Origin of the sequence: Streptomyces sp. NPDC051173 (assembly GCF_040689515.1) — a bacterium.
Classification (GTDB): Bacteria; Actinomycetota; Actinomycetes; order Streptomycetales; family Streptomycetaceae; genus Streptomyces.
Genome location: NZ_JBFBBD010000007.1, coordinates 114031 through 169851 on the forward strand (window position 1 = coordinate 114031; position 55821 = coordinate 169851).

Annotated in this window: 54 protein-coding genes, 1 tRNA gene and 3 pseudogenes (2 of these 58 cut by a window edge); 27 read left to right on the forward strand and 31 right to left on the reverse strand. The window is 72.1% G+C overall.

Annotated features, from left to right (window positions below):
• The 3 genes from AB0435_RS07095 to AB0435_RS07105 form a co-directional block, all read left to right on the forward strand.
• Nucleotides 1–2021, forward strand: partial view of an FtsX-like permease family protein gene (locus AB0435_RS07095; RefSeq protein ID WP_366426397.1) — the 3' portion only. 538 nt of this gene lie to the left of the window's left edge; only the last 2021 of its 2559 coding nucleotides appear in the window; its start codon lies beyond the left edge, outside the window; it ends in the stop codon at nucleotides 2019–2021.
• Between the two features lie 422 nt (nucleotides 2022–2443).
• On the forward strand, nucleotides 2444–4096 hold the full coding sequence (locus AB0435_RS07100) for an ABC-F family ATP-binding cassette domain-containing protein (RefSeq protein WP_366426398.1): 1653 nt from the start codon (nucleotides 2444–2446) through the stop codon (nucleotides 4094–4096).
• Between the two features lie 66 nt (nucleotides 4097–4162).
• Complete coding sequence (locus AB0435_RS07105; RefSeq protein ID WP_366007660.1) at nucleotides 4163–4759, forward strand: 2'-5' RNA ligase family protein; 597 nt, start codon at nucleotides 4163–4165, stop codon at nucleotides 4757–4759.
• 130 nt (nucleotides 4760–4889) lie between these two features.
• Here AB0435_RS07105 and AB0435_RS07110 read toward each other — a convergent pair whose 3' ends face one another.
• A complete protein-coding gene (locus AB0435_RS07110; RefSeq protein WP_366426399.1) occupies nucleotides 4890–5252 on the reverse strand; it encodes a DUF488 family protein in 363 nt (120 codons plus the stop codon).
• A gap of 72 nt (nucleotides 5253–5324) precedes the next feature.
• Between AB0435_RS07110 and AB0435_RS07115 the strand changes: the two genes are divergently transcribed.
• Nucleotides 5325–6077, forward strand: coding sequence for a uracil-DNA glycosylase (locus AB0435_RS07115; protein WP_366007668.1), 753 nt, complete (start codon nucleotides 5325–5327; stop codon nucleotides 6075–6077).
• A 54-nt stretch (nucleotides 6078–6131) separates the two neighbouring features.
• Complete coding sequence (locus AB0435_RS07120) at nucleotides 6132–6668, forward strand: MarR family transcriptional regulator (RefSeq protein WP_366007662.1); 537 nt, start codon at nucleotides 6132–6134, stop codon at nucleotides 6666–6668.
• Here the strand turns inward: AB0435_RS07120 and narI are convergent.
• The 8 genes and pseudogenes from narI to AB0435_RS07160 all read right to left on the reverse strand — a co-directional run bounded on the left by narI (nucleotide 6610) and on the right by AB0435_RS07160 (nucleotide 13925).
• Nucleotides 6610–7377: a respiratory nitrate reductase subunit gamma gene (gene narI / locus AB0435_RS07125; RefSeq protein ID WP_366007663.1), complete on the reverse strand. Its 768-nt coding sequence runs from the start codon at nucleotides 7375–7377 to the stop codon at nucleotides 6610–6612. The two genes, AB0435_RS07120 and narI, sit on opposite strands and share 59 nt — an antisense overlap.
• Nucleotides 7374–7994 (reverse strand): nitrate reductase molybdenum cofactor assembly chaperone, encoded by a 621-nt coding sequence (gene narJ, locus AB0435_RS07130; RefSeq protein WP_366426400.1) that lies wholly within the window; start codon nucleotides 7992–7994, stop codon nucleotides 7374–7376. Before narJ ends, narI begins: the two co-directional genes overlap by 4 nt.
• A complete protein-coding gene (narH, locus tag AB0435_RS07135; protein WP_366007669.1) occupies nucleotides 7991–9598 on the reverse strand; it encodes a nitrate reductase subunit beta in 1608 nt (535 codons plus the stop codon). The genes narJ and narH overlap by 4 nt, the downstream gene beginning before the upstream one ends.
• 34 nt (nucleotides 9599–9632) lie before the next feature.
• A pseudogene (locus AB0435_RS07140) lies at nucleotides 9633–10949 on the reverse strand (molybdopterin dinucleotide binding domain-containing protein); the annotation flags it as partial.
• A 382-nt stretch (nucleotides 10950–11331) separates the two neighbouring features.
• Nucleotides 11332–12054 (reverse strand): annotated as a pseudogene (locus AB0435_RS07145) (serine/threonine-protein kinase); the annotation flags it as partial.
• Between the two features lie 37 nt (nucleotides 12055–12091).
• Nucleotides 12092–13216, reverse strand: coding sequence for a PP2C family protein-serine/threonine phosphatase (locus AB0435_RS07150; RefSeq protein WP_366426401.1), 1125 nt, complete (start codon nucleotides 13214–13216; stop codon nucleotides 12092–12094).
• A gap of 85 nt (nucleotides 13217–13301) precedes the next feature.
• Nucleotides 13302–13679, reverse strand: coding sequence for a hypothetical protein (locus AB0435_RS07155; protein ID WP_366426402.1), 378 nt, complete (start codon nucleotides 13677–13679; stop codon nucleotides 13302–13304).
• Between the two features lie 39 nt (nucleotides 13680–13718).
• Nucleotides 13719–13925, reverse strand: a complete 207-nt coding sequence (locus AB0435_RS07160) for an Arc family DNA-binding protein (RefSeq protein ID WP_366007666.1) — start codon at nucleotides 13923–13925, stop codon at nucleotides 13719–13721.
• Between the two features lie 17 nt (nucleotides 13926–13942).
• Here AB0435_RS07160 and AB0435_RS07165 point away from each other — a divergent pair, with 17 nt between their 5' ends.
• From AB0435_RS07165 to AB0435_RS07175, 3 genes are all read left to right on the forward strand, one after another.
• A complete protein-coding gene (locus tag AB0435_RS07165; protein ID WP_366426403.1) occupies nucleotides 13943–15166 on the forward strand; it encodes a transposase in 1224 nt (407 codons plus the stop codon).
• A gap of 373 nt (nucleotides 15167–15539) precedes the next feature.
• Entirely contained in the window at nucleotides 15540–15737 is a 198-nt protein-coding gene (locus AB0435_RS07170; RefSeq protein ID WP_366006752.1) for a hypothetical protein, read from the forward strand.
• A 146-nt stretch (nucleotides 15738–15883) separates the two neighbouring features.
• A complete protein-coding gene (locus tag AB0435_RS07175; protein ID WP_366426404.1) occupies nucleotides 15884–16831 on the forward strand; it encodes a hypothetical protein in 948 nt (315 codons plus the stop codon).
• 37 nt (nucleotides 16832–16868) lie between these two features.
• Here AB0435_RS07175 and AB0435_RS07180 read toward each other — a convergent pair whose 3' ends face one another.
• Together AB0435_RS07180 and AB0435_RS07185 are read right to left on the reverse strand one after the other, a co-directional pair.
• Entirely contained in the window at nucleotides 16869–17756 is an 888-nt protein-coding gene (locus tag AB0435_RS07180; RefSeq protein WP_366426405.1) for an MBL fold metallo-hydrolase, read from the reverse strand.
• A gap of 224 nt (nucleotides 17757–17980) precedes the next feature.
• On the reverse strand, nucleotides 17981–18427 hold the full coding sequence (locus AB0435_RS07185; protein WP_366006749.1) for a nitroreductase family deazaflavin-dependent oxidoreductase: 447 nt from the start codon (nucleotides 18425–18427) through the stop codon (nucleotides 17981–17983).
• Between the two features lie 214 nt (nucleotides 18428–18641).
• On the opposite strand from AB0435_RS07185, the gene AB0435_RS07190 reads away from it, so the two are divergent.
• A complete protein-coding gene (locus AB0435_RS07190; RefSeq protein WP_366426406.1) occupies nucleotides 18642–19499 on the forward strand; it encodes a maleylpyruvate isomerase N-terminal domain-containing protein in 858 nt (285 codons plus the stop codon).
• Nucleotides 19500–19521: 22 nt separating this feature from the next.
• Here the strand turns inward: AB0435_RS07190 and AB0435_RS07195 are convergent, their stop codons facing one another.
• The 4 genes from AB0435_RS07195 to AB0435_RS07210 form a co-directional block, all read right to left on the reverse strand.
• Nucleotides 19522–20301 (reverse strand): YoaK family protein, encoded by a 780-nt coding sequence (locus tag AB0435_RS07195; RefSeq protein ID WP_366006747.1) that lies wholly within the window; start codon nucleotides 20299–20301, stop codon nucleotides 19522–19524.
• 9 nt (nucleotides 20302–20310) lie between these two features.
• A complete protein-coding gene (locus AB0435_RS07200) occupies nucleotides 20311–21246 on the reverse strand; it encodes a DUF5996 family protein (protein ID WP_366426407.1) in 936 nt (311 codons plus the stop codon).
• A gap of 93 nt (nucleotides 21247–21339) precedes the next feature.
• Nucleotides 21340–22509 carry an anhydro-N-acetylmuramic acid kinase gene (locus AB0435_RS07205; protein ID WP_366006745.1) on the reverse strand — a complete coding sequence of 390 codons (1170 nt, stop codon included), beginning with the start codon at nucleotides 22507–22509 and terminating at the stop codon, nucleotides 21340–21342.
• Nucleotides 22510–22545: 36 nt separating this feature from the next.
• Nucleotides 22546–23859 (reverse strand): MFS transporter, encoded by a 1314-nt coding sequence (locus AB0435_RS07210; RefSeq protein WP_366006744.1) that lies wholly within the window; start codon nucleotides 23857–23859, stop codon nucleotides 22546–22548.
• 141 nt (nucleotides 23860–24000) lie between these two features.
• Here AB0435_RS07210 and AB0435_RS07215 point away from each other — a divergent pair, with 141 nt between their 5' ends.
• The gene (locus AB0435_RS07215) at nucleotides 24001–24174 is read left to right on the forward strand and encodes a CsbD family protein (protein WP_366006743.1); all 174 of its coding nucleotides are present in this window, start codon (nucleotides 24001–24003) and stop codon (nucleotides 24172–24174) included.
• Between the two features lie 30 nt (nucleotides 24175–24204).
• On the opposite strand, the gene AB0435_RS07220 is transcribed toward AB0435_RS07215, so the two are convergent.
• The 4 genes and pseudogenes from AB0435_RS07220 to AB0435_RS07235 all read right to left on the reverse strand — a co-directional run.
• Nucleotides 24205–26223: an APC family permease gene (locus AB0435_RS07220; RefSeq protein ID WP_366006742.1), complete on the reverse strand. Its 2019-nt coding sequence runs from the start codon at nucleotides 26221–26223 to the stop codon at nucleotides 24205–24207.
• Between the two features lie 63 nt (nucleotides 26224–26286).
• Entirely contained in the window at nucleotides 26287–27276 is a 990-nt protein-coding gene (locus tag AB0435_RS07225; RefSeq protein WP_366006741.1) for an SMP-30/gluconolactonase/LRE family protein, read from the reverse strand.
• Nucleotides 27277–27328: 52 nt separating this feature from the next.
• A complete protein-coding gene (locus AB0435_RS07230) occupies nucleotides 27329–27853 on the reverse strand; it encodes a diguanylate cyclase (RefSeq protein ID WP_366426422.1) in 525 nt (174 codons plus the stop codon).
• A 143-nt stretch (nucleotides 27854–27996) separates the two neighbouring features.
• Nucleotides 27997–28086 (reverse strand): annotated as a pseudogene (locus AB0435_RS07235) (protease); the annotation flags it as partial.
• A 197-nt stretch (nucleotides 28087–28283) separates the two neighbouring features.
• On the opposite strand from AB0435_RS07235, the gene AB0435_RS07240 reads away from it, so the two are divergent.
• Complete coding sequence (locus tag AB0435_RS07240) at nucleotides 28284–28448, forward strand: CsbD family protein (protein WP_366006740.1); 165 nt, start codon at nucleotides 28284–28286, stop codon at nucleotides 28446–28448.
• Here the strand turns inward: AB0435_RS07240 and AB0435_RS07245 are convergent.
• Complete coding sequence (locus AB0435_RS07245) at nucleotides 28445–28753, reverse strand: WhiB family transcriptional regulator (protein ID WP_366006739.1); 309 nt, start codon at nucleotides 28751–28753, stop codon at nucleotides 28445–28447. The genes AB0435_RS07240 and AB0435_RS07245 overlap by 4 nt on opposite strands.
• A 112-nt stretch (nucleotides 28754–28865) precedes the next feature.
• Entirely contained in the window at nucleotides 28866–29618 is a 753-nt protein-coding gene (locus tag AB0435_RS07250; RefSeq protein WP_366006738.1) for a lysophospholipid acyltransferase family protein, read from the reverse strand.
• A gap of 306 nt (nucleotides 29619–29924) precedes the next feature.
• Here AB0435_RS07250 and AB0435_RS07255 point away from each other — a divergent pair, with 306 nt between their 5' ends.
• The 4 genes from AB0435_RS07255 (at nucleotide 29925) to AB0435_RS07270 (ending at nucleotide 35371) form a co-directional block, all read left to right on the forward strand.
• A complete protein-coding gene (locus AB0435_RS07255; RefSeq protein ID WP_366006737.1) occupies nucleotides 29925–31946 on the forward strand; it encodes an NADPH-dependent 2,4-dienoyl-CoA reductase in 2022 nt (673 codons plus the stop codon).
• A 22-nt stretch (nucleotides 31947–31968) separates the two neighbouring features.
• Complete coding sequence (locus AB0435_RS07260) at nucleotides 31969–32493, forward strand: PadR family transcriptional regulator (protein ID WP_366006736.1); 525 nt, start codon at nucleotides 31969–31971, stop codon at nucleotides 32491–32493.
• A gap of 128 nt (nucleotides 32494–32621) precedes the next feature.
• Nucleotides 32622–33281 (forward strand): class I SAM-dependent methyltransferase, encoded by a 660-nt coding sequence (locus tag AB0435_RS07265; RefSeq protein WP_366006735.1) that lies wholly within the window; start codon nucleotides 32622–32624, stop codon nucleotides 33279–33281.
• Nucleotides 33282–33658: 377 nt separating this feature from the next.
• The gene (locus AB0435_RS07270; protein WP_366006734.1) at nucleotides 33659–35371 is read left to right on the forward strand and encodes a cholesterol oxidase substrate-binding domain-containing protein; all 1713 of its coding nucleotides are present in this window, start codon (nucleotides 33659–33661) and stop codon (nucleotides 35369–35371) included.
• A 48-nt stretch (nucleotides 35372–35419) separates the two neighbouring features.
• Here the strand turns inward: AB0435_RS07270 and AB0435_RS07275 are convergent.
• The 3 genes from AB0435_RS07275 to AB0435_RS07285 all read right to left on the reverse strand — a co-directional run bounded on the left by AB0435_RS07275 (nucleotide 35420) and on the right by AB0435_RS07285 (nucleotide 38023).
• Nucleotides 35420–35496, reverse strand: a tRNA-Lys gene (locus AB0435_RS07275).
• An 84-nt stretch (nucleotides 35497–35580) separates the two neighbouring features.
• Nucleotides 35581–37329, reverse strand: a complete 1749-nt coding sequence (locus AB0435_RS07280) for a TIGR03767 family metallophosphoesterase (RefSeq protein WP_366006733.1) — start codon at nucleotides 37327–37329, stop codon at nucleotides 35581–35583.
• Between the two features lie 220 nt (nucleotides 37330–37549).
• On the reverse strand, nucleotides 37550–38023 hold the full coding sequence (locus AB0435_RS07285) for a MarR family transcriptional regulator (protein WP_366006732.1): 474 nt from the start codon (nucleotides 38021–38023) through the stop codon (nucleotides 37550–37552).
• Nucleotides 38024–38116: 93 nt separating this feature from the next.
• On the opposite strand from AB0435_RS07285, the gene AB0435_RS07290 reads away from it, so the two are divergent.
• From AB0435_RS07290 to AB0435_RS07335, 10 genes are all read left to right on the forward strand, one after another.
• Nucleotides 38117–38452: a rhodanese-like domain-containing protein gene (locus tag AB0435_RS07290; protein WP_366006730.1), complete on the forward strand. Its 336-nt coding sequence runs from the start codon at nucleotides 38117–38119 to the stop codon at nucleotides 38450–38452.
• A 27-nt stretch (nucleotides 38453–38479) separates the two neighbouring features.
• Complete coding sequence (locus AB0435_RS07295) at nucleotides 38480–39055, forward strand: YceI family protein (RefSeq protein ID WP_366426408.1); 576 nt, start codon at nucleotides 38480–38482, stop codon at nucleotides 39053–39055.
• 786 nt (nucleotides 39056–39841) lie between these two features.
• Nucleotides 39842–41041 (forward strand): pyridoxal phosphate-dependent aminotransferase, encoded by a 1200-nt coding sequence (locus AB0435_RS07300; RefSeq protein WP_366426409.1) that lies wholly within the window; start codon nucleotides 39842–39844, stop codon nucleotides 41039–41041.
• On the forward strand, nucleotides 41031–41615 hold the full coding sequence (locus AB0435_RS07305) for a DUF6190 family protein (RefSeq protein WP_366006727.1): 585 nt from the start codon (nucleotides 41031–41033) through the stop codon (nucleotides 41613–41615). Before AB0435_RS07300 ends, AB0435_RS07305 begins: the two co-directional genes overlap by 11 nt.
• On the forward strand, nucleotides 41600–42391 hold the full coding sequence (locus AB0435_RS07310) for a dihydrodipicolinate synthase family protein (RefSeq protein ID WP_366006726.1): 792 nt from the start codon (nucleotides 41600–41602) through the stop codon (nucleotides 42389–42391). Before AB0435_RS07305 ends, AB0435_RS07310 begins: the two co-directional genes overlap by 16 nt.
• Nucleotides 42388–43218 (forward strand): iron-containing redox enzyme family protein, encoded by an 831-nt coding sequence (locus AB0435_RS07315; RefSeq protein WP_366426410.1) that lies wholly within the window; start codon nucleotides 42388–42390, stop codon nucleotides 43216–43218. Before AB0435_RS07310 ends, AB0435_RS07315 begins: the two co-directional genes overlap by 4 nt.
• A complete protein-coding gene (locus AB0435_RS07320; RefSeq protein ID WP_366006724.1) occupies nucleotides 43215–43544 on the forward strand; it encodes a Rieske 2Fe-2S domain-containing protein in 330 nt (109 codons plus the stop codon). Before AB0435_RS07315 ends, AB0435_RS07320 begins: the two co-directional genes overlap by 4 nt.
• A complete protein-coding gene (locus AB0435_RS07325; RefSeq protein WP_366006723.1) occupies nucleotides 43541–44587 on the forward strand; it encodes a methyltransferase domain-containing protein in 1047 nt (348 codons plus the stop codon). Before AB0435_RS07320 ends, AB0435_RS07325 begins: the two co-directional genes overlap by 4 nt.
• Nucleotides 44588–44680: 93 nt before the next feature.
• The gene (locus AB0435_RS07330; RefSeq protein WP_366426411.1) at nucleotides 44681–48460 is read left to right on the forward strand and encodes a multicopper oxidase domain-containing protein; all 3780 of its coding nucleotides are present in this window, start codon (nucleotides 44681–44683) and stop codon (nucleotides 48458–48460) included.
• Nucleotides 48461–48546: 86 nt separating this feature from the next.
• Nucleotides 48547–49278: a DsbA family protein gene (locus tag AB0435_RS07335; protein WP_366426412.1), complete on the forward strand. Its 732-nt coding sequence runs from the start codon at nucleotides 48547–48549 to the stop codon at nucleotides 49276–49278.
• Between the two features lie 43 nt (nucleotides 49279–49321).
• On the opposite strand, the gene AB0435_RS07340 is transcribed toward AB0435_RS07335, so the two are convergent.
• The 7 genes from AB0435_RS07340 to AB0435_RS07370 all read right to left on the reverse strand — a co-directional run bounded on the left by AB0435_RS07340 (nucleotide 49322) and on the right by AB0435_RS07370 (nucleotide 54303).
• The gene (locus tag AB0435_RS07340; protein ID WP_366426413.1) at nucleotides 49322–50110 is read right to left on the reverse strand and encodes an ABC transporter permease; all 789 of its coding nucleotides are present in this window, start codon (nucleotides 50108–50110) and stop codon (nucleotides 49322–49324) included.
• Nucleotides 50107–50760, reverse strand: a complete 654-nt coding sequence (locus AB0435_RS07345) for an ABC transporter ATP-binding protein (protein WP_366008517.1) — start codon at nucleotides 50758–50760, stop codon at nucleotides 50107–50109. The genes AB0435_RS07340 and AB0435_RS07345 overlap by 4 nt, the downstream gene beginning before the upstream one ends.
• A 91-nt stretch (nucleotides 50761–50851) precedes the next feature.
• A complete protein-coding gene (locus AB0435_RS07350) occupies nucleotides 50852–52231 on the reverse strand; it encodes a serine hydrolase domain-containing protein (protein ID WP_366426414.1) in 1380 nt (459 codons plus the stop codon).
• Between the two features lie 205 nt (nucleotides 52232–52436).
• Nucleotides 52437–53549 (reverse strand): methyltransferase domain-containing protein, encoded by a 1113-nt coding sequence (locus AB0435_RS07355; RefSeq protein WP_366426423.1) that lies wholly within the window; start codon nucleotides 53547–53549, stop codon nucleotides 52437–52439.
• Between the two features lie 74 nt (nucleotides 53550–53623).
• Nucleotides 53624–53773: a hypothetical protein gene (locus tag AB0435_RS07360; protein ID WP_366426415.1), complete on the reverse strand. Its 150-nt coding sequence runs from the start codon at nucleotides 53771–53773 to the stop codon at nucleotides 53624–53626.
• An 84-nt stretch (nucleotides 53774–53857) separates the two neighbouring features.
• Nucleotides 53858–54094, reverse strand: a complete 237-nt coding sequence (locus tag AB0435_RS07365; RefSeq protein WP_366426416.1) for a hypothetical protein — start codon at nucleotides 54092–54094, stop codon at nucleotides 53858–53860.
• Nucleotides 54091–54303 carry a hypothetical protein gene (locus AB0435_RS07370; protein ID WP_366426417.1) on the reverse strand — a complete coding sequence of 71 codons (213 nt, stop codon included), beginning with the start codon at nucleotides 54301–54303 and terminating at the stop codon, nucleotides 54091–54093. Before AB0435_RS07370 ends, AB0435_RS07365 begins: the two co-directional genes overlap by 4 nt.
• 543 nt (nucleotides 54304–54846) lie before the next feature.
• Here AB0435_RS07370 and AB0435_RS07375 point away from each other — a divergent pair.
• Complete coding sequence (locus tag AB0435_RS07375) at nucleotides 54847–55707, forward strand: helix-turn-helix transcriptional regulator (protein ID WP_366426418.1); 861 nt, start codon at nucleotides 54847–54849, stop codon at nucleotides 55705–55707.
• A 17-nt stretch (nucleotides 55708–55724) separates the two neighbouring features.
• Nucleotides 55725–55821: the 5' end (the start) of a DUF397 domain-containing protein gene (locus tag AB0435_RS07380; protein WP_366426419.1), read on the forward strand. Its footprint extends 137 nt past the window's final position; only the first 97 of its 234 coding nucleotides appear in the window; it begins with the start codon at nucleotides 55725–55727; its stop codon lies off the right edge, out of view.

A 55821-nucleotide genomic window follows, 5' to 3' on the forward strand; every position in this document is an offset into this window, starting at 1 on the left:
GACTCGTCGGCATCGTCACCACCAAGGACACCCGGGTGACCGCCGGCGGCACCCTCGCCCTGTTCGACAAGGCGACCGCCCAGCGCCTGTTCTCGACACCGGGCCACTACACCGGGATCGACCTGTCCGCCGCGCCCGGCACCCCCCAGGCCGAGCTCACCGACCGGGTCACCGCCGTGCTCCCGGCCGACCGGGCCGAGGCCACCAGCGGCAGCGCGCAGGCCACCCAGCAGGCCACCAACATCGACATGCGGACCCGGGGCTACAAGAAGCTGCCGATGATCTTCGCCGGGGTCTCGCTGTTCATCGGCTCGTTCCTCATCGTCAACACCTTCACCATGCTCGTCACCCAGCGCGCCCGTGAGATCGCGCTGCTGCGGGCGATCGGCGCCACCCGCCGCCAGGTCGTCCGCTCCGTCCTCTGGGAGGCCCTCCTGGTCGGCCTCGCCGCCTCGGCGGCCGGGTTCGTCCTCGGTCTGGGCGTCGCCTCGGTGCTGCCCGACCTCCTGGGCACCGGCGCGGACCCGCTGCCCCGCGGCCCCCTGGTGATCGGCCCGCGCTCGGTCATGGCGGCGCTCGGCGTGGGCGTGGGCGTCACCGTGCTCGCCGCGTGGCTGCCCTCCCGCAAGGCGGCGAAGGTCGCGCCCGTCGAGGCGCTGCGCTCGGCCGGACAGCCGCCCACCGCGACGCAGTCCCGGGTCCGCGCCGTGACGGGGCTCGCCCTCCTCGTCCTCGGCGCCGGCCGGCTGATCTCCCTCACGGGGGCGAAGGACGCCTCGGAGGAGAACCTGCGGAACGCGATGCTCAGCTGCGCCGTCCTCGTCGTCGCCATGATCGTGCTGTCGCCGCTGCTCGCCGCCCCCGTCATCAGACTGACCGGACGGCTGACCCGCCGCTTCGGGGTCGTCGGCCACCTCGCGCGGGAGAACGCGCTGCGCGACCCGCGGCGCACCGCGGCCACCGCCTCCGCCCTGATGATCAGCACGGCACTGGTCGCCGGGCTCGCCGTCATCGGCAACTCCACCTCCCAGGCCCTCGACCGCCAGGCCGCGGCCGGCCTCGGCGCCGACTACGTCATCAGCACCCGCGGCAACATGGACGGCATCGACCCGGCCGCCGTACAGCGCGTGGCCGGCACGCCCGGGGTACGGACCGCGACCGCCGTCGCCGACTCCACCGTCTTCATCGGCGGCAACGCCAGGGGCATCGCCGGCGTCGACCCCGCCACCGTGAAGGACGTGATGAAGCTCGACCTCACCAGCGGCACCCTCGCCGACCTCGGACCGGGCCGGATCGCCCTCTCCGCCGCCGTCGCCCGGGAACACGGCGTGCGCGCGGGCGGCGAGGTCAACGCCCGCATCGGCCGGGACCAGGAGTTCAGGAAGTACACCGTCGCGGCCGTCTACAAGGACAACCCCATCGCCGACGCCGCACTCGGCGCCCGCACCGAGGTGGCGCGGAACAGCTACGTCCCCGACTCCGTCCAGCGGATCCTCGTCCGCACCGACGCGGTCGCCAAGAACACCGAGGACCGGCTGCGCACCGCCGTGGGCAACAACCCGCTGCTGAAGGTGCAGGACCGGGAGCAGATCGTCCGCGAGGCCGCGGGCAGCATGGGCGACCTGCTGACCCTGATGTACGGGCTGCTGGCCATCGGCGTCGTGATCGCCTCGCTCGGCATCGTCAACACCCTGGCCATGTCGGTCACCGAACGCACCCGCGAGATCGGCGCACTGCGCGCCATCGGCATGGACCGTGCCGGAATCCGCCGGATGATCCGCCTGGAATCGGTGACCGTAGCCGCCTTCGGCACCCTACTCGGCCTGGCGGGCGGGCTGTTCAGCGCCTGGGCGGTCGGCTCCCTGGCCGACGGGGCGATGGAGCACTACGCCCTGGCCATGCCCTGGGGCACGCTCCTCCTCATCTGCGCGGTGTCCCTCGCGATCGGCGCGGTCGCCGCCGCCGTCCCGGCCCGCCGGGCGGCCGCCCTGAGCCCGCTGGAGGCCGTCGCGGAGGCGTGAGGACGGCCTCCGGGCCGTACGTCACCCAGCACCCCCTTCGTCGGCTCGCGGCCGTGGTCCACCGCGAGCCGGCGAAGGCATGGGCGCCTGCCAGAAGGCCGAGCAGGATCGGGCCTGCGGCCGCGCCCGGCACCGCGAACAAATACGTTGACGCACCACCCGCACCCCCCATACGTTTGCCGAGCCCCTGTTGCCGTCGATCGGAGAAGGACGTTGCTCGTCTGAGGTCTTGAGACACCGCGCCGCGCAGCCACGCCGTCATCGCGTCCGCTGCCCGCGTTCCGTGTGCGACCTCGACGCATCAGCCGTCCTCCCGTCGGTGCGGGGATCCTTCTACGTATCCCTCGCCCCTCGCGGTCGCCCCGCGGTGTCCCCGTGCGCTTCCTGGCCACCTCCCACCTCAAGCGACCCGCGAGGCCCGTATGTCCATGCCACCCACCTCTTCCCCCGCCTTCCTCACCTGCACGTCCCTCTCCTACGCCTGGCCGGACGGGACCACCGTCTTCGACGGCTTCCAGGCCGCCTTCGGACCCGGCAGGTCCGGGCTCATCGGCGTCAACGGATCAGGGAAATCAACCCTGTTGAAGCTGCTCGCCGGGGAACTCCGGCCGGCCGAGGGCACCGTACGCGTGGCCGGCGAGATCGGATACCTGCCGCAGAACGTCACGCTGGACACCGCGCTCCGCGTCGACGACGTCCTCGGCATCGCCGGCACACGCGCCGCGCTGCACGCCATCGAAGCGGGTGACGCGCGCGAGGAGCACTTCGCCGCGGTCGGCGACGACTGGGACGTCGAGGAACGCGCCACCGCGACGCTCGCCGGGCTGGGCCTGGGACACATCGGCCTGGACCGCACCACCGGCGAGCTGTCCGGCGGCGAGTCGGTCCTGCTGCGCCTGGCCGCACTCCTCCTGCGCCGGCCCGGCATCCTCCTCCTCGACGAACCCACCAACAACCTCGACCTGTACGCGCGCCGCAGGCTCCACGCGGCCGTCGAGGCGTGGCCGGGCGTCATGGTCGTGGTCAGCCACGACCGTGAACTGCTCGAACGCGTCGACCAGATCGCCGATCTGCGCGCGGGCGGGATCGCATGGTACGGCGGCAACCTCTCCGCGTACGAGGAGGCCCTCGCCACCGAGCAGGAGGCCGCCGAACGCATGGTCCGGGCGGCCGGGGCCGGCCTGCGCAAGCAGCAGCGCGAACTGGCCGACGCCCAGGTCAAATTGGCCCGCCGCAAGCGGTACGGCCAGAAGATGTGGGACAGCAAGCGCGAGCCGAAGATCGTCATGGGCGGGCGCAAGCGCCAGGCCCAGGTCTCCGCGGGGAAGCACCGCATCATGCACGAGGAGAGGCTCGCCGAGGCGCGGGAGCGGCTCGGCAAGGCGGTGGAGGCCGTGCGCGACGACGACGAGATCCGCGTCGACCTTCCGCACACGGCCGTGCCGCCGGGCCGCTCGGTGCTGACGCTGAGCGAGCTGCGGCTGCGTCACGGGGCCCGCGTGGACGGCGAGTTCGAGCTGCGCGGCCCCGAGCGGATCGCGCTCGTCGGCCGCAACGGCGCGGGCAAGACGACGCTCCTGCGCACGGTCGCCGGCGAGCTCGACGCGCTCTCCGGGGAGGCGACGGCCCATGTGCCGCTGCGGTTCCTGCCCCAGCGGCTCGACGTCCTCGACGACGGGCTGACCGTCGCCGAGAACGTCGCCCGGTTCGCCCCCGAGGCGACCGGCAACGAGATCAGGGCCCGGCTGGCCCGCTTCCTCTTCAAGGGTGCCCGCGCGGACCAGCGGGCCGCGACCCTCTCGGGTGGCGAGCGCTTCCGGGCCACCCTGGCGGCACTGATGCTCGCGCAGCCCGCCCCGCAGTTGCTGATGCTCGACGAGCCGACGAACAACCTGGACATGGCGAGCGTCAGGCAGCTGACGACCGCCCTGGAGTCCTACGAGGGAGCACTCGTCGTGGCCAGCCACGACCTCCGCTTCCTGGCGTCCATCGGCGCGACGCGCTGGCTCCGCCTGGACGGCGGACTGCGGGACACGACGGAGGAGGAGGTGCGCGCCGAGATGGCCACGGACTGAGCGAGCAGGCCCTGGCGGACGCCGCGCCGACTCGTGCGACGCGGGTGCGGCCGGGACGATGGAGGCGTGGACGGGAATCCGGCTACCGGCGGGGCCGAGCCGCCGGCCGCGCTCGACGTGGCGCCGACGGCCCGTACGGCCGTGGCGTGGCTGCCGCCGCGGCAGCTCTGGCCCGCGATCCAGGACATCCGCTGGGAGCACGATCCGCAGGTCCGCCGCTGGCCACCGCATGTGAACCTGCTCTTCGGCTTCGTGCCGGAGGAGGACTTCGTACGGGCTCTGCCGCTGCTCGCCGCCGGGGCGGCGGAGAGCGCGCCGTTCACGGCGCGGCTGGCCGGCGTGCGGTACTTCACGCACCGGCGTGACGCGACGGTGTGGCTCGACCCGGCCGCGGCCGACCTCGGGCCGTGGACCCGTCTCCACCGGGCGCTGGGGCCGCGCTTCCCGCTCTGCGGAGGCCGCTTCACCCCGCACCTGTCCCTCGGCCGCACCCGGGACCCGCGGCACCTGGCCGCCGAGTGCGCGGTCCGGCTCGGCACGCTCACGGCCGAGGTCGAGGAGGTCACCCTGCTCTCCCGCCGCGACGACGGCCCGATGCGTCCCCGGGCCCGGATCGCACTGGGGGCGGGGGAGGTCCACTGGCTGGAGGCGTGCGAGGGGTAGGGCACGGCCCGCAGGCGCCGTGACACCGTGCGCTGTCCGTCGAGGTACGCGTGCCTGAAGTCGCCCGGCGGCATGCTGGGCCGGCCCCGGCGGCGGGTGGGCCTGCGCGCCTGCTTCGCTCCGGCCCCCGTCAGCCCTTCCCGCTGAGCCACTCCGCCAGGACCGCCGCCTGGCTGTGGTCGACATCCTTCGTCGCCGTCAGCAGCGTGAGTCCGTCGTGCGCGGCCAGGTCGCGCAGGTGCTCCGCGGCCTGCCGGTGTCCGGCGTCGCGCAGTTCCGCGCGGTAGCGGCGGCGGAACTCGGGGAAGCGGTCGGGGTCGTGGGCGTACCAGCGGCGCAGCTCCGTGGAGGGGGCCACGTCGCGCAGCCACTCGTCCAGGTGCGCGTCCTCCTTGCGTATGCCGCGTGGCCAGACGCGGTCGACGAGCACGCGCTGCCCCTCCTTGGGCGAGGTCTCTTCGTAGACTCGCCGGTAAGTGATCTGTGTGGCCATGACGGCACCCTCCGGACCGCGTGGTGGGCAAGCAACTTCCGGTTCATCCATTTTAGGAAGAGGCGTGTGAGCATGCACGACTTCCCCGCGCTGACCGCTCCCCGGATGACCACGGTCCGGGACCTGGACGCGGCGGTGGTCACGTGCCGGGCCTGCCCGCGGCTGGTGGCCTGGCGGGAGGAGGTGGCACGCGTGAAGCGCAGGGCCTTCCAGGACTGGGACCACTGGGCCAGGCCCGTGCCCGGCTTCGGGCCGCCGGACGCCCCGCTGGCGATCGTCGGGCCGGCCCCGGCCGCGCACGGCGGCAACCGCACCGGGCGCGTCTTCACCGGGGACCCGGCCGGTGATGCGCTGTTCGCCGCGCTGTACGAGCTCGGCCTGGCCTCCCGGTCGACGGCCACCCACCGCGGCGACGGGATGGAGCTGTCCGGGGTACGGATGACCATGCCGGTGCACTGCGCGCCGCCGGACAACCGGCCCACCACCGCCGAGCGGGACACCTGCCGCCCCTGGCTCGCCCGCGAACTCGAACTGCTGCGGCCGGCACTGCGGGCGGTCGTGGTGCTCGGCGCCTTCGCCTGGCAGGCGCTGCCGCCCGTACTGGCGAGCGCGGGCTGGCGGCCGCCCCGCCCCCGCCCGGCTTTCGGGCACGGCGCCGAGTCACAGGTCGACGACCCCGGCGGTGGGCAGCGCCTGTGCCTGGTCGGCAGCTATCATCCCAGCCAACGCAACCTGTTCACAGGGACGTTGACCCCCGCCATGCTTCGCGACGTGCTGCGCCGTGGAGCCGGTATCGCCGGGCTGCCGATCGGGCCCGTGCGCTGAGCATCCTGCTCCAGGCATCGGCGTGCGGCCTCCGACCGCGTATAACAAGTGACCATGGCACATGACGAATTGCGGGTGGACGACGGTGACCCGGCCGCGGAGGCCGAGGAGATCACTCTGGTGATCATGGCGATCTCACGGCTCCTGGTGGGCATGTCCGCGCGGACGCTGGCGGGGATGGACGAGAGCCTGACGCTCCCACAGCTGCGCACGCTGGTCGTGCTGGAGGACAGCGGCCCGCTCAAGCTGGTCGCCCTGGCGGGGATGCTGGACGTCAATCCGTCCACGGCGATGCGGATGGTGGAGCGGCTGGAGGCCGCCGGGCTGGCCGGGCGCAAGGCCAACCCGGCGAACCGGCGCGAGGTGACCGTGCGGCTCACGGAGCGGGGATCGTCCCTGGTGGGTGCGGTGATGACGCGGCGGCGGGGCGAGGTGGCGGCGCTCGTGTCGCGGCTGACCCCGCGCGAGCGCGCGGGGCTGCTGCCCGGCCTGCGGGCCCTGGCCACCGCCGCCGACGATCTGGGGCTGACCGTCAAGGGCGCGCGGTGGCCCGCGACCGGTGAGGCCGGTGACCGGCTTCCTTTCGGGTGATCAGGGGAGCGTCACGGACCGGGGATCCGGGGCGGGACCGGGACCGGTAGACCACGTAGGGCCGCAGCAGATAGCCGAGCGGTGCCGTGAGCGCGTGGACGAGGCGGCTGAAGGGCCAGAGGGCGAACAGGGCCATGGCGAGCAGGGCGTGCACCCGGTACACGAGCGGCGCGTGCGCCATGGCGCCGACGTCGGGGTCGAGGGTGAAGAGACTGCGGAACCACAGGGACACCCCCCGCCGGTAGTCGTACGGATGGGCCGCGACGCCACTGGCCGTGGCGGTCAGCCCGGCGAGGATCACCGTGGCGAGCAGGGGGTGGACGAGGAGGTCGCTGCGGCTGGTGGTCCGCCGCACGGCGGGCGTCCGCACCCGCCGCCAGATCAGCAGGCCGAACCCGGCCGCCGTGGCGAGCCCGGCGGGGCCGCCGACGAGCAGGGCGTTGAGGTGGTAGAACCGCTCGGTGACGTGCAGCTTCTCGGTCCAGGACTCCGGAACGAGCAACCCTGCGACGTGCCCGCCGATGACGAGGAACAGCCCGTAGTGGAAGAGGGGGCCCGCCACGGACAGCAGCCGGGCCTCGTGGAGCTGGGTGGAGCGCGTGGTGAAGCCGAACCGGTCGTAGCGGTAGCGCCAGAGGGAACCGGCGATGCAGACGCTCAGGACCAGATAGGGGAGTACGCCCCACAGGGCGATGTCCGCGTACGTCATCGGCGGCCGCCCTCAGGAGTGGAGGGTCCCGGAGCGGTGAAGGGGGCCAGCCCGACGGTCTCGACGGGCGGCCCGTCCTGGGCCAGCCGCCGGGCCTGGCGCCGGTCGGACGGCGAAAGGGCGGGCAGGGTCAGGCGCACCGCCCGTACGACACCCGCGTACGGGCTGCCGTGCTTCTCCAGCGCGCCGTGCAGCAGGTCCAGCCCGGGCCGGTGCTCGACGAGCAGCGGGCCGCCCTCCCGGGGGCAGCGGGCCGCGAACTCCAGCAGGCTCGGCAGGAAGTCCGGCAGCTCCCCGTCGGGCGGCTGCCAGCCCCGCGCGCGCATCGCCCCCTTGATGCGCACGAGTGAGGCGCCGCGGCGCCGGGTGTCGCCGTCGGCGTAGTACGTCATGTGCAGGGTGCGCCGGCGGCTGCGGTCGAAGGTGGTGACGTAGCGCGCCGCCAGTTCGAGGGTGGGCACGCCGGCCACGCTCCGGCAGAACGCGGCGAGCAGGGCGCCGCTCTCCCCGGGCACGGTGGCCAGGGCCTCCTGGACGAGCCGGAGGCGGCGCGGCCAGTCGGTGTCCGGATAGGCCAGCAGCAGGGACGCGCCCTGGCGGACTGCGGTCGCGGTCACCGCTCCCCCTTCCCGGGCCGGGGGAACAGGCCCGACGGGGTGCCGCGGCCGTTCCAGTTGAGGAGGTTCAGGCGCCCCGCGGGCACGGAGCCCGCGGCCGCCGGGGCCGGTACGGCGGGCGGGGCGTGGAAGGCGTCCGGGTCGAAGCCGCCGCCGAGCATCCCGGGGCCGCCGGCCGTGTCCAGGCTGCACCCCGGCATGTCCTGCGGGACGGGTGTGCCGCTGGTGTACGTGGTGGGGATGACGTAGCGCTCGTCGTATTTGGCCAGGGCCAGCAGCCGGTACATCTCCGCCATGCCGTGCTCGTCCAGCCCGACGCTCGCCGCGATCGCGGGGTCCTGGGGTTCGCCGAGGTTTACGCGCCGCAGGTGGGCGCGCATCGCCGCCAGGCGGCACAGCGCGGCCTCGACCGGGCCCGGGTCGCCCGCCGTGAACAGCTCGGCGAGGTAGCCCAGGGGGATGCGGAGCGCGTCGACGGCGGCGAAGAGGTTGGCCGGGTCCTCGCCGTCGTGCCCGCTGCCGCTCAGGGCGTCGACGACGGGGGAGAGCGGGGGCACGTACCAGACCATGGGCATCGTGCGATACTCCGGGTGCAGCGGGAGCGCCAGCCGGTAGGTGGAGATCAGCGCGTGGACGGGGGAGCGGCGCGCGGCCGTGATCCAGTCGTGCGGGATGCCGGACTCCTCGGCGGCGCGGGCGACTTCGGGGTCGTTCGGGTCGAGGAAGCAGTCGAGCTGGGCGCGGTAGAGATCCCGTTCGTCCTCCACCGCGGCGGCCGCGCCCACCCGGTCGGGGTCGTAGAGCATGACGCCGAGGTAGCGCAGCCGGCCCACGCACGTCTCCGAGCACACCGTGGGCTCCCCGGCCTCGATGCGCGGGTAGCAGAAGGTGCACTTCTCGGCCTTGCCGGTGTGGTGGTTGAAGTACACCTTCTTGTACGGGCAGCCCGACACGCACATCCGCCAGCCGCGGCAGCGGTCCTGGTCGACCAGGACGATGCCGTCCTCGACGCGCTTGTACAGCGCGCCGGACGGGCACACGGCGACGCACGACGGGTTGAGGCAGTGCTCGCAGATGCGCGGCAGGTAGAACATGAACGCCTGCTCGTAGGCGAGGCGCACCTCCTCGTTCATCTTCCGCAGCAGGGGGTCGCCGGCGAGGTGCTCGGGGCCGCCGCCGAGGTCGTCGTCCCAGTTGGGGCCCCAGGTGACGGCCGTGGGGCGGCCGTCGGTCAGGGAGCGGGGACGGGCGGTGGGCACGTCGTCGCCGAGCGGTGCGTTCACGAGGGTGTCGTAGTCGTAGGTCCAGGGCTGGTAGTAGTCGTCCAGGGTGGGCAGTTCGGGGTTGGCGAAGAGCCGGGCCAGGCGGCGGGCGCGGCCGCCCGCGCGGGGCACGAGGCGGCCGCGCTTGAGCTGCCAGCCGCCCTTCCACCTGTCCTGGTCCTCGTGGCCGCGGGGGTAGCCCTGGCCGGGCCGGGTCTCGACGTTGTTGAACCACGCGTATTCGGTGCCCGCCCGGTTGGTCCAGGTCTGCTTGCACGTGACCGAGCAGGTGTGGCAGCCGATGCACTTGTCGAGGTTCATCACCATCGCCACTTGAGCCATCACGCGTCCGACGGGGGCTTCGGCACGGGGCACGTCAGTACTCCACGTTCTGCGAGCGCCGCCGGATGGTGGTGACGGCGTCCCGCTGGTTGCCGGTGGGTCCGTAGTAGTTGGGCGCGAACGCCAACTGCCCGTATCCGCCGATGAGATGGGTGGGTTTGATCAGCAGCTTGGTGAGGGCGTTGTGCACGCCGCCGCGGCGGCCGGTCGCCGTGGACCGGGGGACGTTCACCAGGCGTTCCTGGACGTGGTACATGAACACCGTGCCGGCCGGCATGCGGTGCGAGACCACCGCCCGCGCGACGACGACCCCGTTGGCGTTGACCGCCTCGATCCAGTCGTTGTCCGCCACCGAGATCGCCTCGGCGTCCTCGACGCTCATCCAGATGACGGGCCCGCCGCGGGCGAGGGTCTGCATCAGGAGGTTCTCCTGGTACTCGGAGTGGATCGACCACTTCGAGTGCGGGGTGACGTACCGCACGGTGACGGCCCGGCCGTCCCCGGAGCCCGGGCCGGGGCCGTGCTCGCCGAGCGCCGCCAGGTCCAACGGTGGCCGGTAGACGGGCAGTTGCTCGCCGAGCTCGGCCATCCAGTCGTGGTCGAGGTAGAAGTGCTGGCGGCCGGTGAGGGTGTGCCAGGGCTTGCGGTGCTCGGTGTTGACGGTGAAGGGCGAGTAGCGGCGGTCCGGCGCCTCCTTGCCGGACCACTCGAAGCTGGAGCCGACCTGCACGGGCCGGTCCTGGGTGTCGGAGAACACCACCCGCCGCTCGGCCACCGCCTCGCCCAGCTCCGCGAGCCCGCTCTCGGGGCCGCAGCGCCGGGCCAGCTCCCCGAAGCCCTCGGCGGCGATCCGGCCGTTGGTGGTGCCGGACAGCGCGAGGATCGCCTCGCAGAACTTCACGTCCGTGTCCAGCAGCGGACGGCCCGCCGCCGGGCCGCGGGCGGCCGTCCCGCAGCGGGCGGCGAGCCACCGGGCCTCCGGCACCGGGTGCACGGTGACCCCCTTGACGTGCATGCCGTCCTCTTCGCACCGCGGCCCGAAGGCGGCCAGCCTGTCCGCCACGGCGGTGTAGTCGCGCTCGACCAGGGTGAAGACGGGGAGGTTGCGGCCCGGTGCGGCCGGCACGCCGTCCTCGCGCCAGTCCGGCACGTGCCCGCCGGGCTGGGCGGTCTCGCCGGGTGTGTCGTGCTGGAGCGCCGTGGCCACCAGGTCGTGGACCGTGCCGAGCCGCCCCTCCGCCAGCTCGGCCACCTTCGCCGCGAGTCCGTGGAAGATCTCGAAGTCGGTACGGGCCTCCCAGGGCGGGTCGATGGCGGGGGAGAAGGCGTGCACGTAGGGGTGCATGTCCGTGCGGCACGGGCTCGGGGACGAACGTGTAATAGACGTCGGCCGGGCCGATCGCCAGGACCGCGACAGCCGCCGCCGCGAGCACCGTGCCCGCCGTGATCGCGGGGATCAGCCACCGGGGGCGGCGGCGCGGCGCGACCGCGGCGGGTGCAGTGGATGGAGTGGGTGTGGTGGGCGCGTTGGGCGGGAGCGGCGGGACGGGTGGTGGCGTCGTGGTGCCGGCCGTGGCCGCGAGCCGGGTCGCCCAGGTCCGGCGCTCCGCGATCCGCTCGTACACCGCTTCCGGCCAGGGGCGGGCGGAAGGGGAGAGCGGCCCGATCAGTCGGAGGAGCTGCCCCGGGGCCGGCCGGGCGGCCGGGTCGTTGGCCAGGCACGGCTCGACGATCCGGCGCAGCGGGGGCGGTACGGAGCCGAGGTCGGGGAGGTCGTGGGCGACGGCATGCATGAGCGCGAGCGGTGAGTCGCCCGCGAACGGGCTCCCGCCCGTGGCGGCCGTCACGAGCGTGACGCCGAGCGAGAACACGTCGCTCGCCGGCCCCGGCCGCTCACCCCGGACCTGCTCGGGCGACATGAACGCGGGCGAGCCGATCACCGCGCCCGTGTGCGTCAGCTTCGTCTCGTGGTCGGCCGCGCGGGCGATGCCGAAGTCGACGACCCGTACGCCGTCCTCCGTCAGGAGCACGTTCGACGGCTTCAGGTCCCGGTGCACGAGGCCGGCCCGGTGGATGTCGTCCAGGGCCTGGGCGAGCCCGGCGGCGAGCAGCCGCACGGCCTCCTCGGGCAGCGTGCCGCCCGCGTCCAGCGCCTCGCTCAGCGAGGGCCCGGGCAGGCAGAGGGAGGCGAGCCACGGCGTCGGCGCGTCCGGGTCGGCGTCGACGACCGGCGCGGTGTAGGCCCCGGACACCCGCCGCGAGGCGTCCACCTCCCGCCGGAACCGCGTACGGAACCCGGGGTCCTCCGCCAGATCGGCGTGCACCCGCTTGACGGCCACGAGCCGCCCGTCGGGCGCCACCCCGAGCAGCACCTGCCCCATGCCACCCTGCCCGAGCACCCCGACCGTCCGGAACGGCCCTATGTGCGCCGGGCTGTCCGCTGCCAGCATTCCCATGCCGAATCCGTCCTCCCCCTGGAACGGTGGGATCTTACTAAGGGTGTGACCTGTGGGGTGAGGGGGACGCCGGGGTTTCGCGGGAGCGTACGGCGAGGGCCGCGATGTCGTCGTCCAGGCCGCCGCTGCTGTAGAGGAGGAGATCGCGGTGGAGCCTGTCGAGCAGTTCGCGGGGGTGGGCCGGCTTCTGCCCGCGCATCCAGTCCGCCAGGGGGAAGAACTCGCCGGTGCGGTCGCGGGCCTCGGTGACGCCGTCGGTGTAGAGGAGCAGCTGGTCGTCGTGGGCGAAGTCGAACGTGTCGGTCTGGTAGTGATCGCCGATCAGGTCCGCGAGGTTGAGCAGGGGTGAGGGGGCGGTCGGGTCCAGGACGCGCACCCCGTCCCGGGTCAGGAGCAGCGGCGGGGGATGCCCGCAGTTGAGGATCCTGACGACGCCGCCCTCGTACGGGATCTCGACGAGGACGGCGGTGGTGAAGCGCTCCATCAGGTCGTCAGGGGGGAAGGCGGCGTTGTAGCGGGTGCTGCTGGCCTCCAGGCGGTGCGCGATGCCGCCCAGGTCGGGTTCGTCGTAGGCCGCCTCGCGGAAGGAGTTGACCACCGCCGCGGCCGCGCCCACCGCCGGCAGGCCCTTGCCCCGTACGTCCCCGATGAGCAGGCGGACCCCGAAGCCGGTGTCCGCCACCTCGTAGAAGTCGCCGCCGATGCGGGCCTCCGCGGCGGCCGCGAGATACAGCGACTCGACCTCGATGCCGCCGTAGCAGCGCGGCATCGGGCCCAGGACCACCTGCTGCGCGGCGTCGGCGACGAGCCGGACCTGGAAGAGGGACTGCTCCCGCTGGAGCCGGACGTGACTGCCGTACGCCGCCGCCACGGTGACCGCGACGATCCCCGCCGCCGTGTATCCCGTGCCCAGGTCGGGGAAGACGATGCCGAGGCCGATCATGAGCAGAAAGCAGACCGTCCCCAGCAGCACCGTGGGGAGCACGGGCCACATGGCGGCCGCGAGGGCGGGGGCCGCGGGCAGGATGCGGCTGAAGGCCATGCTCCTGGGCGTGGTGTACGCCAGGCTGGCGATGACCGCCGTCAGGAGCACCGGGGACAGCAGAACCGGGGACCACCGTCCGTGGGGACGATGGAGACGCTGCTGTCCAGGCTTGCCCATGATGTGCATCATATCCGTGCAATATGGATATATGGCTTCTTTTGGGCGCCCGCTGCCGGGCGGGGGTCTGCTGCCGCGCCTGCGGTCAGCCGCCGGACGTAACCCCTCCGATCCGCTGCCCCCAGCCGTTCTCCAGTAGGTCGAACACCTCGCGCAGGGCGTGCTGGGGATCGTCGTGGCCGCGGAATTGGCCGAGGCTCTCCAGGGCGAAGTGGGCCAGGGCGGTGGCGGTGATGTCGCCTTCCGGGGCGCCGGTCGCCTCGGCGATCGTGGCGGCCAGGGCGGTCTCGTGCCGCAGCCACATGCGGTGCCAGTACTCCCGCAGGGCGGGTGTCGACTGCACCAGCCGGTTGAAGGCGACGAACTGTGGGGCGGCGCGGCTCGGAGCATGGGCCGGCTGATCGCCTTCCGCGCCCTGCAGGGCTGGGGTGGGCGGGCTCGCGGTCGGCTCGTTCGCCCTCATGGGCAGCCTGGTCTCCCGCACGAACGCGGTCCCCGGCCTTCAGGCCGGGGCGGAATCCGGCTTCCCGTGCAGGGGGGCAGCAGTAGACGTATCGCTGCTGGATGATTCGTCGCCCGACATGGGGACGCTGAGGGCGACCTCAAGCAGGTGCAGGATCTCGGAGTTGATGGACCGCCGGTCCGCAGTTGCCTGCTTGGTCAGCCGGGCGTGGAGGTCTTCGGGGATACGCAGCGCGAATCGGATCACGATGCTAGTTTGACGTCATGGTGACATCAGTGGCAACCGAAGGGGCCGGGTACGCCCGGTACACCTATCGGTTGCGCGTGTCGTCCACCGCGCTCGCCGCGCTGATGGCCGAGTGGGACCGGTGCCGTTGGATCTGGAATGAATGCGTCGCCAAGTCCAAGGCCACCCACCTGCACAACAAGGCCAGTCCCGAGGACAAGGGGTCATGCGGTCCGGCACAGCTCGACAGGATGCTGACCGTGGCTCGTACTGCTACTGCTTGGCTGCGTGAGGGTTCGTCGGTTCCCCAGCAGCAGGTCATACGGGACTTCGGGAAGTCCCGAGCCAAGGCGCAGAAGGACATCAAGGACCGGCTTCCGATGCACCGCCGGGCCGGGATGCCCCGTTGGAAGAAGAAGGGCGAGGCCGACCCGAGTCTGAACTGCACCCGACGAGGTTTCCGGCTGAAAGACGGCCGTTTGCAACTCGCCGGTGGCATCAGCTTGACCGTGGTGTGGTCGCGGGACCTGCCTTCCGAACCCTCTTCGGTTCGCGTGTACCGGGACAGTCTCGGGCACTGGTACGCCGGCTTCGTCGTCGCTGCCCGGGCCGAGTCTCTGCCGGTGGCGGGCGCGGTGCTCGGTGTGGACTGGGGTGTGAAGGAGACCGCGACCACCACGTCCGGAGTCCATGACCTGCCGCATGCCCAGCACGGGAAGAAGGCCCAGGTGAAGCTGACCCGGTACGACCGGATGATGGCCCGCCGCAAACCGGCGAAGGGGCAGGCTGGCTCGAAGGGGTTCCGCGAAGCGAAGCGGCTGAGGGCCAAGCTGCACAGGAAGGTTGCCCGGCAGCGTGAGGACACCGGCCGCAAGTGGGCCAAGCGCGTCGTGCGCGACCACGACGCCATCGCGGTGGAGGACTTCCGCCCGAAGTTCCTCGCCAGGACGACCGTGGCGAGAAAGGCCGCTGACGCCGCCATCGGAGCGACGAAGCGGTCCCTGATCGAGATGGGCCGCAAGCACGGCAGAGCCGTGCACCTGGTCCACCCCGCGCACACCACGATGGACTGCGCGCACTGCGGAGCGAGAGCCAAGCACGCACTGCCGCTGGGGATGCGCACCTACACCTGCATCGCATGCGGAACGGTCTCCCCGAGAGACAAGAACTCCGCCCGCGTGATGCTTGTCAGGGCTGGTCTGTGCCCTGCTGGTGCTGAGGGCATAAGACCTCCCGGGCCGCTGGCCCGGAAGGCTGCCTGAGCCAGAAATCTCCGCTCAGCCCTGAGGGGAGTCCCTCCCTTCAGGAGAAGGGGAGCAGTCAATACCCTCACAGCATGCATGGGATGGGTGGGTGGGGCATGTGATGTGTGACCGTCACCGTTGGATGCTGTGAACCGCCCCCGGAGGGCCGGATAACTTGAGGCGCAGGCTCGGTGGGCAGCCTGCGCTGCGCGGCAGGGTCTGTGGATGGGCGGACGGGCCGCTGCCGGGGGCCATTGGGGCCGCCGGGGACGTCGTGCTGGAGAGGGGGGACCGCGGCGTTCGCTGGGGCCGTGGTCGTCTGGGTACGGACGCGCTGCGGTACGCAGATGAGGGTCAGCCGAGTGCCGTCGGGCCGGGCGAGGTGCTCGAAGTGAGCCCTGCTGGTGACCTCTTCATGACGGCCACAGGCGGGAGCTCTCTCAAAGCCTTCGGCAGCCGAGGTCTCGTGGTGAGCACCGACTTCGATCAACTGACCCGTACCCTGTGCTCGGTCCGCAGCGCACCGCTGTCGGAGAAGCAGTGGAAAGACCTACTGCCCGGCGTCGACCGCCGCACCGGCTGCGAGTGAGGCCGGACGGGCGGCGTTCGCCCGGGAAAGCCTTTTCTGGAACATTCCTCTGATCCCCTTCTATACTGCCGAGTAACTTGCGCTTCGTCGGCGCCGGTTGGCCACAGCCCACCCCAAGGGCATCGAACCGAAAGGACCGACCCGTCATGATGCGCTTACGCAGAGCGATATTCGCCGCGAGTCTGGTGTCCGCGCTGCTGGTCGGCGGCTCGCAACTGCCCGCGGCCGCGGCTCAGGCGTCCGGCGCCGAGGCCCTCGCGCCGTGCGCAGAGAAGGCACGCGCCGAGGTCTTCCACGAGGGCGGCGTACCGCTGCTCGACTGGCAGGAGAACCTGGAGTTCGACGGGCGCGGCACCCTCTGGGTCTCGCACCTCACCAAGAACCGGGTCGAGGGCTACGCCCCGGACGGCACGCTCAAGGTCAGCGTCCCCGTGAGCGGCCCCGGCGGGATCCGGCGCGGCCCCGACGGGATGATGTACGTCGACTACGGCGTGAATCCGCTGACGTCCTGGGCGACGGGCGGCGGCATCGTGCGGTTCGACCCGACCGCCGTCGCTCCGAAGGCGGAGAAGTTCGTGGACGGGCTGTCCGGCGTCAACGGCCTGGCCATCGACGCCGACGGCAATCTCTACGTCAGCCGCGAGCTGGCCACCGGCATCCTCAAGTTCCGGCCGGACGGCACGAAGGACGAGAAGTGGACGCGGGCGGCGGACGTCTTCGGCACCAACGGCCTGGAGATCGTGGGTGACCAGCTGTACGCGAGCGTCATCACCGACACCTCGTCCCCGGTCGTACGCGTCCCCCTGAACGACCCGGCGGCCCACACCACGGTCGTCGAACTCAGCCGGAATCCGCTGAAGACCAAGGTGCTCGACGACCTCACCTCGTTCGAGGGGAAGCTGGTGGTCGCGAGCTTCCGCGACGGCGAACTCATCCAGGTGGACCCGGTCACCGGCCGGTCCTGCGTCCTGGTGTCGGGGCTGCGCACGCCCACCAGCGTCCGCGTCCCCCGTGGCTTCGGTGACCACGACGGGCGGCGCGAGCTGTTCGTGTCCGAGGCGTCCGGCCGCGTCGTCAAGGTGACGGTCGGCTGACGGAGAATCCGCCGGCTCCGGCGGTCCGTGCGCGCCGTCACCAGCGCAGAGCGGTGAAGTCGACGGCGCGCGGCCGGAGTTCTCGCGTACGGTCCGTCAGCCGCCGCATGCGCGCGGCCATGTCGTCGGCGGGGAGGTGCCGCCGGTCGCCGTGGCCCGGCAGCAGCCATTCGAAGCGCAGCCCGGCGGCGGTCCGGGCCAGGGAGGCGGCGAGCGCCTCGATGGAGTACCACGTGACGCTCTCCGCCACTTCGATGTCCCCGGTCGTACGGGACCAGTAGAAGCTGTCGCCGCTGAAGCAGTACCGCTCGTCCGCGACGTAGACGACGCTCCCGCGCGTGTGCCCGGGAAGGGGATGGGCGACCACACCGTCGGCGATCCGGGCTGCCTCGGTGCCGCGGAGCACGTGGTCGGCGTCCGGGGCGGCGTCGAGGTCGCCCTCGTGGATCCACAGCCGGGCGCCGAAGCGGTCGGCGTAGCGGCGGCCGTGCGCGGCGTGGTCGCGGTGGGTGAGCAGGACGTCGGTGACGGGCCCCAGCGCCTCGTACCGCGCGGCGAGCGGGGCGCTCCAGCGCGGGGTGTCGATCATCATCGTGGTGCCGCCGGGGCGGCGCAGCAGATAGGAGTTGGCCCCCGCGGTGCGCGTGGAGTTGTGCCCGCACAGGTACACGCCGTCGTCCAGGGCCATCGGGAAGGGGTCGAGCGCCGCGTCGAGCCGCCCCTCCGGCGGGTGGATGGACCGGGTGTGGCAGGCGTACGCCGCGGCGTGGAGCTGCCGGACCTCGGCCCGGTCGCGCGGTGGGCGCAGGACGACCGACAGGCCGTCCGCCTCCCCGATCAGGCCGGGGGCCAGCTGCCGCGCGACGTCGCAGTTCGTGCACCGCTCGTCCACGTGCCAGCCGCCGTCGAACCGTTCCCCGCCCATGGCCCCACTCCTTCACGCGCTGCGCCCGCCGACCGGCCGCTCACCATCAGGGATATCCCGCGGCGCGGGGAAAGGGGAACGGGGCCCGGGCCTTGTACTTGCCGAACGGCGCTGCTCTTGGCGGCACTTGCGGTCACGCGTGGTGATCTTGATGTGCCGATCCGTATCCGGGAAGGGCCCGCTTCCGGTCGGCCGGGCGAGCCGGCCGACCGGACGTACGCGGGTCAGTGTCCGGAAGGCGTCGCCTCCAGGACGAAGACCGGGATCTCGCGCTCGGTCTTCCTCTGGTAGTCGGCGTAATCGGGGTAGGCCGCGACCGCGCGCTCCCACCAGCGGTCCTTCTCCTCGCCCGTCACCTCACGGGCCGTCATGTCCTGGCGTGTGGGCCCGTCCTGGAGCTCGACGCGGGGGTCGGCCACGATGTTGTGGTACCAGACGGGGTGCTTGGGCGCGCCGCCCAGGGAGGCGATCACGGCATAGCTGCCGCCGTGTTCCACCCGCATCAGCGGAGTCTTGCGGATCTTGCCGCTCTTCGCGCCCCGGGTCGTGAGGACGACGACGGGCATGCCCCGCATCGTCGTCCCCTGTGTGCCGCCCGAGCTCTCGTACAGCTCGACCTGTTCGCGGGCCCGCTGGTCCGGGCTGGCTTCGTACTCACCCTCAAGAGGCATGCTGCCGTCCTGTCTTCGGAGTCTCGTCTCGGAACGCGCGCAGCGGGCTGGTCGCCCACGTCGCTCTGTTCCTTCCTGGTTCCTTCCTTCAACCATCACATCCGCTGACATCATCCCCTGCGTGCACTTCCCGCGCACGAGGGCCGCACCGACACCTTCCACCGCCGGGCTACCGGCGGTAACCTGCGGTTTCGTTCGCTGTGAGGGGTGATCTGTGGGCGCGGCCACCGGCTTCGATCCCGTCGTCGAGCACGAGCGGACCCGCGCCGCGCTGCGCGCCGCGGTCCCGCGTCTGGCAGGGCTGCTCCGGGACGTGCCGGACGGTGGCGCGCCCTCGGGGCTCCGGGGGTGGGCGGTGCGCGACGTCGAGGCGCACCTGTGCGCCGTGTATCTGGCGTACTGCTCCGCGTTCACCGGGGAGTTCGACGGCTGGGACGACGTACTGCCGCCCGGTGACGGGCCGTTCGTCGAGCGGATCACGGCCGTCAACGCCAAGGCGGTCGGCATCTTCGCCGAGGAGGCGCGTGCCCGTCCTGGTGCCGCCGTCGCCGAGCGGGGCGAGGGGTTCCTCCGGATCACCGAGGGGCTCGCGCCCGACACACCGGTCCCGACGCCCTGGTACGGCGGGAGCGTCGTGCTCACCCTGGCGGCCGCGACCGGGCTGATGCTCAGCGAGACCCTCGTCCACGGCCTCGACGTCGCGCGCGGCGCGCGCCTGCCGTGGCGGATCGGGCCGGACGAGGCGCGCCTGGTCATAGGGCAGGCGTTCCCGACGATGATGCCGCTCGCCCTGGACGTGGAGAAGGCGCGCCGGGCCCGCGTCGCCTTCGACGTCGCCGTCAAGGGCGGCCCCCGGCTGGCGGTCGTCGTGGAGGACGGGGCCGCGACGGTGACCCGCGACGCCCCGCCGCGTGCCTACGACTGCCGGATCACGGCGGCGCCGACCGCGTTCCTGCTGATCGGCTTCCGGCGCGTCCCGCTCTGGAGGGCCGTCGCGCGCGGCGGGATCCGGGCCGGCGGCCGCAGGCCGTGGCTCGCCACCCGCCTCACGGACCTCATCGCCAGCCCCTGACTCCCGGGCTCCACAGGTCAGTTCACCCGGCGGGCGTCCGGGAGCGGGCCCCGGTCACCGTCACCACGACGAGCAGCACCACCGCCGCGGCCAGTGCGTGCGGCGCCCCCGCCCGCAGGAAGAGGGCGCCGCCGCACAGCGCCCCGACGAACATGGTGGCCAGGGAGACCAGGCGGCGTACGGTCGCGGGGCCGGGCTCGTCGGCGATGAGGCCGGTGACGGTGCGGGTCAGCACGGTCGTCGTCAGGTCGGGGACACCGAGCGCGCGGACGACCGCGTTCTGCATGCCCATCCCGCAGGCGAGCAGCGCGATGAGCGCGGCCTTCGCCGAGGGCGTCCTGTGACCCGCCGTCAGTGTGACCACCAGGGCCGCCGTGACCAGGGCCGCGTGGGTGGCGGTGACGGCGGCGAACAGTTGCCCGGTGTGGGGGACCAGGGACTGTCCGGCGATCGAGGACACCGGAGTGCGTCCTCGCCGCAGGTGACGGCCGGCCCGCCGCCCGGCGGCGATCCGCCCGGCGCGGCCCAGGCGCCCGACCGCCCACGCGCCCGCCATGAACGCGCCGAAGGCGAGCAGCGACGCCCAGGCCGACAGGCTCCGGGCCCCGGCCAGGGCGAAGCCGAGGAAGACGACGTTGCCGGTCATGTTGGCCACGAAGACGTGGTCGAGGCCGAGGTAACTCACCGCGTCCACGAAGCCGGTGACGAGCGTGAGCAGGACGAGCGCGGCCGGGAGGGTGCCGTGCGTGTTGCCGCCGCCGGGGAACAGCCGGTCGGCGGCGCCTTCCAGCACCCTTCTCATGACATACCGTCAGATGCCCGCGCGCGGATCGGTGACGCCCCCCGGGCAGGCGAGGCGCCCGGTGTCCCAGCCCGCGAGGCCGGCCGCGGCCTGATAGACCGTCTCGTAGAAGTCGAGCACCTTCGCCACGGCGTCCGGCTGCCCGCGCACGTCGTCGTAGGCCAGCGTGGCCAGGTGGCTGCCGCCCCGCTCGGCCCACCGGGCCGCTTCCGGTCGCAACGGCCGGCCGGCGAGCCCGGCGGGCTCCGGCGCGGCGTAGGAGTAGAAGGCGGGCCCGGGGAAGGTGTCGTCACCGAACCAGAAGCCCGCGCTGATGACCTCGCGGGAGTACGCCTCCCGGGTCACGGGGTCGGCTTCCGGCGGTGGATCGGCCCTGCGGTCGGAGAAGCGGGTGACCGCGAGGTCGAAGGTGTGCCAGAAGTGGTGCACAGGGCTGATCTTGCCGGAGTAGCTGGAGGAGAACTCCTCCAGGACCAGGCTCACTTGGCTGAGCACCTGCCAGTACCGGTTGACCCAGAACGGGTCGTACGACGCGTGCTCGGTGTCCTCGGTGAAGGGCCGCCGCACGTCGGGCAGGTCGAACGGGTGCGGATGCTCGACGGTCACTTCCGCCCCGATCGTCCGCAGTGCCTCCAGCGTCCTGTGGTGGAACGTGGCCACGGACTGCCCCAGCAGGGAGAACGACTGCTCGCCGCCGTCCAGGGCGCGCACGATCAGCCGGTGGGCCACGAAGTCGAAGTCGATCGTGAAGACCGGATTGCCGTCCAGCAGCCCCATCGGGCGGGTGGTGATGCCGGACCCGGTGACATGGAAGGGGACGTTCCACCAGTGGTTCCGCCGGGTGCTCCCGGCCAGCCGGATCTTCCCGATGAACTGCGCGAAGCGGTGCAGGGTCTCCTTCGACGCCTGCCACTCCGCCAGCGGGATCGGGGGAAAGACCTCCACGCCGCCTCACTCCTCGCGCTCGCCCCCGGCCGGGCACGGCCGCGGCTCCGAGGCTAGGCGGCCGCTCCGGGCCCCGCATCCCGGGCGCGGCCGTCACCCGGGGCCGGGCGCCAGGCGCAGCCGGGCCGGGGCCGCGGGCGGGGGAGAGGGGAGCGGCAGGGGCGCGGCGCCGGGAGTGAGGGAGCCCAGGACGCGGGCGTGCCGGGCCCCCGTGCACGCCGGGACGGTGCCCGGCAGACCGTGCGCGGTGAGGAAGCCCAGGACCGCGAACGCGTACGCCTCCTTGGCCGCAGACGGCATGCCCAGCTCGTCGGACGTGCGCACCGGCACCCCGGGCAGCGCCGCCGCCAGCGCGCCCATCAGCGTGGGGTTGCGCGTGCCGCCCCCGGAGGCGACGACCTCCGTGCCCCCGCGGGCCCGGACCGCGTCGGCCACGGTGCGCGCCGTGAGCGCGGTGACCGTGGCGACGACGTCCTCCGCGGGCAGCGGACCGAGCCCGGCCGACGCGGCCAGCAGATACGGCAGATGGAAGAGCTCCTTGCCGGTGGTCTTCGGCGCGGGCCGCGCGTAGTACGGCTCGGCGAGCAGCCGCTCCAGCAGGGGGCGGTGCACGGTGCCGCGTGCGGCCAGCGCGCCGTCGGCGTCGAAGGCGTGGCGTCCTCCCGTGGCATGCCGGACGGCCGCGTCGATCAGCGCGTTGCCGGGCCCCGTGTCGTAGGCCGGGCCGCCGTCGGTGACCGTGATGTTGGCGATGCCGCCGAGGTTGAGGGCGACGGGACGGCCCGGCCGGTCGCGCAGCCACAGGGTGTCGAACAGCGCGACCAGCGGCGCTCCTTGACCGCCCGCCGCCACGTCGCGCGAGCGGAAGTCCGAGACGACCGGCAGCCCGGTGCGTTCGGCGATCCAGGACGGTGAGCCGATCTGCAGGGTGCCGTGGACGCGGCCGCGCTCCGTCCAGTGGAAGACGGTCTGGCCGTGCGAGGCGACGAGCTCCGCGCGCCCTTCGCACAGTTCGCGGTCGGCGCGGGCGGCGACCTCGGCGAACGCCCGCCCGATCCCGGTGTCCAGCCGGCACACGGTCTCCAGGGTGGTCGCCGCCGGGGGCAGCGCGGCGGCGAGCTCCGTGCGCAGCCCCTCGTCGTACGCCTGGCCGAGCGCGCCCAGCGGCGTCAGCCGCAGGGTGTCACCGTCGAGGAGCAGGTCGGCCGCCGCCGCGTCGACCGCGTCGTACGACGTCCCCGACATCAGCCCGATCACCCGCATCGCCGCCGCCTCTCCCAGTCGCGTCTCGGTCGCGTCTCAGTCGCGCAGGGCGCGCCGGTGGTCGTCGGCGCGCAGCGTCAACAGCGTCGCACCGCTGATCGCGCAGGTCGCCATGGCGTAGTACGCGGGGATGTCGGCGTCGGCGGTGCGGTCGAGCAGCTCGGTGAGGACGAGCCCGGCGCAGCCGGAGAAGACGGCGTTGGCCAGCGAGTAGGCCAGCCCCAGGCCCGTGCAGCGCACCCGGGCGGGGAACATCTCCGCCAGCATCGCCGGTCCCGGCCCGGCCATCAGCCCGGTCACCGCCCCGGCGAGGAGCACCGCGAGCCCCTTGACCGGCGTCGGCGTGCCCTCGCCCTGGACGACCCTGAGCAGCGGGAAGGCGAGGAGGACGACCAGCCCCGCCCCCGCGGCCATCACCGGCCGGCGGCCGACGCGGTCGCTCAGCGCGCCCGCGGGCAGGATGGACAGCGCGAACCCGAGGTTGGCCAGGAAGGTGGCGGTCAGCGCCTGCTGGAAGGTGGCGCCGAGCGTGTGCTGGAGATACGTCGGCAGGACCACCAGGAAGGTGTAACCGGCCGCCGACCAGCCCATGATCCGCCCGACGCCCAGCGCGACGGCCCGCAGCACCTCGCGCGGCGCGGCGGCCGGGGCCGCCTCCGCCGCCGCCTCCTCCGTCCGCCGTACGGGCTCCGCTCCGGCCGCTCCCAGCCGGAGCCACAGCGCCGCCAGGCCGAGCGGCAGCGCCAGCAGGAACGGCAGCCGCCACCCCCAGTCGTACAGCGCACGGTCCCCCAGGACCGTCGCCGTGCCGGCGGCGAGCCCCGCCCCGGCCAGCAGCCCCAGCGCGACCGTGAACGACTGCCACGCCCCGTACAGCCCGCGCTTCCCGCACGGGGCGGACTCCGTCATCAGCGACACCGCGCCGCCGAACTCCCCGCCCGCGGACAGTCCTTGGAGCGCGCGCACGAAGGTCAGCACCCAGGGAGCGGCGGCGCCGAGCGTGGCGCGGGTGGGCAGCAGACCGATCGCGGTGGTGGCGGCCGTCATCAGCAGCAGGGCCGTCACGAGCGCGGGCCGGCGGCCGAGCCGGTCGCCGACGCGCCCGAACAGCGCCGCGCCGACCGGCCGGAAGAAGAAGGCCAGCGCGAACGACGCGTACGTCTTGACCAGCCCCTCGGCACCGCTCCCCGGGTCGCCGCCGAAGAACTCGGCGGCGATGACCGTGGCGAAGGCGCCGTAGACCCCGAACTCGTACCACTCGATGAAATTGCCCACCGACCCCGCGAGGAGCGCGCGCCGCGCCCGCGTCCGGCGGGCGGTGCCGGGGCCACCGCCGGTCAGTACGGTCACGGAACCTCCCTGTGAAGGGGCTTCCGGACAGGTCTAGCAGCCCGGCGGGCCCAAGGCAGCCCGGGCGCCGGCTGTTTCGCGCCCGGAGACCCGGGCACGCGATTCGAGGCCGGAACAAACGTCTGCGAAGAGAGGTACGCCATGAGCGCCGACGAGAAGGCCAAGGCCAAGGGCGAGCAGCTCAAGGGCAAGGCCAAGGAGGAAGTCGCCCGCAAGGTGGGCAACGAGCGCAAGACGGCCGAGGGGCGCGGCGAGAAGACCAAGGGCGACCTGCGCGCGGCGAAGGAAAAGGCCAAGGACGCCCTCAAGGACTGACGCCCGGCCCGGAACTCCGTCCCGCGGGCGTCAGGGGCGGGCCTGCGGCTGGGGTTCGCCGCGGCGGACCGCGCCCGGCGCCCGGCCCGCGGGATGGTCCGCCTTGGCCGAGGACGTGAGCTGCCAGGGGACGCTGGTGACCATGACTCCGGGCGTGAAGAGCAGCCGGCTCTTGAGCCACAGCGCGGACTGGTTGTGGAGCAGGTGCTCCCACCAGTGCCCCACCACGTACTCGGGGATGAAGACGCCCACCACGTCGCGCGGGCTCGACCGGCTGACGGAGCGGATGTACCCCACGATCGGCCGGGTGATCTCGCGGTACGGCGAGTCGATCACCTTGAGCGGGATGTCGAGGTCGAGGGCCGCCCACTGCTCCTGGAGCCGGATGGTCTCCTCGCGGTCGACGGCGACCGTGAGCGCCTCCAGCTCGTCCGGCCGGACGGCGCGCGCGTAGGCCAGGGCGCGCAGCGTCGGCTTGTGCAGGGTGGAGATCAGCACGATGCCCAACACCCGGGAGGGCCTGACGAGTTCGGCCCGGGGGTCGGTGACCGCGAGTTCGGCGGAGACCGCGTCGTAGTGGCGGCGGATGCCCCGCATCATCAGCCACAGCACGGTGGCCGCGACGACCGCCAGCCACGCGCCCTGGGTGAACTTGGTGGCGAGCACGATCACCAGGACCAGGCCGGTGACCACGGCGCCGAGCGCGTTGATGACCCGGGCCACCTGGCCGTGCCGCCGCGTCTCCGGGTCGGTGGTCCCGTCGCGCAGCACCTGGTTCCAGTGCCGGACCATGCCGGTCTGCGACAGCGTGAAGGAGGTGAAGACGCCCAGGATGTAGAGGTGGATGAGGCTGGTGACGTCCGCCTTGTAGAACCACAGCAGCAGGCCCGCGGTGACGGCCAGGGCGAGGATGCCGTTGGAGAAGGCCAGCCGGTCGCCGCGGCTGTGCAGCTGCCGTGGCAGATAGCGGTGCTGGGCCAGGATGGAGGCCAGCAGCGGGAAGCCGTTGAAGGCGGTGTTCGCCGCCAGGATCAGCACCAGGGCCGTCGCCGCCTGCACGAAGTAGAACCCGAAGCTGTGCTCGCCCCCGAAGACGGCCGCCGCGAGCTGGGCGATGACGGTCCGCTGGGTGTAGGACCCGCAGTCACCCGGCAGCCCGGTGAGCCGGCAGGAGTCGGCGGTGATGTGCACCTTGGTGATCAGCGCGAGCGCGGTGACGCCGACGAACATCACCACGGCGATGGTGCCCATGATGCTCATGGTGCTCGCGGCGTTCTTCGACTTGGGCTTGCGGAACGCCGGTACGCCGTTGGAGATCGCCTCCACGCCCGTCAGCGCCGTACAGCCGCTGGAGAAGGCCCGCAGGCACAGCATGATCAGGGCGAAGCCCGCGAGTCCGGCGTCCGCGGGCTTCGCCGCGACGCCGAACGAGGCGCTCTCGGAGACCGGCGCGTGCCCGGACAGATAGCGCACCAGCCCGGTCGCCACCATGATCAGCACGCCGGTGATGAAGAGATAGGTGGGGGCGGCGAAGGCCCGCCCGGATTCGCGCATCCCCCGCAGGTTCACCCCGGTCAGCAGGGCGACGAAGCAGACCGCCATCAGCACCCGGTGGTCCGCGAGCGCGGGCACCGCCGAGATGATGTTGTCCACGCCGGAGGCGACCGAGACCGCCACCGTCATCACGTAGTCGACCAGCAGGGACGCGGCGACCACCAGTCCCGCCGAGGCGCCCAGGTTGGTCGAGACCACCTCGTACGAACCGCCGCCGCTGGGGTAGGCGTGCACCACCTGCCGGTAGGAGAGCACCACCACGGCCATCAGGGCCACGACCGCCGCCGCGATCCACGGCGTGAAGTGCAGATAGGCCAGGCCTCCGAGGGTGAGCACCAGGAGGATCTCCTGCGTGGCGTAGGCCACCGACGACAGCGGGTCCGACGCGAAGATCGGCAGCGCGAGGCGCTTGGGGAGGAGGGTCTCCTGGAGCTCCTCGCTGCGCATGGCACGGCCGAGGGCCAGCCGTTTGAGGAGGGCCGTCACGTTGATCACGGTGTGAGCGTATGTCTTGTATGTAACGGTTCGCGGGGTATGTGAAGGCGTGTCAGGCGGGGATCAGGCCGTGCCGGGCAGGGGCACCGTGGCGACGGCGTGCTTCACCAGGCTGCCGAGGTGGAGCCGGCCGTCGTGCTCCAGGGCGCAGGTGACCATGTGGTAGGCGCGGTCGTCGCGCCGCAGATCGTGCACCGTACGGCCCTCGGCGTCGAGGCCCCGCACCCACGCCGTGCGGCGCGCGTCCGGCAGCAGCGCGGACGGCAGGGACCAGACGGCCTTGCGCAGCGCCGGGTGATGACGGTGCAGCAGATCGAGCATGACGTCCCGGGCGGAGGCCAGCGCCACCCAGACCAGGCCGCTCCCACCGGTCGTCAGGTTGTCGGGGAAGCCCGGCAGGTCGTCGGCGAACACGTCGTCCTCGCCGGCCCGCGGCCCGGTGAGCCACAGCCGCCGGAGCCGGTAGGACCCCGTCTCCGCCACCACCAGGAACGACTCGTCGGGTGCCAGACAGACGCCGTTGGCGAACTGCAGCCCGTCCAGCACGACTTCGGGCTCGCTCCCGGGCGCCCACCGCACGACGCGGCCGGTGCCGGAGTGCTCCATGAGGTCGCCCTTCCACAGGTGGAGGGGGAACCTGCGGCTGGCGTCGCTCACGTAGACCGTGCCGTCGCGGGTCACGGTCACGTTGCTGCACACGCGCAACGGCTCACCCGCCACCTCGCTCAGCACGGTCTCCACCGCCCCGCTCGCCGGATCGATCCGCAGCAGGCCGCGGTAGGCGTCGCAGACCAGGACCCGCCCGTCCGGCAGCACGTGCAGCCCCAGCGGCCGCCCGCCCGTCCGGGCCACCTCCTCCACGTGCCCGCTGCCAGGGTCCACCCGGAGGATCCGGCCGTCGGCCACACCGGTGAGCAGCTTCCCGGACGCGTCGAGCGCGAGGTGCTCCGGCCCCTCCCCGCCGATCGGCAGCAGCCGCGGGGACGGCATGGTGGTGCGGCGGCCCGCCGCGGTACGCGGGCGCGGCGGAGGCCGCCAGACCACCGGCTCCATGGGCGGCTTCCGTGCCGTCGACCTCTGTGCCATCGACTGTGCCATCGACGTGTCACACCCTTCGCTCGGCACGGACGCAGCGGAGCATCTCCTCGGCGTACGGCAGGACGACAAAGGCTCCCACAGCGGCCGCGATCGCCGCGAGACAGCCCGCGGGCAGCGGCTGTTCCTTGGGCACGAGCCGCCAGTCGTCCGGTGTGCCCTCACCCCGGCGCAGCCCGGCCCGGACCTGGTCCCAGTGCAGGCACGCGGTGAACGCGGCAGCCGAGAGCGGCAGCACCTCCAGGAAGCTGTGGATGTGCTGCTCGATCGGGCGCAGCTCCCGCTCCTGGGAGGCCAGGGTGACGTCCCACACGGCGGTCGCGCCGTGTGCCACGGCCGCGCCGCCCATCAGGGACAGGACCAGGGGATTGACCTTCGCCACGAGCGCCGTGACGACGGGCACGCCCGCCTCGGTCATCATCAGCGCGTGCACCGCCGATTCCCGCACGCCGCTGGTCTCCTCGATCCGGGTGCGCCGGTGCATGATCCAGTCCGCGACGCCCGGGACGAACCACAGGGGCAGCACCCCGTACATCAGGAACCGGCGGCTGGCGTTCTCCACGTCGTCCGCGCCCGGCGGGATGCGCAGGACGGGCCGGTCCCGCCACCGCAGCCACCGCCGCGCCGGGCCGGTCCTGGACATGAGCTCGCGCATGGAGGTCCTCTCCGGTCGGGGCGTCACGAGAGCCTGCCGAACTCCTCGACGAAGGCCGGGCAGAACGCCTTGAGGTCGTCCGGTTTCCGGCTGGTGATCAGGGTGTTGGGCCCGCGCATTCAGGTGGTCCTTTCCGTTTCGGGGTCCTGCTACGGGTGACCCGTCGTGGGGCGGGGAAACCCGGGGCGCCGTGAATCCGCCCGCACGGCCCGCGTCCCGGGTGCGGTTGCGGACGTCAGGGGCCGGCCTCAGGGTGGATCCGGGAACCCTGCTTCACAGAACGCTTCTTCACGGACGAGGAGACCCGGTCATGGGCAAGGGCAAGGCGAAGGCCAAGCAGGCCAAGGGCCAGCTGAAGGAAACGGCGGGGCGGGCCGCGAACGACAAGCGGATGGAGGCCGAGGGCCGGGCAGAGAAAGTGGTCGGCAAGGCACAGGAAGCCGTCGCCAAGGCGAAGAAGGACCTCGGCCGCTAGGCGGTTGACCGGGGCCCGGGGCGCTGCCCCGGGCCCCGGTCCTCAGCGGACGCTCCGGCCCGGACGTGCCCGGCCCGCGGCCGGGCGCGGTGCAGTGCCCGGCGTTCCGACTCCGTCGTACAGCCCCAGATCCCGTATTCCTGACCCGAGCGCAGGGCCCATGTGAGGCACTGCTCGACGACCGGGCACGTTCTGCACACGGATTTCGCCGCTTCGGCCTGTGTGCGGGCGGGGTCGCGCGTTCCGATGGGGAAGAACAGCTCGGGGTCTTCTTCTCTGCACGCGGCGTACTGTCGCCAATTCACGTGTCGCTCAATTCGGTTGCCCGATGGATACGGCCGGTTCGTACGGCCCGTTTCTTCGCGGGTGACCCCGTGAGGCGATCGAAAACACGGTTCCGCCCAGCCGCCGCTTCCGTCACGCCGCCGCGGGCCGCTCCGCCACGGGGCGCGCGTTCCATGTCCGGACACCCGTGTCGGCGGGCGGCCGGTTCGCGCCGAGGGCCGCCCGCGCCTCGGTGGCGTACGTGTCCACGTACTCCTGCTCCGAGAGCTTGAGGATCGCGTACATGATCTCGTCCGTCACGGCGCGCAGCACCGCGCGGTGGTCCTGCATCCCGTCGTAGCGGGAGAAGTCCAGCGGCTCCCCGAAGCGGATCGTGATCGGCACCAGGCGCGGCAGGCGGCGTCCCGTCGGCTGCGCCTCGAACGTGCCGATCATCGCGCAGGGGATCACGGGCGCGCCCGACCGGAGCGCCATGGCCGCCACGCCGACCCGGCCCTTGTAGAGCCGCCCGTCGTGCGAGCGGGTCCCCTCGGGGTAGATGCCGAGCAACTCGCCCTGCCCCAGGACACCCAGTGCCGTGTCGACGGCGGCCTGCGCGGCCTCCTTGCCCGACCGGTCCACGGGTATCGCCCCGATGCCCCGGAAGAAGGCCGCGACGATCCGGCCCTTGAGGCCGGGACCGGTGAAGTACTCCTGCTTCGCCAGGAAGGAGATCCGGCGCCTGACCATGACCGGCATCATGAAGTGGTCGGAGAACGACAGGTGGTTGCCCGCGATGATCGCCGCACCGGACCGCGGAAGGTGCTCCATCCCCTCCACGCGCGGCCGGAACAGCCACCGCAGCAAAGGCACCAACACCACGGTTTTGAAAGCGAAGTAGAACAAGATCGTTGATCCCTTCGGCCGACTTGGCCCCCGCGCCGAGGCACGCTAGTCGGCCGCCCGGATCATGGGGAGAGGGACTATTGAGCCATTCCCTACGGCACTGCGTGCCATCGCGGCCCGCGGCGCCGCGGACCGTGCTCCGACGTGCGCGGACACGGCGTACGGGAGGCGGCGAGGGGGCGTGAATTCGTACGACAGGGGACCCCCGAATCTTATGCAACTAGTTGCACAATGGTCCGGTGGGTCGTACGCTCCCGGAAAAGAGGCTTGTCCCCCAGGACCTGGCACGCAGCGAAGGGCCCCGCCGTGAGTTCGTATCCGCACCTCCTCAGCCCGCTCGACCTCGGCTTCACCACGCTGCCCAACCGGGTGCTGATGGGGTCCATGCACGTGGGCCTCGAAGAGGCGGAGAACGGCTTCGAGCGGATGGCCGCCTTCTACGCCGCCCGGGCGCGCGGCGGTGTGGGGCTGATCGTCACCGGCGGCATCGCGCCCAACGAGGCCGGGCGCCCCTGGGCGGGCGGCGCCTCGCTCACCACCGAGGAGGAGGCCGCCCGGCACCGGGTCGTCACCGACGCCGTCCACCGCGAGGGCGGCAGGATCGCGATGCAGATCCTGCACTTCGGCCGCTACGCCCACCACGCCGGGCTCGTGGCGCCCAGCGCCCTCCAGGCGCCCATCTCCGGATTCGTCCCGCACGCCCTGACCGACGCCGAGGTCGAGCGGACCGTCGAGGACTTCGTGCGGGCCGCCGGGCTCGCGCGGCGGGCGGGGTACGACGGCGTCGAGATCATGGGCTCCGAGGGCTATCTGATCAACGAGTTCGTCGCCCCCGCCACCAACCACCGCACCGACCGCTGGGGCGGACCGTACGAGAACCGCGTCCGCTTCCCCCTGGAGATCGTCCGCCGCGTCCGCGAGCGCGTCGGCCCGGACTTCATCCTGATCTACCGGCTGTCCATGCTGGACCTCGTGCCCGGCGGGTCCTCGCTCGAAGAGGTCGTCGCCCTGGCCAAGGACGTCGAGGCGGCGGGCGCGACCATCATCAACACCGGCATCGGCTGGCACGAGGCCCGCATACCGACGATCGCCACCTCGGTCCCGCGCGGCGCCTACGCCTGGGTCACCAAGAAGCTGATGGGTACGGTGTCGGTCCCGCTCGTCACCACCAACCGCATCAACACCCCGGAAAAGGCCGAGCAGTTGCTCGCCGACGGCCACGCGGACATGGTCTCCATGGCACGGCCCTTCCTCGCCGACCCCGACTTCGTCGCCAAGGCGCGGCAGGGGAGCGCCGAGACGATCAACACCTGCATCGGCTGCAACCAGGCGTGCCTCGACCACACCTTCACCGGGCGGATCACCTCCTGCCTGGTCAACCCCCGGGCCTGCCACGAGACCGAGCTCGTCCTCGCGCCCACCCGGCTGCGCAAGCGCCTCGCCGTCGTCGGCGCCGGCCCCGCGGGCCTGGCGTTCGCGGTGTCCGCCGCCGAACGCGGCCACGCGGTGACGCTGTACGACGCCGCGGACCGGATCGGCGGACAGCTGAACATCGCCAACAAGGTCCCCGGCAAGGAGGAGTTCGACGAGACGTTGCGGTACTTCCGCGTGCAGCTCGAACGCCACGGCGTCGACGTCAGGCTGAACGCACCGGTGACAGCGGACACCTTCGCCCCCGGCGCGTACGACGAGATCGTCGTCGCCACCGGGGTCACCCCGCGCACCCCCGCGATCGACGGCGTCGACCACCCGAGCGTCGTCTCCTACCTCGACGTCCTGCGCGACGGCGCCGAGGTCGGCGAGCGCGTCGCCATCATCGGCGCGGGCGGCATCGGCTTCGACGTCGCGGAATTCCTCACCGACGCGGGCGACGGGGCGAGCCGGGACCCCGATGCGTACTTCCGAGCCTGGGGCGTCGACACCGACTACCGCGCGCCGGGCGGCCTGCGCGCGCCCGAGCGGCCCGCGCCGCCGCGCACCGTCCACCTCCTCCAGCGCAAGACCGGCAAGGTCGGCGCCGGACTGGGCAAGACCACCGGGTGGATCCACCGCACCGAACTCCGGCACCGCGGAGTCACCATGACCGCCGGAGTGACGTACGACCGCGTCGACGACGCCGGACTGCACTTCACGGTCGACGGCACCGCCACGACCCTCGCCGTGGACACCGTCGTGCTCTGCGCCGGACAGGAACCCCGCCGTGGCCTGTACGAGGAACTGCGCGCCGCCGGGCACACCGTCCACCTCATCGGAGGCGCCGACGAGGCCGCCGAGCTCGACGCCAAGCGGGCCATCCGCCAGGGCACGGAGCTTGCGGCGACCGTCTGAGCTGCACGGATAGGATGCGGCCATGTCGCTGCCGCACGCCATCCTCACCGCACTGCTGGAAAAGCCGTCGTCGGGGCTGGAGCTGACCCGCCGCTTCGACAAGTCGATCGGCTACTTCTGGCCGGCCACGCACCAGCAGATCTACCGCGAGCTCGGCAGGCTGGAGGACCGCGGCCTCATCCGCGCGCTGCCCACCACCCAGCCGGCCCGCGGGCAGAAGAAGGAGTACGAGGTCCTGCCCGCGGGCCGCGAGGAGCTCGCCGCCTGGGTCGCCGCCGCCGAGGACCCGAAGCCCGTACGGGACCCGCTCCTGCTGCGGCTGCGGGCCGCGGGAGTGGTGGGCTCCGCAGGCCTCGCCGACGAGCTGCGCCGCCATCTCGCCCTGCACGAGGCGCAGTTGGCGGAGTACGAGGCGATCGAGCGGCGGGACTTCCCGGCCGAGCCGGACGCCGAGCGCGACCGGCTGCGCCACCTGGTGCTGCGCGGGGGCATCGACCTGGAGTCCTTCTGGGTCGGGTGGCTGAGGGAGGCGCTGGCCAAGGTGTGACCGGGCGGCGCGGCGGCCCGCGACGAGCACGCGCCGGGGCCGTTCAGGCGCGGGGCCCCGCCCCGACGCGCCCCGCGCACCGGCGCGCACCGGCCCCGCGAGCGGCGCCGGACCGGTACACCGGAGCCGTGAGAAAGGACCCGGTGACCGGACGGGACGTGGCGCAGTTCGAGCGGTGGGCCGCCACCTACGACGACAGCCTGCTCCAGGAACGCTACTTCCGGCCCGTCCAGCGCACCCTGCTGCACCACGCCGCGGCCGTGGAACCGGACCCGCCGCGGATCCTCGACATCGGCTGCGGCACGGGCGCACTCCTGCGCCAGGCCCGCGCGCGCTTTCCGCGCGCCGCCGCGACCGGGGTCGACCCCGCCCCGTCGATGATCCGCCGCGCGGCGGCGGACGGAGGGGCGTACGTGGTGGGGCGCGCCGAGCAACTCCCCTTCCCCGACGCCTCGTTCCCGCTCGTGCTCAGCACGCTGTCCTTCCACCACTGGGCCGACCAGGAGCGCGGGCTCGCCGAGACCGCCCGTGTGCTGCGGCCGGGCGGCCACGTCCTGATCGCCGACCACTTCGCCACGGGATGGCTGCGGACGGTCTTCGCCGCGGTGGGCAAACGCGGACGCATGCGGACCCACGGGGAGGCCGGGGCGATGCTCCGCACCGCCGGCCTCACGCCGCTGGGGTGGCACATCGCGCTCACCGTGACCGGGTTCCTCCGGGCGGCGGAGGGCAGCGGACCCCTGCCGCTGGCCGCCCTGTGCGTGGCGCGCAAACCGCCTGCCGACTGAACGCGGCACGGGCGGCACGCGCCCGTACTCGTCCCTCGGCAAGGACAGGATCCCCGCGATCGGCGCCGCCCCGACCGCCACCTACGCCGCATCCGGGCGCCTGTTCAAGGTCTCGCCCTCCAACACCGCCAAGGCCCTCCGCGCCCGGCTGGACCGCCTCCCCGCCGAACAGCGGCGCGGCTACCTCGCGTTCGACAGCAGGGACGACCATTTCGTACACATCATGCGGAAGGCGTACGACGACGTCTTCTCCGATCGCATCGGCGAGCGGCGCGTATCGTTCGGCGGGGCGACCGGGCGCGATCCGGAAGGCGTACCCGAAGCACGTCATCGCGGACGAACTGCCGTACCACTTGGGGCAGAAGAAGAGGAGCGCCGTGACCGACAACGCGATTCCGGCGGAAGCACCGGGCCGGCGCCGTGTGCTCACCGCAGCCGCTGCCGCCGCCGCGGGGACGGCCATGGGCTGGACCCCGGCCTTCCGCCTGGACGCGCACGCCGCGGACATGAGCGCCCCGCCGGACTTCCCTCCCGGCATCCGCCTCGTCCGTCAGGGCTTCCGGAACTGGTCGGGCGAGGTCGCCCTGGACGCGGTGTGGACCGCGCTGCCCGCGACCCCCGCCGACGTCGTCACGCTGGCCGACTGGGCGCGCGCCCGGGGCCGGCGGCTGCGCCCCAAGGGCAGCGGCCACACCTGGTCGCCCCTGCTCGCCCGCCGGGGCGAGGCCACCGGCCGGCTCGTGCTCGTCGACTCCACGGAACACCTCACCGCGATCGCGCTCCGGCACGGCGGCGCCCCGGCCGTCACCGCGCAGGCCGGCGCCACCCTGGACGCGGTGCACTCCGCCCTGGAGGCCGCCGGATACGGGCTGACGTGCGTCCCCGCCATCGGAGACCTGACCGTGGCCGGAGCCCTGGCCATCGGCGGCCACGGCACGGGCGTGCCGACGGCCGGCACGCACGCCTTCGCGTCGACGGTCAGCGACCTCGTGGAGTCGCTCACCGCGGTGGTCTGGGACGCCTCGGCCGGGCGGTACGCCCTGCGCACGTTCCACCGCGGCGAGGCCGACACGGCGGCGTTCCTCCTGCACCTCGGCCGGGCGTTCGTCACCGAGGCCACCCTCCGGGTCCCCGCGAACGTCCGGCTGCGGTGCGTCAGTTCGTACGACATCCCCATGGCGGAACTCTTCGGCCCGCCCGGCGGCCCCGGCCGGACGCTCGACCGCGCCCTCGCGGGCAGCGGGCGCGTCGAGGTGCTGTGGCTGCCGTACACCGAGCGGGCCTGGCTCAAGCTCTGGACCGAGGAACCGCGGCGGCCGCCCACCTCCCGGGAGGTCGACGCCCCCTACCCGTACGTCTTCTACGACAGCATCCCCCGGCAACTGTCCGACCTGGCAGGCGAGATCATGCGGGGCGCCACCGCGCTGACACCCCTGCTCACCACCGGTCTGGAGGAAGCCATCCGGCTCGGTCTGACCGCGACCGCCACCTGGGACCTGTGGGGCTGGTCGAAGAACACGGTGCTCTACATGCGGCCCACCACGCTGCGTTATGTGTTCGCCGGCTGGGCGGTGCTGTGCGCGCGAGCGGACGTGCAGCGCGTGCTGCACGGCTTCTGGTCCCGCTTCCAGCAGGTGCTCGACGCGCACCGGGCGCGCGGGGAGTATCCGGTCAACGGCCCCGTCGACGTGCGGATCACCGGTGTCGACGCGGCCGCCCCCGACGGCCCATTGCTGTCACCGGCCCGGCCCCGGCCGGACCACCCCGAATGGGACACCGTCGTCTGGCTGAACTCCACGACCTTCCCCGGCACACCGGGGGAGAACACCTTCCACCGCGACCTCGAACAGTGGATGGTCACCCACTTCACCGGCTGGTGCGCGATCCGCCCCGAGTGGGCCAAGGGCTGGGCCTACGGGCCGGACGGCGCCTGGACCGACGCGGCGCTCCTCGGCAGGACGTGGCCCGGCGCCTTCCGGACGGGCCAGCCCGCGGGCACGCGCTGGGAGAACGCCGCCGCCACGCTCGACCGCCACGACCCTGCCGGAGTCTTCCGAAGTCCGTTCCTGGAAAGGATCTTCTCCTCCTGAGCCCCGGGGAACACGGCGAAGGCCCCCGCCGGAGCGGGGGCCTTCATGTGGTGCGCCACCAGGGACTCGAACCCCGGACCTGCTGATTAAGAGTCAGCCGCTCTGACCAACTGAGCTAGCGGCGCGGAAGAAATACTACATGACATTCCGGATGGTCCGTCCCCGGCCCGTGACCGACCGGGCCCGGGGCGGACCGCCGTGCGGCTCCGTCAGCCCCGGGGCTTCGTCAGGAGCAGCTCGGTGTTGTGGTCGACGGGGGAGCCGAGCTTCTTGTCGGGTGTGGCGTAGGGGTCGTTGTAGGACAGCTCGCGGTAGAGGGCCGCGAGGCCGGCCTCGGAGGTGTCGGAGAAGTCGGTCGCGTACGGGGCCGCCGATTCCACCAGCGTGGTGAAGAGGGACAGCGTGCCGTCGCCGTTGTCCGCGATCTCGATGATCCGCGCGTGCTGCGGGAAGTCGATGTGCGACGCGGTGTTGATCTCCCAGAAGGCGCGCTCGGGCACGGTGTGGCCGTGGGCCGTGACGCGGTTCTCGTGGGTGTGGCCGTTGACCCAGGCGACGACGTTGGGATACCGCTGGAGCAGCGCGACGAGGGCGGCGCCGTCGTGCCGTCCTTCGAAGGGGTGATGCGGGTCGGGCAGCAGGTTGCCCATGCTCGTGCTGGTGTGGTGGCTGAAGAGGACGACCAGCTGGCCCCCGGGCCCGCCCTTGACGACGCGGCCGTCGGCGTCGTACCAGTGGCCGCTGTGGGCCTGGAGCACGGACTCCAGCCACTTCAGCTGCGCGGTGCCCACCGAACCGTCGGCGAATCCGGCCGGGTTGGTGGTGTCCAGGCTGATGCCCAGCACGCCTTCCGAGACGGGGAAGGTGTAGTAGAGCTTCCCGCTGTCGGCGGCCGAGGCGGTGAAGCCGTGGCCCACGGGGCCGGGGCCGGTGTGCTTCGGGTCGAGGTGGGCCGCGGCGAACTCCTTCGGCGTGAACGGGGCGCGCCGGCCGTCGGGGGTGATGTGGCGCACCGGGCCCGAGTTCTTCAGCAGGTGCGCGAGCCGGAGCACGGCCTGGGCGGGGTCGTTGCGCAGCGCGTCCGCCAGCTTCGCGGCCTCCGCCTGGTCGCAGCCCTCCAGCTTGCGGTCGCCGGTGTAGAGGGAATGGAGGAGGCCGAGGTCGGGCAGCGTGCCCTCGACGCTGTCGTCGTGATTGCCGACGGTGGAGTACCACGGGGTGCGCAGCCCCGGTGCGGTGAAGGAGCTGCCCGCGGCGGAGAGGAAGCGGGGTATCTCGGGGAAGCCCCGGCTCTTGTAGGAGTCCCGGAAGGAGGACTCCGGGTGCCAGAAGGCCGCGTTGCCCGAGTTCTGCACGCCCTCGTAGCGCGCCGGGTCACCGCTGTTCGGGGTGATCCGGCCGCCGCTCATGACGGAGAGGTACCAGTCGAGCTCGATCAGCTCGTGGTTGTCGGTGTTGTCGCCGGTCGCCATGACCAGGGAGAAGGGCTGTCCCGTCCAGGGGCCGCCGGCCAGGGAGTTCACCCGCTCCACGAGCGAGGAGGCGCCGCGTACGGTCAGCACCTCCTGCGGGCGGTGCGCGCTGTCGTTGTGCGGGGCGAGGAACTCGAAGCGTACGGGCGACTCCGTGTCGGCCAGGTGCAGGTCGGTGAACTGCACGAAGGACGCGAGCGCCGTACGCCTGCCGTCCCGTGCCGACGAGGCGGGCGCGAGCTCGGTGCGTACGACCAGGGGCCAGCCGGGGCCGGAGCGCAGACGCTTGTACGGGCCGCTGCCCGTCGGCATGGCCACCTGCTCCAGCGTGGTGCCGCCGATCCGGACCGCGCGGGCGGCGGAGGCGGCCACCGCCCGGTCGCGCACCGCCGCGGACGCGAAGGGCCCGTCGGCCAGGGCGAGCGCGGCTCCGGCCGCCGCGGCCGAGGCACCGGTGAGGAACTGACGTCTGCTGTATGCGGGCATGCCGCGTGCTCCTGACTCCGTGGGGGACAGCCCTCGGCGCCGGACCACCGTCCCGTGGGGCCCGACGCCTTACTTACTGGCTGGTAATCGTCACTCGCCAGCATGCTGATCGGCAGGGGCCATTCCGTGAACGAACGGAGAAGGGTTGGTGAGGAGGAGTTGTGCATCACCGGCAGACGGGCGGGCGCGGGCCGTCAGGGGTCCGCGCCCGCCCGGGAGTTCAGCCGCGGCGGCGCGGGGCGGCCACCGTGTCGACGCGCTCGCCGCGGGCCACCTTGGTGAGGGCCTCGGCGACCACCTCGGTCTCCTCGTCGGTGAGATAGGCGGAGAAGTGGCGCCGGATGCCGCGCATGTACGCGGGCGCGGTCGCCCGCAGCGCCTCCAGGCCCTCCTCCGTGATGACGGCCCAGACCACGCGTTTGTCCGCGCCGTCGGCGTCCTTGCGGACGAGTCCCACCCGGACCATCTCGTCGACCAGGCGGCTGACGCGGGTGCGGCTGAGCACCACGCGCTCGGCGACCTCCTGCATACGTAGTCCGTGCTCGCCCGCGGCCTTGAGTTCCAGCAGCACGTCGTACCACGTCAGGGGGACGCGGCCCTCGCGCTGCACGTCGCTCTCGATCGCGCGGACGGCTGTGTTGTGGGCGAGCAGCAGTGCTCGCCATGCCTCGATGCCCACATCCCCTTTGCTCACGGGGAAAGTATATCGGCCCTTGTGTGCGTCCGCACGCACTTGGTAGTGTGTGTGCGGACGCACGGAAAACTCGAACCTCGAAGGGATGGCGACATGGTCCGCAACATCGGACGTGACGACGTCAAGAAGAAGATCGACAGCGGTGCGGTGACGGTCATCGAGGCGCTCCCCGCCTCGTACTACGAGGAGGCGCACCTGCCCGGCGCGCTCAACCTGCCGCACGACGCGGTCGACAAGCTCGCCCCCGAGCTGCTGCCCGACAAGCAGGCCGAGATCATCGTCTACTGCGCCAACGAGCCCTGCGGCAACTCCGGCATCGCCGCGAAGCGCCTGACCGAGCTCGGCTACGCGAACGTCTACGAATACGGCGAGGGCAAGCAGGACTGGATCGACGCCGGTCTCCCGACCGAGACCGGACCCTCCAAGTAGGACCGCCTGAAAGGAAGGCGACACCCCATGAGCACCTCCGCTTCCCCCACCCGCCAGGTGAACGGCGTCGAACTGCCGTCCGCCGGCACGTGGAAGGTCGACCCCGGCCACGCCGAAGTCGGCTTCCTGGGACGCCACTTCATGCTGACCAAGGTGCGCGGCCGCTTCACCGGAGTCGAGGCGTCCGTCGAGATCGGCGAGCGGCCCGAGGAGAGCCGGGTCACCGCCGTCATCGACATGGCCAGCGTCGACAGCGGCGACCGCACCCGCGACGACCACCTGCGCTCGGGCGACTTCTTCGACGTGGAGAAGCACCCCAAGGCCACCTTCGCCTCGACGTCGGTGACCTGGCAGGGCGGCAAGGGCACGATGGCCGGGGACCTGACCATCAAGGGAGTGACGCGCTCCGTCACCCTGGACGTGGACTACCTCGGCTACGCCCGGGACCCGTGGAACAACGACCGTGCGATCTTCTCGGCGCACGGCAAGGTCAACCGCGAGGACTGGGGCCTGACCTGGAACATGGCCCTGGAGGCCGGCGGCATCCTCGTCTCCAAGGAGATCGAGCTGACGCTGGAGATCGAGACGATCCGCGAGGCCTGACCACCCGCGGACGACACACCGCACCGCCCCGCACGCCGTGGCCCTCCCGGGCACCGCGTGCGGGGCGCTGTGCCGTACCCGCCGGCGTTCGCGGCTGTCCGGGCGGGCCGTTCCGCTTGCGCGCGGTCCGGAACGGATCTCTCCCAATTCCCCGCTGTCCAACGGCATATGAATGGATCTTGATTTATTTCCGACAAGTAAATCAGGGCTATGGGAACGCTTGCCCGCGGTGTTGCGGGTATGGCATAGTCCTGCGCGTCGGACTGCGGTCCGTTACGGGGGAGAAGGAACATGGCGAGTAAATCCGACCGTGTTCGCGTGAAGATGCCGACCGACGCTGGAGACAGCTCGTGACGGGGGCATCGGCGAGCGGCCGAAAAGATCACTTCAATGAGGACCACCTCATTCCGGGCGACGCCCGGACGACCGGCGGGCACAGACTGGCCCGGTCCGGGCACGCGTAGCCGTCGGCGCGCCACAAGGAAATCCGATCCGGTTCACCGGCCCGGCGCGTCCGAGTGGCCCCACGCCTCGAAGCGGCACCACATCAACTGAATTGCGCCCCACGCCGCAGAACAATGCGCGGCCGCGCAATTTCTTCCACGCTCCGGCTCGCCGGTGCGCCGGCAACGCGCCGCGCACGGCACGCGGGGCGTTCCCAGGGCTGATCCCGGCGACCGGGCCGAGCGTCTTCGGCGGCGTGGCCGGGCGAGCGGAGCAGCGCCAACGGACCGCGCCGGACCCGGCCGGCCCGAGACCCGACCGTGTGCACGGGAGGAACGAACCATGAACCACAGCGGCACCCGCACCAGTTCAGCCGAGATCCTCGCCGACGGGGCTCTCGTCGACCTCACCCAGCACGAGATCCAGGCGCTGCGGACCGAGTTCAACCTCGCCGACGCCCACACGCACCAGCGGCAGTCGGCCAGCCAGCAGCGCATCGTCGCCCGGCTGCCGGAGCTGTGGTACGAGGCGGAGGAGGGCCTCCAGGAGACCTACGAACGCCGCTTCACCGACACGTTCTTCCGCCTGCACCGGCAGCCGACCGCGCGGGCGCGGCAGAAGACCATGCTCTCCTACGCCGCGTCCATATCGACCATGGTCGTGGGCATGTACCTCAAGCGCCGGCGGATGGCGGTCTCGCTGATCGAGCCGTGCTTCGACAATCTCTACGACGTGCTGGCCAATATGGGCGTCCCGCTCTACCCGGTGGACGAATCGGCCTTCGCCGACCCCGACCGGATCTACACCGAGCTCAAGCGCCGGGTGCGCACCGACGCGCTGTTCCTGGTCGACCCGAACAACCCCACCGGCTTCAGCCTGCTGAAACACGGCCGGAAGGGATTCGAGGAAGTCGTCCGGTTCTGCAAGGACCACGGAAAGCTGCTGGTGATTGATTTCTGCTTCGCCTCCTTCACGCTTTTCGACCCGGACGTCGCCCGCTTCGACATGTACGAGCTCCTGGAGAATTCAGGCGTCAGCTACATGGCGATCGAGGACACCGGAAAGACCTGGCCGGTGCAGGATGCGAAATGCGCGATGCTCACCGTCAGCGACGATATCCATGAGGCGGTATACAACCTGCACACCAGCGTGCTGCTCAATGTCTCGCCCTTCGTGCTGAACATGCTCGCCGAGTACATCGAGGACTCCATCGAGGACGACCTCTCCTCGGTCCGTGACGTCCTCACCCGCAACCGCGAGACCGCCCGCAAGGCGCTGGACGGGACGATCCTGGAGTACCAGGAGCCCGTGGTCAACGTGAGCGTCGCCTGGTTCAGGATCGACCACCCCGAACTGACCGCCACCGGGCTCCAGCGCGAGCTCACCTCCGACGGGCTCTATCTGCTGCCCGGCCGCTACTTCTACTGGAGCGAACCCGGCAAGGGCGAGCGGTATCTGCGGATCGCGCTCGCCCGTGACCCGCAGATGTTCTCCGCCGCGATGACCCGCCTCGCCGCCGCGCTGGAACGCCATGCCCGGTGAGCCGCGCACCGGCCGCCCGCACGGGGAGGCGGCCGGTCAGGGGCACCACGAGCACCCCGTGCGCGCGACGTACGTGGACGCCGCGCTGTTCCTCGGCATGAACAGCGCGGACGAGGCGACGCGGATCGCCTGCAAGTCCTTCTTCGCCACCCGGCTCCACGGCCGGGTCGTGATGAGCTGGGAACAGGTGGGCCGCTGCGACGACCTGGTGTGGCGCTTCCCGCGCGATCTCCAGGACGCCTACTACCCCTTCATGGACCACCTGCACACCGACATGCGCATCGACCGCCTCGGCTACACCCGCGAGGACATCGAGGCGGGCCTGGGCTCGGACGGCACCGCCGGACTGCCCGTGCACGAGCGGCTGCTGGCCGGCATGGTCCTGCGCCGTGACGGGGTCCTCTGCACGGTCAGCCCGGGCCTGCGCGCCTGCCGGGCCCTGACCGTCCACCCGCCCGAGGCGGGACCGGAAGTCCCCTTCCCCGAGGGCCTGGAGAAGCTCTACCGTGCTTCGCTCGCCCTGCGGATCCCGCACGGACTCCTGTGGGGGGAGGACGGATGTTCCACGGAGTGACGGTCCCCCTGGTGACCCCGCTGTCCGCCCGGGACGAGGTGCCCCGGGCGGACGTCGCCGCCCTCGTCGCCTCGGTGCGGCCCCACGCCACCGCCCTGCTCCCGGCCCTCAGCACCGGCGAGGGCCGGTCCCTGACGGATCGTCAATGGCAGGACATGGTCACCCACACACTGTCCTGCGCCGACGGGCTGCCGGTGCTCGCCGGGATCCAGCGGCCCGGCACGGCGGAGGTGACCGCGCGGGCCCGCCTCGCCGCCCGCCTCGGCGCCACCGCCGTCGTCACCACCACGCCGTACGGGCCGGACGTCACCCAGCGGGAGATGTGCGACCACTACGCCGCCGTGGCACGGGCCGGGCTGCCCGTCGTCGTCTACCACGAGTCCGAGGTCTCCCGTAACACCATCGAGCACGACACCCTGCTGAGGATCTGCGCCCTGCCGGGCGTGGCCGCCGTCAAGGACTCCGCCGGCGACCCGGCGGCCACCCGCGCCCTGCTCGCCGCACGCCCCGGAGTGCCGGTCCTCCAAGGCCTGGAGCACCTCGTGGGCGACTGCGAGGAGGTGGACGGCTGGGTCATGGCCCTCGCCAACGTCGAACCCGCCCTGTGCGCAACGGCGTTCGGGGCGCGCCCGGTGTACGACGCGGCCGTGCGCGAGGCCTGCGAGCGGTACGGTCTGGACCGGCCCGACTGGTACCGCTCCCTCAAGACCGAACTCCACCGCCGCCAGGTGCTCGGCACCGACCGCACCGCGGCACCGGAAGGGAGCCGCACATGAAACCCCGGCCGACGGACAGCGACCTCAAGCGGCTGTTCGTCCACAACCGCTCCCTGCCCGGCGTACGGACCCTCGCCGAGATCGAGCGGATCGAACGCGACTGGGTGGTGGCCCGCGTGGCCCACCTGGAGGAGACGACACCACCGCTCGCCTCCCGCGCCGACTGGGTCGCGGCGCTGGAGGACCTGCTGGCCAAGGAGAGCGAGGGCACACCGGCCGGGCGCTACCTCGCCGAGGAGGCGACCCTCGCCCAAATGACCTCGGTCGTCGCGGAGTTCGCCCCGGACGGCCTCACCGAGGCACAGAACTTCTTCCCCGCCGTGCCCCGTCTGCCGCTGCGCGCGCAGATGGCCGTGATGCGGGTGCTCATCGACGAGTTCGGCTGCGGCAATCTCCAGCAGGCCCACTCCCAGCTCTATGTGAACCTCCTCGCGGAACTCGGCCTCCCGCTCGAACTTGACGCCTATCTGGACCGCACCAGCGACGAGACCTACGCCTTCCTCGACGTCTTCTACTGGCTCACCCAGCGCGCCCCGCGCATGGAGTACTTCCTCGGCGGCCTCGCCTATCTGGAGGCCAGCATCCCCTCCGCCTTCACCGTCCAGGCCCGCGCCTGCGAACGGCTAGGCATCGCCAACGGGCGGTACTACACCGAGCACCTGCACATCGACACCTTCCACCGCAAGGAGATGCAGGTCGCCATCCGGGAGTACGAGGCCGCCCACGGCCTCGACCCCACCCGGCTGTGGGTCGGCGCGCTGCTCGTCTCCGAACTCATCGGCACCGCCTTCGAGGCGGCCGTCGAACGGGCCCGGGAGGCGGCGTGACCGACCAGGGACCCGTCGTCGAGCCGCTGCCGGGGGAGTGGGTGCGCGTCACCGTCGAGGGGCGGGCGTACGAGATCGCGGCGGCCTGCCCGCACCGCAAGGGCCGGCTCGCCCACGGCTACGTCAGCGCCCACACCCTGCGCATCACCTGCCCCCTGCACCGCTCGACCTTCGACCTCGTCACCGGCCGTCAGGTCTCGGGCCCCTGCGCGGGACCGCTCCCGGTCCGTCCCGCCGGGCACGACGCCGCGGACGCCACCTCGGACATCTCTTCGGTCACCCCTTCGGACACCGCCCCGGCAGAAACGCGAGGAGAGCGACAGTGACCGCCACCACCGAAGGACCGGCGCCGTACACCGCGGAACAGGTCTGGCTGCCCGCCTCCGAACGGCTCACCGACTGGGACTTCTCCTTCCACGACCTGATGCTCGGCGACGACCTGCGGATGGAGGCCTTCCGCGCCGCCGTCCTGGAGGCCGTACGCCCCGGCGCCACCGTCCTCGACCTGGGCACCGGCACCGGCATCCTCGCCCAGTGGGCCCTGGAGGCGGGCGCCCGCAGGGTCTACGGCGTCGAGCTCAACGCCGAGGTGCTGCGCGCCGCCCGCGACCGGGTGGCGGCCGCCGGGCACGGCGACCGCTTCCGGCCCGTCCACGGCCTCTCCTTCGACGTGGAGCTGCCCGAGCGGGTCGACGTCGTCATCTCGGAGATCATGGGCAACCTCGCCGACAACGAGGGCTTCGGCGCGATCCTCGCCGACGCGCGCCGCCGCTTCCTCGTGCCCGGCGGGACGATGCTCCCGCGGCGGGTCGAGAGCTACCTCGTCCCGGTGACGGCCGCCCGCGCCCACGCCCAGGTGCGGGCGGGGCTGCCGCAGGACGGCGGCGGGGCCGGCCACTTCGCCGAGCTGCTCCGCAGCCGGGGTGCCCGCGGCCCCTTCGACCTCTACTACGACGTGGTCCTGCCGCTGGACGGCCACCTCGCCGCGCCCCGGATCGTGCGCGTCTACGACCTGGAGCAGGGCGAGCCGTCCGCGTCGTACCAGGTGCCGCTCGTCTTCACCGTGCACCGGGACGGCGTGCTGAGCGGCTTCAAGGGCTACTTCGTGGCCACCCTGTCCGACACCGTGGCCCTGGACATCTCCGGTGACGGGATCGCCGAGCGCACGGCCTCCGACAGCTGGAAGCACTGCTATCTGCCGATCGAGGACCAGGTCACGGTGCGGCGCGGCGACCGGGTCGTCCTCACCTTCACCCGGAACGGCGGCGCCTGCGACGACGGCCCGTTCCAGCAGAGTTACCGCTGGGAGGGCCGGGTCCTCTCCGACGGCAAAGAGATAACGCGGTTCGCGCACAGCACCGCCGCCTGACGGGCCCCACCCCGTCCCACTCCCACCCCGCACTCTCCACCTCACCCACCAAGCGCAAGCGCGCACGTACGACATCACGGGGGAGCACAACTGATGGCAACACCCACACGCACGTACGACGTCGTCGCCCTGCACGTCCCCATCGCCTACAACGAGTTCGGGGACTACGACGCGAACGGCGCCCTTTACACCCTCGCCGAGGACGCCGAGGAGCTGCGGGCGGTCGCCGCCACCTGGCCCTCGCCGTTCCCGGACTACCTCAAGGAGCCCGACCGGGTCCCGAAGCCGAACCCGCTGGCCCGCCCGCTCGTGCTGCGGGTGCGCCGCGGCGAAAGACTGCGTGTGCGCCTGAGCAACGAGCTGGACCGCCCCACCGGCATCACCATGCAGGGCGTGCAGTACGACGCCCGCACCCAGGACGGGCTGGCCGTCGGGAGCAACCCCGACACCGGCGTCCCGCCCGGCGGCACCCGCGTCTACGAGTGGGTGTGCGAGCACGAAGGGGTCTTCCACTTCGGTGACATGGCCGACCCGCGCGGCGAGGGCGGCCAGAGCCACGGCATGATCGGCGCGCTCGTGGTGGAGTCGGAGGACGCCACCTGGACCGACCCGGAGACCGGCAGCGACCTCGCCTCCGGGCTCTACGCGGACGTGCACCTGCCCGACCGCAGCTTCCGCGAGTTCGTCATCTTCATGATGGAGTACCCCAGCAACGACAACCCCGCCGACCTCTCCACCGTGATGCCCCCCATGGGCGGCATGGGCGGCATGGGCGGCACGGGAGGCATGGGCGGCACGGCGTCCATGGCCTCCACGGCCGCCATGGACGCAGCCGGCCCCATGTCCCACCCGTCGGTGGCCGCGAGGGCGCACCGGGCCGGCCCGGACACCCTCGGCGACCTCACCCCGCCCAACAACGCCATGCTCCCGGTCAACCTCCGCATCGAGCCCATGGAATGGCGGATGTACCGCTACCAGCAGATGCTGGACAGCGGGCAGCTCGACCCGGTGCGCGACGCCCAGACGGGCGAGGAGATGCACCACAGCTCATGGATGTTCGGCGACCCCGCCACCCCGGTGCTGCGCGGCTATCAGGGCGACCCCGCGGTGATCCGGCTCGTCCACGGCGGCATGCGCGACACCCACGTCTTCCACACCCACCTCCACCAGTGGCACACCGACCCGGGCGACCCGGCGTCCCCGATCGTGGACTCCGTGAGCATCAGCCCCCAGGAGGGCCTCACCCTGGACCTCATCGGCGGCCTCGGCTCCGCGCAGGCCGCCGTCGGCGACGCGATCTGGCACTGCCACATGTACGTCCACTTCCACATGGGCATGTGGGGCCTCTTCCGGATGTTCGACACGCTCCAGGACGGCACCGGCACCTACCCCGACGGCACCCCGATCACGGCCCTCACCCCGCTCCCGCACCGCGCCCCGCCGCCGCTGCCCACGCCCGAGAGGCCCGGCTTCCCGAACTTCATGCGGGAAGCCGCCGCCTACCCGCAGAAGTCGCCCCGGCCGCCGCGCACCCCGCACCAGCCGCTGGGCATGGGCCGCGAGCCCACCCCGCTGGAGGCCGCGGCCTTCTGCCAGGACCCGCAGCCCGGCGAGGCGTTCACCAAGATCGGCCCACCGGACGCGCCCGTGCGCCGCTACCACCTGGTCGCCGCCAGCGGCACCGTCTACTACCACGGCGACCCCACCGCCGAACACGCCGTCACCTGGCACGACCACCGCGGCCACTTCTTCGTCCTCGCCGAGGAGCTGGAGGAGGCGGGCGGTCTCGAGGAATTCCGGCGGCAGCTCGAAGCGGGCGAACGCACCATCGAGCCGCTGGTCATCCGGGCCCGCAAGGGCGAGATCCTTGAATTCACCCTCACCAACGCCCTGCCCACCGGCCCCCAGAAGGAGAGCGCCTTCGACCCCGCGCTGCCCTTCCAGCCCGAGTGCGGGCTCCACACCCACCTCGTCAAATACGACCCGCTGATCTCCGACGGCTCCAGCATCGGCTGGAACTACATCTCCGGCACCACCACCGTGGACCAGGGCGCGGAGGACTTCGGCCGCTACAACTCCTGGACCTACCGCTGGTGGGTCAACGAGGAGTTCGGCACCGTCTTCTTCCACGACCACCTGCTCGCCAACTACCGCCAGCGGCACGGCCTCTTCGGTGCGATGATCGCCGAGGCGGAGGACGCCGAGTGGTACGAGCCCGCCCACCCCACGACACCGCTGCGCCGCGGCACCCAGGCCGTGATCAAGCGCCCCGAGGGCCAGTTCCGCGAATTCGTGCTGGCCGTGGCGGACTTCGTCCCCCTCGTGGAGCACATGCAGATGGACGGCGCGATGCCCGGCGGCCACGGCGGCGGCCCCATCAACCCGCCCCCGACCCCCGGCGGCCCCGACGACCAGGGCGTGATGGCCGTCAACTACCGCTGCGAACCCCTCTCGGAGCGCGGCGGCGACCCCGCCGACTGGTTCGCCAGCGGCGTCCACGGCGACCCGGGCACCCCCCTGCTGCACGCCTACCCCGGTGAGCAGATCCGGCTGCACGTCCTCCAGGGCTCGCACGACCTCCAGCACAGCTTCACCACCAACGGGCTGCGCTGGCGCCAGTGGCGCGGCCGCCCCGACACCCCCTGGCGCGACCAGCTGACCCTGGGCATCTCCAACGTCGGCGACCTCGACCTCGACCCCCGCCAGGGGCCGGGCGACCACCTCTGGTCGTTCGGCGCCACCGACGACCTGTGGCTGGGCTGCTGGGGACTGCTGCGCCTGCACGGCAGCCCCCAGGACGGCCTGCCCGCCCTGCTCCCGGGCTCCCCGGTCCTCGGCCACCTGCCGCCCAAGCAGCGCGTCCGCCGCTTCACCGTCCGCGCCAAGGCCCGCGACATCCTCTACAGCGACAAGCGCGTCGACCCGTACGGGCTCGTCTACGAAGTCGACGGCGTCCGGCAGGAAGGCCCGCTGGTGCTGCGCTGCCGGGAGGGCGAATGGGTCGAGGTGACCCTCGTCAACGAACTGGACGGGCCCCCGCCCGCGAGCGCCTTCGACCCACCGCTCCTGGCCAAGGACGACCCCGGCTCCCGCGTGATCTCCGGCCGGGTCTCCCTGCACCCGACCCGCCTGCGCTACGACGTCCAGACCGACGACGGCGCCCACGCCGGACACAACGAGGACAGCACCGTCAAGCCCGGCGGCTCGCGCACCTACCACTGGTACGCCGCCGAGCCCGGCGTCGCCCTGCTCCGCGACCAGGCCGACGTGGTCTCCCACATGCGCCGCGGCCTGGTGGGAGCCCTCGTCGTGGAGGCCGCCGACGCCACCCCCTACGACCCGGACTCCGGCGCGGAGTGCTGGACCGGCGAACAGGCGGTCGTCCGCAGGCTCAACGCGGAGCCGGTGCACGAACTGGTGCTCATCAGCCAGGACGGGCTGCGGCTCTTCCACGACGGCGACCTCACCCAGCCCGTCGCCGACCTGTTCTCCGACAGCAGGGACGACGACGGCCAGAAGGCGTACAACTACCGCACCGCCGCCCTGCACCCGCTCCACCCGGTGCTGGCGGACCCCGCCCCGCCCACCCCGCTGCTCCGGTGCCGGGCCGGCGACCAGGTGGCCATCCACCTCGCCGTCGGCGGGGCCCGCAGCCGCAACCAGTGCTTCACCGTGCACGGCCAGGTGTGGGACGGCTCCGGGACCGGCCGCGGCCCGTACGTCTCGACCATCGGCGCCCTCGCCGCGGGCAGCACCCGCACCGTCCGCTTCCGCGCCAACTACCCCGGCGACTACGCCTACCGCACCGGCAACCTGCACTGGGGCGTCTGCGAGGGCTGGTGGGGGCTGCTGCGCGTGACGGAAACACCGTGACGGCGCGCCGGACGCCGTGACAAGGTGCCTGGAGCGGGCCCGGCTCGCGGCCGGGCCCGCTCCAGGCACTCCCCGTGAGGAGAGATGTGAAGCACACACCCGACACCGCGGCCGGCGGAGATCCCCGGCTGCCGGACAGCCCGGACACCGTCGTCGTCTTCACCGACCTGAACTGCTCCTTCGCGCACGTCGCCGTGCACCGCCTGCACACGGCGCGGCGCCGGCTGGGGCTGGAGGGCCGGATCTGGTTCGACCTGCGGGCCTTCCCGCTGGAGTTGTTCAACGAGGAGGTCAACGCCCGCCCCGGCGTGGACTCCGAGATCTCCGTGCTCGGCGCGCTGGAGCCGGACGCCGGCTGGCGGCTGTGGCAGGGCCCGGACTGGACCTACCCCGTCACCACGCTGCCCGCGCTGGAGGCGGTCGAGGCCGCCAAGGCCCAGGGGTGGCGGGCCAGCGAGCAACTCGACCTGGCCCTGCGGCGCGCCTTCTGGGCGGAGGGCCGGTGCATCTCCATGCGGCACGTCATCCTCGACACGGCACGCGCCACCGGGGCGGTGGACGCGGACGCGCTCGCCGACGCGCTCGACACCGGGACGGCACGGCGGGCGGTGATCGAGCAGTACCGCGCCGCGTGCGACGGCAGGGTGCGGTGCAGCCCGCACGTCTTCCTGCACGACGGCACGGAGTCGGCGAACCCCGGGGTCACCGCGCGCTGGATCAACGGGGACTTCGGCATCGGCTCACCGGTGATCGACGAGGACCGGCCCGCGGTGTACGAGGAGCTGCTGACGCACGCGGCCAAACTGGCGACGGCCTGACGGCGCGGGCGGGCAGGGGCGGCCCCCTCGCCCGCCCGCCGCCTCAGACCCGCGCGGCCGCCGTCCGCAGCACCTGGCGGTGGTCGCGGGTGCGCAGGTGGAAGGCCGCCGTGCCCAGCAGCCACGCCCCCGCGAACCACAGCGGCCCCAGGAGCAGTTGCCCCCACGGCACCGAGTGTGTGAAGCCCGCCGCCACGCTCACCTGCGTCGGCCCGTACTCCGGCAGCAGGTTCACACCGTCCTTGCTCGCCGCGGGGTTGCTGATCGGGTTCTGGAGCATGGTGTCCAGCAGGCTGACCATGATGATGACGAACATGCCCGCCAGCTCGCTCCGCAGGAACGCGCCCAGCAGGATGCCGATCCCGCCGTAGGCGACGGCCGCGGTGAACAGCCCGATCGCCAGCAGGTCGGGCTGCACCGGGTCCCAGTAGTAACAGACCACCGCCGTGGCGTAGCCCGCGATCAGGCCCGCCGCCAGCGTCATCGCGACGACCTTGGCGATCAGCAGATGGAACCGGGGATAGCCCGCGAGCACCAGGCGGGTGTCGAAGGCCAAGGACTTGAACGTCGTCATGAACATCATGAACCCGACGATCAGCGTGACCGTGTTGACCGCCCCCGACACCATCGTCAGATGCCCGCCGTTGACCGCCAGCCGCGCCCCGGTCGCGCGCAGGAGGAACGTCGCGGGATCGGAGGTGACGAACCAGTGCTCCAGCGTCAGCCACAGCGGGATGTAGAACACGACCAGGACGAGCGCGAAGCGGTTGCGCGCGTGCTCCAGCAGGGCGAAGCCGACGGCCGTCGCGAGCCGCGACCGGGCCCGGCTCACCGCACGGCCCCGGAACCCGCCGACGTGCCGCGGCCGGGCTCCCAGCGGGCCGCGACCCCGTCGCGCAGCCGGTGCAGTTCGTCCAGCCGCTCGGTGTCCCAGGCCAGGTGGGAGACGACGAGGACGCACCGCCCCCGGTCGCGCAGCCGGGCGGCGAGGTCCCAGAACCGCAGGTAGGTCTCCCAGTCGAAGCCCTGGTAGGGCTCGTCCAGCAGCAGCACCTGCGGGTCGTGCATCAGGGCCAGCGTCAGATTGAGCTTCTGCCGGGTGCCGCCGCTCAGGGCGTCGACCCGGGTGTGGCGGTACTCGGTGAAGTGGAGCTCCTCCAGGAGCTCCTCCGCGCGGTCCACGTTGTCCAGGTCGTACGCGGAGCGGAAGTAGCGCACGTGCTGCTCGACGGTGAGGAAGTCGTTCAGCACCGTCTCCTGGGGGCAGTAGCCCAGCGCCCCCAGGTGTTCCACCGTCCCGGAGTCGGCGGGGAGCTGCCCGCACAGGATGCGCAGCAGCGTCGTCTTGCCCGCGCCGTTCTCCCCGACCAGCCCGGCGAGGGTGCCGGGGGCGAGGGCGAGCGAGACGCCCCGCAGCACCTCGTGGGATCCGTACGCCTTGTGTACGTCGCGCACGCTCAGGGCGGGCGGTGGTGCCGGCATCGCGCTCCCTCGGCCTTGGACCCCCCAGTCCTCAACTGTCCTCAACGAACCGCGGGGGAATCCGTTGCGCCCGGCACGCACCGAGCCCCGGTCAGCGGCTGATCTTCGGGGCGGCCCGCATGCCCACGTACACGCACCCCGTGCCGTCGGCCAGCGTCGAGAAGACGACCGGCATCCAGTCCTCGCTGAAGGAGGGGCCCGCGCCCGTCCCGGCGAACACCGTCTCGGACACCGGCACCAGGTCGATGTCGAGCGGCGGGGAGAAGTCCTTCATGCCGTCCACGAACTCGTAGACCATGTGCGGCGCGCCGTCGCGCTCGGAGACGGTGATGACCACGCCCTCGCGGCGGTACGTGCCGAGGAGCGGCGCCATGTCGACCACGGGCGGCCGCTCCGCTGGGGCGAGGGAGTCCGGCATCCGCACCCCGGCCAGTTCGGCGAGGAGTTCGCGCAGCAGCGAGGCATAGAGCTTGCGGGCGGCCCCGCCGTTGGTCAGCAGCGCGACGGCCACGCCCGCCTCCGGCACCACCCGCAGATAGGCGTACTGCCCTATCGACGCCCCGTCGTGGCCGAAGCCCGCGATCCCGTCCCAGTCGTACAGCGTCCAGCCCAGCCCCCAGCCGTCCGCGCTGACCGTCCACTTGTCGGGGACATCGACCTCGCGGCGCTGCATCGCCGCCACCGTGCCGGGGGAGAGCAGGCGCGTGCCGTCCTGGGCCGTGCCGCCGTCGAGGTGCATCGCGGCCAGCCGTACGACGTCGGCGGCGGAGGCGATGACCCGGCCGTACGGGCCGGCCGAGCGCGGCATCATGTCCCACGCGGGCGCCGGCTCCGGGTCCTGGCCCGGCTCGCCCAGGTGTCCCATCGCCGCCCGGAAGGCCAGCGCCTCCTCGGGCAGCGTCATCGTCCGCGTGAGCCCGAGCGGGCCGAGCAGCCGCTGCTTGAGAGCTTCGTCCCAGGTCAGACCGGTGAGCACCTCGACGATGCGGCCGAGCACGTTGTAACCGACGCTGCTGTACGAGACGGCGGTGCCGGGCGGGCAGTCCAGCGCCACGCCCCGGGCGGCCTCCACGTAACGGGCGAGGCAGTCGTCGCCGCGCCCGGTGTCGTGGGTGAAGTCGCAGGTGAGGCCACCGGTGTGGGAGAGCAACTGCCGGGTGGTGATGGCCCGGGTGGCCCGGGGATCGGCCACGGCGAACTCCGGCAGCACGTCCACCACCGGGGCGTCCAGATCGAGCGCGCCGTCCTCGGCGAGCTGCATCACCAGCGTGGCGGTGTAGACCTTGGCTATCGACCCGAGCTGGAAGACGGAGTCGGTGGTCGCCTCCACACCCGTCCCCCGGTGCAGCACGCCACTGGCGAACTCGTGGACGTCCCCTCCGACGAGCACGGCCAGCGTCGCCCCGGGCACGCGGTGCGCTGCGCGCAGCTCGTCGAACCGTGCCTGCCAGTGGGCGAGATCGAAGGTCATGGCGTGCTCTCTCCTCTTGTTGCGGGTGCGTCTCGTTGCGAACACTGTACGCATGACCGAACAGTGTTCGCAAGGGTCGAACGGTGTGCGGATGGGGGGCCTTTTCTCCGGAGCCGCGATGGCGGGACGGTCCGCGGACCCCGTCCGCGCGCCTCTGGTGGGACAACGCGGACGGGTGCCGCAGCAAGGTGAAGGCACAACCTCCCTATGGGAGCCAGGTGTTGGAAGGATCGTCCAGCCACGGGATTTGGCCGTCCGCTGTGACGGTGAGGCCGAACCTCTCGAATCCGGGCCTGTCGCGGTCGACCCACCAGTGGTAGGCGTCCTCCACTTCATCCCACAGGCGCCGGGGTCCGGACTGGTGGACCGTGGCCTCTTTCCGGTCGTCGCGGAAGTCCACGACTGCCCATGACTTGTCTGTCAGGCCGTAGAACCAGACCGGGCGTCGGCCGTCCTTCTTGCGGTCGGCCAGATGCACGACGTCGGGCACGCGAAGGCCCATGGCGAAGCCGACCACGTCGAAACTCTCGATGCTGGAGAACCCGTCCTCGCCGATCCTGGTGGTGGACCTGTCGGCGGCCTCCATCGCCCCCGCCGGCACGTACTCGCCGTGCCGGGGCCAGCCGCGACGCTGCGACCGCATGCGCATGAACGCGACCGGACGCGTGAAGGGACCCGAGGCGCTCCGGCCGTCCCCGGCGACCACCAGCAGGGCCGTTGCCTCGCTCGGGCCGTAGTACGTCCCCCAGGGGGCGAGGATCACGCCGCCCGGGGTCGTCTGCTCCAGCCAGGCGTAAGGGATGGTCCGCAGGCCGCAGGTGGCGATGACCCGGTCGTAGGGGGCCCGGTCGGCGAACCCGTGGAACCCGTCGCCGTGCACCACCTCCACCGGCAGACCGAACCTCTCCAGCGCCTCCCGCCCGGCCGACGCGACGTCGCCGTCCACCTCCACAGTGACCACGTTGGAAGCGCCGAGCCGATGGGCGAGAAGTGCGGAGTTCCACCCCGTCCCGGTGCCGATCTCCAGCACCCGCTGTCCATCGTGGACGTCCAGGTCCGCGAGCATGGAGAAGACGACGCTGGGCATCGACGACGACGAGCTGAACGAGGTACCGGGGTCCGTGCCCTCGTGTGCTCCGTCGTCCCACTGGGTCACGATCGGGTTGTTGGAGTCCGCGTGCCCTTGCCAAGCCTCGGGATCGCGGGTCCGGTCGACCACGACATCGCGGCCGGTCTCCATGTCGTGTGGCCACATGAGATCGGGCAGGAACGCCGCCCGAGGCACGGCCTCGAAAGCCGGCGTCCAGTCCGGAGTCATGGACCCGGACTCGAGGAGGAAGCGGCCCAGCTCTTCACGAGAAGGCCGCTTCTCCTGCTCAACGGAGTGCGTGGTCACTTGCCGTGCTTCCCGCCCTCGTCGGGCCGATCGCCGTCGGGGGTGGGCTCCTGGGTCGGCGTCCAGGGCCGGCCGGGGTGACCGTCGCCTTCCTCCGGGGGCTTTCCGTGCCCGCCGCGCTGTGCGAACTGGCCGAGGAAATTCACTGAACACTCCTCCTGTTGGCTGTATGGGTGGTTCGGGCGCCCGAAGGGCGCTCGCTTGACTATCGAATCGAACGAGAGGTTCATCTACCGGACCAAGGTGGCTCGCCAGAAGCGGTGAATGATCTCCCGGTAGGCGGTGTGGGACGGGTGGCGGCCGACGTGCTGGAACGCCCAGTTCCGGACCGTTTCGAAGTCCTCGTTCGCCTCGGACGACGATCTGCATGTCGTGCACTGCAACTCGTGGACGATCGCCGGAGCTTCCGGTGCGGTCTCCGGGCTGATCATCCAGTCCGCGTAGCGGATCACGGCGTGTGCACTCACTTTCCCCACCTGCTCCCCGAGTTGGCTGCCCGGACCTTCGCGGTCAGCTTCTCGGCTTCCGTCGCGGGACGTACGTCGTCCGGTTCGGCTTCCCATTCGCGGCCGCCGGACGCCGGGCGGAGCTGTAGCCGTGGCCCTTCGTGGCCCATCACTTCCCCGATCGCACCCCGGCGCGTGTCCACGACGAACGAGCCCACCTCAGGCGTCATAGGGGCCGTACCTCCTCAGACGGGGTGCAGCACGCGCAGGGGGCCTGCCGGCCCGCCTCGCGGGCGCGAAGGTCGATGCCGTGGGCTGTCACCCATACCCGCACGGGCCCGTTGCCGCTGTCCGTCGGCCAGTCAGGAAGGCTCGGGGACCGATGCTCTGCGGGCTGCGGGTCGGGAGGTACGTGAGCGGGATGGCCGGGGGCGTCGGGGGCGAGCAACGCCCTCATCCGTTCGAGGCAACGAACGATAAGCTTGACCACTGTCGACCTGCTTCCTTCAGGTTGGTCACGCCCCGGGACCGGTCGCACGGTCGCCGGGGTCTGTCGTTCCCGCGTCGCCGATTGGGCATGGCGCATCGCCAAGATCACCTCGGTGTGACGCATCTGTCACATCGGGCGACCGGGGAAGTCGGGATGCACCCGCTGACCAGTCGCATGCAAGGTGTGAGAATGCATGGCATGCATGTGCGAACTACGCTTGCAAGCATGGGCAGTTGCCGGTCAGAATCGCCGTGCCTCCTGTGCAAATGAAAGGGTGGTAGGCATGCCTACGAAGCGTCAGATGCCAACCGTTCGTCTCCGACGTCTGGCTGCCGAGCTGCGACGGTTGCGCACCGGCGTGGAGCTGACCAGGGAGGATGTCTCAGCGCATACGGGCATCAACACGGCGACCCTCTATCGGATCGAGACGGCGCGCGTTCGGCCGCAGCGGCGAACCTTGATCGCCTTGCTCAATCTGTACGAAGTGCCCGAACCTCAACGTGGCGAGATCCTGGCACTGTCACAAGGGGCCAGCACGCAAGGGTGGCTTCGGCCGTATCACAGTGAACTGCCCGAGGAATACACTGCGTACATCAGCTTCGAGGCTGAGGCGCGTGCGGTGCGCAACTATGAATCTCTTTTTATTCCGGGTCTGTTGCAGACCGAAGATTACGCGCGCGCCGTGATCAAGGGTGTGTTGCCGATGGCGAGTACCCGAGAAGTGGAGCAACGGGTCCAGGCGCGAGTGGAACGGCAAGCCGTGCTTGCCAAGGGTGACCCGTTGCATATGTGGGCGATCATGGATGAGGCGGCTCTACGGCGTGTCGTCGGCGGCCCGGACGTCATGCACGAGCAGATGCGGCACTTGGCGACGGTGGCTACGGACCCGCACATGACGCTTCAAGTCATTGCGTTCGGCGCCGGAGCCCACGCGGGCATGCCGGGTTCGTTCGTGCTGATGAGCTTCCCTGAAGTGGAAGACCCTGAGATCATCTACATCGACAGCATGGCTGGCGACCTCTTCCTCGAAGCCGAAGCGGATGTGCGCCGGTATGGGGCGATCTTCGACAACCTGCGCGCAGTGGCCCTGAGCCCTGATGACACGTCGAGCTTGATTGCCTCGCTGGCCAAGGAGCTGCAGTGAGAGAAGAGGTAACACCGATGAGCCGGACCGAATTCTCCAAGGCTATATGGCGAAAGAGCTCCTACAGCAGCGGAAATGGGCAGTGCGTCGAGATCGCGGTGCTGCGTGAGGTGG

Excerpts from the sequence above, each read along its gene's own strand:
- AB0435_RS07115 (WP_366007668.1), top strand. The coding sequence starts at position 5,325 with ATGCACGACTTCCCCGCGCTGACCGCTCCCCGGATGACCACGGTCCGG.
- narH (WP_366007669.1), bottom strand. The coding sequence starts at position 9,598 with ATGGCTCAAGTGGCGATGGTGATGAACCTCGACAAGTGCATCGGCTGC.
- AB0435_RS07260 (WP_366006736.1), top strand. The coding sequence starts at position 31,969 with ATGTCGCTGCCGCACGCCATCCTCACCGCACTGCTGGAAAAGCCGTCG.
- AB0435_RS07205 (WP_366006745.1), bottom strand. The coding sequence starts at position 22,509 with ATGCGGGTGATCGGGCTGATGTCGGGGACGTCGTACGACGCGGTCGAC.
- AB0435_RS07195 (WP_366006747.1), bottom strand. The coding sequence starts at position 20,301 with ATGAGAAGGGTGCTGGAAGGCGCCGCCGACCGGCTGTTCCCCGGCGGC.
- AB0435_RS07355 (WP_366426423.1), bottom strand. The coding sequence starts at position 53,549 with ATGACTCCGGACTGGACGCCGGCTTTCGAGGCCGTGCCTCGGGCGGCG.
- AB0435_RS07230 (WP_366426422.1), bottom strand. The coding sequence starts at position 27,853 with ATGTACGGGGTGCTGCCCCTGTGGTTCGTCCCGGGCGTCGCGGACTGG.
- AB0435_RS07370 (WP_366426417.1), bottom strand. The coding sequence starts at position 54,303 with ATGACGCCTGAGGTGGGCTCGTTCGTCGTGGACACGCGCCGGGGTGCG.
- narI (WP_366007663.1), bottom strand. The coding sequence starts at position 7,377 with ATGACGTACGCGGACATCGCCCTGTGGGGCGTACTCCCCTATCTGGTC.
- AB0435_RS07295 (WP_366426408.1), top strand. The coding sequence starts at position 38,480 with ATGAGCACCTCCGCTTCCCCCACCCGCCAGGTGAACGGCGTCGAACTG.
- AB0435_RS07150 (WP_366426401.1), bottom strand. The coding sequence starts at position 13,216 with ATGGGCAAGCCTGGACAGCAGCGTCTCCATCGTCCCCACGGACGGTGG.
- AB0435_RS07290 (WP_366006730.1), top strand. The coding sequence starts at position 38,117 with ATGGTCCGCAACATCGGACGTGACGACGTCAAGAAGAAGATCGACAGC.
- AB0435_RS07300 (WP_366426409.1), top strand. The coding sequence starts at position 39,842 with ATGAACCACAGCGGCACCCGCACCAGTTCAGCCGAGATCCTCGCCGAC.
- AB0435_RS07330 (WP_366426411.1), top strand. The coding sequence starts at position 44,681 with ATGGCAACACCCACACGCACGTACGACGTCGTCGCCCTGCACGTCCCC.
- AB0435_RS07120 (WP_366007662.1), top strand. The coding sequence starts at position 6,132 with ATGGCACATGACGAATTGCGGGTGGACGACGGTGACCCGGCCGCGGAG.
- AB0435_RS07110 (WP_366426399.1), bottom strand. The coding sequence starts at position 5,252 with ATGGCCACACAGATCACTTACCGGCGAGTCTACGAAGAGACCTCGCCC.
- AB0435_RS07280 (WP_366006733.1), bottom strand. The coding sequence starts at position 37,329 with ATGCCCGCATACAGCAGACGTCAGTTCCTCACCGGTGCCTCGGCCGCG.
- AB0435_RS07240 (WP_366006740.1), top strand. The coding sequence starts at position 28,284 with ATGGGCAAGGGCAAGGCGAAGGCCAAGCAGGCCAAGGGCCAGCTGAAG.
- AB0435_RS07225 (WP_366006741.1), bottom strand. The coding sequence starts at position 27,276 with ATGGAGCCGGTGGTCTGGCGGCCTCCGCCGCGCCCGCGTACCGCGGCG.
- AB0435_RS07375 (WP_366426418.1), top strand. The coding sequence starts at position 54,847 with ATGCCTACGAAGCGTCAGATGCCAACCGTTCGTCTCCGACGTCTGGCT.
- AB0435_RS07305 (WP_366006727.1), top strand. The coding sequence starts at position 41,031 with ATGCCCGGTGAGCCGCGCACCGGCCGCCCGCACGGGGAGGCGGCCGGT.
- AB0435_RS07345 (WP_366008517.1), bottom strand. The coding sequence starts at position 50,760 with ATGCCGGCACCACCGCCCGCCCTGAGCGTGCGCGACGTACACAAGGCG.
- AB0435_RS07185 (WP_366006749.1), bottom strand. The coding sequence starts at position 18,427 with ATGCCTCTTGAGGGTGAGTACGAAGCCAGCCCGGACCAGCGGGCCCGC.
- AB0435_RS07350 (WP_366426414.1), bottom strand. The coding sequence starts at position 52,231 with ATGACCTTCGATCTCGCCCACTGGCAGGCACGGTTCGACGAGCTGCGC.
- AB0435_RS07180 (WP_366426405.1), bottom strand. The coding sequence starts at position 17,756 with ATGGGCGGGGAACGGTTCGACGGCGGCTGGCACGTGGACGAGCGGTGC.
- AB0435_RS07215 (WP_366006743.1), top strand. The coding sequence starts at position 24,001 with ATGAGCGCCGACGAGAAGGCCAAGGCCAAGGGCGAGCAGCTCAAGGGC.
- AB0435_RS07165 (WP_366426403.1), top strand. The coding sequence starts at position 13,943 with ATGGTGACATCAGTGGCAACCGAAGGGGCCGGGTACGCCCGGTACACC.
- AB0435_RS07175 (WP_366426404.1), top strand. The coding sequence starts at position 15,884 with ATGATGCGCTTACGCAGAGCGATATTCGCCGCGAGTCTGGTGTCCGCG.
- AB0435_RS07310 (WP_366006726.1), top strand. The coding sequence starts at position 41,600 with ATGTTCCACGGAGTGACGGTCCCCCTGGTGACCCCGCTGTCCGCCCGG.
- AB0435_RS07100 (WP_366426398.1), top strand. The coding sequence starts at position 2,444 with ATGTCCATGCCACCCACCTCTTCCCCCGCCTTCCTCACCTGCACGTCC.
- AB0435_RS07155 (WP_366426402.1), bottom strand. The coding sequence starts at position 13,679 with ATGAGGGCGAACGAGCCGACCGCGAGCCCGCCCACCCCAGCCCTGCAG.
- AB0435_RS07315 (WP_366426410.1), top strand. The coding sequence starts at position 42,388 with ATGAAACCCCGGCCGACGGACAGCGACCTCAAGCGGCTGTTCGTCCAC.